This window comes from Methylocaldum sp. RMAD-M (genome assembly GCF_017832375.1).
Lineage (GTDB): Bacteria > Pseudomonadota > Gammaproteobacteria > Methylococcales > Methylococcaceae > Methylocaldum.
This window is the reverse complement of sequence record NZ_JAFIBZ010000034.1, coordinates 1-53,335: the sequence shown is the minus strand read 5'-3', so window position 1 is coordinate 53,335 and position 53,335 is coordinate 1. Positions and strand designations below refer to the sequence as shown.

General features: G+C 54.6%; 57 protein-coding genes and 1 pseudogene. 36 read left to right on the top strand and 22 right to left on the bottom strand.

Annotated elements, in window-relative coordinates; translation table 11 throughout:
- The 6 genes from JOD69_RS21525 to JOD69_RS21500 all read left to right on the top strand — a co-directional run.
- On the top strand, positions 1-1,118 hold a 1,118-nt coding region (locus tag JOD69_RS21525), incomplete at its 5' end, for an RHS repeat-associated core domain-containing protein (protein ID WP_280860138.1).
- Positions 1,119-1,121: 3 nt separating this feature from the next.
- Positions 1,122-1,337: a hypothetical protein gene (locus JOD69_RS21520; RefSeq protein WP_210024275.1), complete on the top strand. Its 216-nt coding sequence runs from the start codon at positions 1,122-1,124 to the stop codon at positions 1,335-1,337.
- Positions 1,338-1,458: 121 nt separating this feature from the next.
- The gene (locus JOD69_RS21515) at positions 1,459-2,133 is read left to right on the top strand and encodes an RHS repeat-associated core domain-containing protein (protein WP_210024274.1); all 675 of its coding nucleotides are present in this window, start codon (positions 1,459-1,461) and stop codon (positions 2,131-2,133) included.
- Positions 2,133-2,516: a hypothetical protein gene (locus tag JOD69_RS21510; RefSeq protein ID WP_210024273.1), complete on the top strand. Its 384-nt coding sequence runs from the start codon at positions 2,133-2,135 to the stop codon at positions 2,514-2,516. The genes JOD69_RS21515 and JOD69_RS21510 overlap by 1 nt, the downstream gene beginning before the upstream one ends.
- A gap of 102 nt (positions 2,517-2,618) precedes the next feature.
- A complete protein-coding gene (gene xrtM / locus JOD69_RS21505) occupies positions 2,619-3,122 on the top strand; it encodes an exosortase family protein XrtM (RefSeq protein WP_210024272.1) in 504 nt (167 codons plus the stop codon).
- Positions 3,109-3,729, top strand: coding sequence for a hypothetical protein (locus JOD69_RS21500; RefSeq protein WP_210024271.1), 621 nt, complete (start codon positions 3,109-3,111; stop codon positions 3,727-3,729). The genes xrtM and JOD69_RS21500 overlap by 14 nt, the downstream gene beginning before the upstream one ends.
- A gap of 196 nt (positions 3,730-3,925) precedes the next feature.
- Here JOD69_RS21500 and mobF read toward each other — a convergent pair whose 3' ends face one another.
- Genes mobF through JOD69_RS21485 form a run of 3 tightly spaced genes read right to left on the bottom strand, consistent with a single transcriptional unit; the run spans position 3,926 to position 8,465 of the window.
- A complete protein-coding gene (gene mobF, locus JOD69_RS21495) occupies positions 3,926-6,484 on the bottom strand; it encodes a MobF family relaxase (protein WP_210024270.1) in 2,559 nt (852 codons plus the stop codon).
- 2 nt (positions 6,485-6,486) lie between these two features.
- Positions 6,487-8,097, bottom strand: coding sequence for a type IV secretion system DNA-binding domain-containing protein (locus JOD69_RS21490; RefSeq protein ID WP_210024269.1), 1,611 nt, complete (start codon positions 8,095-8,097; stop codon positions 6,487-6,489).
- Between the two features lie 2 nt (positions 8,098-8,099).
- Entirely contained in the window at positions 8,100-8,465 is a 366-nt protein-coding gene (locus JOD69_RS21485) for a hypothetical protein (protein WP_210024268.1), read from the bottom strand.
- Between the two features lie 294 nt (positions 8,466-8,759).
- On the opposite strand from JOD69_RS21485, the gene JOD69_RS21480 reads away from it, so the two are divergent.
- The 9 genes from JOD69_RS21480 to JOD69_RS21440 all read left to right on the top strand — a co-directional run bounded on the left by JOD69_RS21480 (position 8,760) and on the right by JOD69_RS21440 (position 20,546).
- Positions 8,760-9,173, top strand: a complete 414-nt coding sequence (locus JOD69_RS21480) for a hypothetical protein (protein WP_210024267.1) — start codon at positions 8,760-8,762, stop codon at positions 9,171-9,173.
- Positions 9,170-9,865 (top strand): StbB family protein, encoded by a 696-nt coding sequence (gene stbB, locus JOD69_RS21475; RefSeq protein ID WP_210024266.1) that lies wholly within the window; start codon positions 9,170-9,172, stop codon positions 9,863-9,865. Before JOD69_RS21480 ends, stbB begins: the two co-directional genes overlap by 4 nt.
- An 8-nt stretch (positions 9,866-9,873) precedes the next feature.
- Positions 9,874-10,350, top strand: coding sequence for a hypothetical protein (locus tag JOD69_RS21470; RefSeq protein ID WP_210024265.1), 477 nt, complete (start codon positions 9,874-9,876; stop codon positions 10,348-10,350).
- Positions 10,351-10,353: 3 nt separating this feature from the next.
- Positions 10,354-10,695, top strand: a complete 342-nt coding sequence (locus JOD69_RS21465) for a hypothetical protein (protein ID WP_210024264.1) — start codon at positions 10,354-10,356, stop codon at positions 10,693-10,695.
- Positions 10,696-10,849: 154 nt separating this feature from the next.
- A complete protein-coding gene (locus JOD69_RS21460; RefSeq protein ID WP_077732361.1) occupies positions 10,850-11,116 on the top strand; it encodes a CopG family ribbon-helix-helix protein in 267 nt (88 codons plus the stop codon).
- A complete protein-coding gene (locus tag JOD69_RS21455; RefSeq protein WP_077732360.1) occupies positions 11,113-11,403 on the top strand; it encodes a type II toxin-antitoxin system RelE/ParE family toxin in 291 nt (96 codons plus the stop codon). The genes JOD69_RS21460 and JOD69_RS21455 overlap by 4 nt, the downstream gene beginning before the upstream one ends.
- A 170-nt stretch (positions 11,404-11,573) precedes the next feature.
- Entirely contained in the window at positions 11,574-14,273 is a 2,700-nt protein-coding gene (locus tag JOD69_RS21450; RefSeq protein WP_210024263.1) for a site-specific DNA-methyltransferase, read from the top strand.
- Complete coding sequence (locus JOD69_RS21445) at positions 14,273-17,422, top strand: DEAD/DEAH box helicase family protein (protein ID WP_210024262.1); 3,150 nt, start codon at positions 14,273-14,275, stop codon at positions 17,420-17,422. The genes JOD69_RS21450 and JOD69_RS21445 overlap by 1 nt, the downstream gene beginning before the upstream one ends.
- A gap of 79 nt (positions 17,423-17,501) precedes the next feature.
- Positions 17,502-20,546, top strand: a complete 3,045-nt coding sequence (locus JOD69_RS21440; RefSeq protein WP_210024261.1) for a TrlF family AAA-like ATPase — start codon at positions 17,502-17,504, stop codon at positions 20,544-20,546.
- A gap of 255 nt (positions 20,547-20,801) precedes the next feature.
- Here JOD69_RS21440 and JOD69_RS21435 read toward each other — a convergent pair whose 3' ends face one another.
- The 3 genes from JOD69_RS21435 to JOD69_RS21425 all read right to left on the bottom strand — a co-directional run bounded on the left by JOD69_RS21435 (position 20,802) and on the right by JOD69_RS21425 (position 22,100).
- Entirely contained in the window at positions 20,802-21,098 is a 297-nt protein-coding gene (locus tag JOD69_RS21435) for a type II toxin-antitoxin system RelE/ParE family toxin (protein WP_210024260.1), read from the bottom strand.
- Positions 21,071-21,355 carry a CopG family ribbon-helix-helix protein gene (locus JOD69_RS21430; protein ID WP_210024259.1) on the bottom strand — a complete coding sequence of 95 codons (285 nt, stop codon included), beginning with the start codon at positions 21,353-21,355 and terminating at the stop codon, positions 21,071-21,073. Before JOD69_RS21430 ends, JOD69_RS21435 begins: the two co-directional genes overlap by 28 nt.
- 178 nt (positions 21,356-21,533) lie before the next feature.
- Positions 21,534-22,100 carry a recombinase family protein gene (locus JOD69_RS21425; protein ID WP_210024258.1) on the bottom strand — a complete coding sequence of 189 codons (567 nt, stop codon included), beginning with the start codon at positions 22,098-22,100 and terminating at the stop codon, positions 21,534-21,536.
- 422 nt (positions 22,101-22,522) lie between these two features.
- Here JOD69_RS21425 and JOD69_RS21420 point away from each other — a divergent pair, with 422 nt between their 5' ends.
- A complete protein-coding gene (locus tag JOD69_RS21420; RefSeq protein ID WP_210024257.1) occupies positions 22,523-23,608 on the top strand; it encodes a DNA-binding protein in 1,086 nt (361 codons plus the stop codon).
- A gap of 583 nt (positions 23,609-24,191) precedes the next feature.
- Here the strand turns inward: JOD69_RS21420 and JOD69_RS21415 are convergent.
- The 6 genes and pseudogenes from JOD69_RS21415 to JOD69_RS21390 all read right to left on the bottom strand — a co-directional run bounded on the left by JOD69_RS21415 (position 24,192) and on the right by JOD69_RS21390 (position 28,362).
- Complete coding sequence (locus JOD69_RS21415; RefSeq protein WP_210024256.1) at positions 24,192-24,821, bottom strand: hypothetical protein; 630 nt, start codon at positions 24,819-24,821, stop codon at positions 24,192-24,194.
- Between the two features lie 37 nt (positions 24,822-24,858).
- The gene (locus JOD69_RS21410) at positions 24,859-26,007 is read right to left on the bottom strand and encodes a hypothetical protein (protein WP_210024255.1); all 1,149 of its coding nucleotides are present in this window, start codon (positions 26,005-26,007) and stop codon (positions 24,859-24,861) included.
- Positions 26,004-26,156, bottom strand: a complete 153-nt coding sequence (locus tag JOD69_RS21405; protein ID WP_210024254.1) for a hypothetical protein — start codon at positions 26,154-26,156, stop codon at positions 26,004-26,006. Before JOD69_RS21405 ends, JOD69_RS21410 begins: the two co-directional genes overlap by 4 nt.
- Before the next feature lie 38 nt (positions 26,157-26,194).
- Positions 26,195-26,970: pseudogene (locus tag JOD69_RS21400) on the bottom strand (IS5 family transposase).
- A gap of 115 nt (positions 26,971-27,085) precedes the next feature.
- Positions 27,086-27,910: a hypothetical protein gene (locus tag JOD69_RS21395; RefSeq protein ID WP_210024253.1), complete on the bottom strand. Its 825-nt coding sequence runs from the start codon at positions 27,908-27,910 to the stop codon at positions 27,086-27,088.
- 272 nt (positions 27,911-28,182) lie between these two features.
- Complete coding sequence (locus JOD69_RS21390; RefSeq protein WP_210024252.1) at positions 28,183-28,362, bottom strand: transposase; 180 nt, start codon at positions 28,360-28,362, stop codon at positions 28,183-28,185.
- Between the two features lie 685 nt (positions 28,363-29,047).
- On the opposite strand from JOD69_RS21390, the gene JOD69_RS21385 reads away from it, so the two are divergent.
- Positions 29,048-29,425: a GIY-YIG nuclease family protein gene (locus tag JOD69_RS21385; RefSeq protein WP_210024251.1), complete on the top strand. Its 378-nt coding sequence runs from the start codon at positions 29,048-29,050 to the stop codon at positions 29,423-29,425.
- A gap of 39 nt (positions 29,426-29,464) precedes the next feature.
- Here the strand turns inward: JOD69_RS21385 and JOD69_RS21380 are convergent, their stop codons facing one another.
- The 3 genes from JOD69_RS21380 to merR all read right to left on the bottom strand — a co-directional run bounded on the left by JOD69_RS21380 (position 29,465) and on the right by merR (position 30,613).
- Positions 29,465-29,800 carry a type II toxin-antitoxin system RelE/ParE family toxin gene (locus tag JOD69_RS21380; protein WP_210024250.1) on the bottom strand — a complete coding sequence of 112 codons (336 nt, stop codon included), beginning with the start codon at positions 29,798-29,800 and terminating at the stop codon, positions 29,465-29,467.
- 9 nt (positions 29,801-29,809) lie between these two features.
- Positions 29,810-30,070, bottom strand: coding sequence for a type II toxin-antitoxin system ParD family antitoxin (locus JOD69_RS21375; protein ID WP_210024249.1), 261 nt, complete (start codon positions 30,068-30,070; stop codon positions 29,810-29,812).
- A 132-nt stretch (positions 30,071-30,202) separates the two neighbouring features.
- Complete coding sequence (merR, locus tag JOD69_RS21370; RefSeq protein ID WP_210024248.1) at positions 30,203-30,613, bottom strand: Hg(II)-responsive transcriptional regulator; 411 nt, start codon at positions 30,611-30,613, stop codon at positions 30,203-30,205.
- Between the two features lie 67 nt (positions 30,614-30,680).
- On the opposite strand from merR, the gene JOD69_RS21365 reads away from it, so the two are divergent.
- The 4 genes from JOD69_RS21365 to JOD69_RS25300 all read left to right on the top strand — a co-directional run bounded on the left by JOD69_RS21365 (position 30,681) and on the right by JOD69_RS25300 (position 32,535).
- Positions 30,681-31,019, top strand: a complete 339-nt coding sequence (locus tag JOD69_RS21365) for a mercuric transporter MerT family protein (protein WP_210024247.1) — start codon at positions 30,681-30,683, stop codon at positions 31,017-31,019.
- Positions 31,020-31,031: 12 nt separating this feature from the next.
- Positions 31,032-31,319, top strand: a complete 288-nt coding sequence (gene merP, locus JOD69_RS21360) for a mercury resistance system periplasmic binding protein MerP (protein WP_210024246.1) — start codon at positions 31,032-31,034, stop codon at positions 31,317-31,319.
- The gene (locus tag JOD69_RS21355) at positions 31,316-31,534 is read left to right on the top strand and encodes a GDCCVxC domain-containing (seleno)protein (RefSeq protein WP_210024245.1); all 219 of its coding nucleotides are present in this window, start codon (positions 31,316-31,318) and stop codon (positions 31,532-31,534) included. The genes merP and JOD69_RS21355 overlap by 4 nt, the downstream gene beginning before the upstream one ends.
- Before the next feature lie 152 nt (positions 31,535-31,686).
- Positions 31,687-32,535: a Tn3 family transposase gene (locus tag JOD69_RS25300; protein WP_348529976.1), complete on the top strand. Its 849-nt coding sequence runs from the start codon at positions 31,687-31,689 to the stop codon at positions 32,533-32,535.
- 871 nt (positions 32,536-33,406) lie between these two features.
- On the opposite strand, the gene JOD69_RS21345 is transcribed toward JOD69_RS25300, so the two are convergent.
- From JOD69_RS21345 to JOD69_RS21310, 7 genes are all read right to left on the bottom strand, one after another.
- A complete protein-coding gene (locus JOD69_RS21345) occupies positions 33,407-34,120 on the bottom strand; it encodes a replication protein RepA (RefSeq protein WP_210024244.1) in 714 nt (237 codons plus the stop codon).
- 173 nt (positions 34,121-34,293) lie between these two features.
- Positions 34,294-35,220 (bottom strand): plasmid replication initiator TrfA, encoded by a 927-nt coding sequence (gene trfA, locus JOD69_RS21340; protein WP_210024243.1) that lies wholly within the window; start codon positions 35,218-35,220, stop codon positions 34,294-34,296.
- 1,200 nt (positions 35,221-36,420) lie between these two features.
- Complete coding sequence (locus tag JOD69_RS21330) at positions 36,421-37,422, bottom strand: ParB/RepB/Spo0J family partition protein (protein WP_210024241.1); 1,002 nt, start codon at positions 37,420-37,422, stop codon at positions 36,421-36,423.
- The gene (locus JOD69_RS21325) at positions 37,419-38,285 is read right to left on the bottom strand and encodes a ParA family protein (protein WP_210024240.1); all 867 of its coding nucleotides are present in this window, start codon (positions 38,283-38,285) and stop codon (positions 37,419-37,421) included. The genes JOD69_RS21330 and JOD69_RS21325 overlap by 4 nt, the downstream gene beginning before the upstream one ends.
- Before the next feature lie 161 nt (positions 38,286-38,446).
- Positions 38,447-39,250, bottom strand: coding sequence for a DUF4942 domain-containing protein (locus JOD69_RS21320; protein ID WP_210024239.1), 804 nt, complete (start codon positions 39,248-39,250; stop codon positions 38,447-38,449).
- Between the two features lie 81 nt (positions 39,251-39,331).
- Positions 39,332-39,814 (bottom strand): DNA repair protein RadC, encoded by a 483-nt coding sequence (gene radC, locus JOD69_RS21315; RefSeq protein WP_156881810.1) that lies wholly within the window; start codon positions 39,812-39,814, stop codon positions 39,332-39,334.
- Between the two features lie 807 nt (positions 39,815-40,621).
- On the bottom strand, positions 40,622-41,269 hold the full coding sequence (locus JOD69_RS21310; RefSeq protein WP_210024238.1) for a lytic transglycosylase domain-containing protein: 648 nt from the start codon (positions 41,267-41,269) through the stop codon (positions 40,622-40,624).
- Positions 41,270-41,448: 179 nt separating this feature from the next.
- Here JOD69_RS21310 and JOD69_RS21305 point away from each other — a divergent pair, with 179 nt between their 5' ends.
- The 15 genes from JOD69_RS21305 (at position 41,449) to JOD69_RS21235 (ending at position 52,827) form a co-directional block, all read left to right on the top strand.
- Positions 41,449-41,751, top strand: a complete 303-nt coding sequence (locus JOD69_RS21305; protein ID WP_156881808.1) for a hypothetical protein — start codon at positions 41,449-41,451, stop codon at positions 41,749-41,751.
- The gene (locus JOD69_RS21300; protein WP_210024237.1) at positions 41,720-42,010 is read left to right on the top strand and encodes a TrbC/VirB2 family protein; all 291 of its coding nucleotides are present in this window, start codon (positions 41,720-41,722) and stop codon (positions 42,008-42,010) included. Before JOD69_RS21305 ends, JOD69_RS21300 begins: the two co-directional genes overlap by 32 nt.
- A gap of 26 nt (positions 42,011-42,036) precedes the next feature.
- Positions 42,037-42,315, top strand: coding sequence for a VirB3 family type IV secretion system protein (locus JOD69_RS21295; protein ID WP_210024236.1), 279 nt, complete (start codon positions 42,037-42,039; stop codon positions 42,313-42,315).
- A gap of 10 nt (positions 42,316-42,325) precedes the next feature.
- Entirely contained in the window at positions 42,326-44,725 is a 2,400-nt protein-coding gene (locus JOD69_RS21290; RefSeq protein WP_210024235.1) for a VirB4 family type IV secretion/conjugal transfer ATPase, read from the top strand.
- Positions 44,722-45,513, top strand: coding sequence for a type IV secretion system protein (locus tag JOD69_RS21285; protein WP_210024234.1), 792 nt, complete (start codon positions 44,722-44,724; stop codon positions 45,511-45,513). The genes JOD69_RS21290 and JOD69_RS21285 overlap by 4 nt, the downstream gene beginning before the upstream one ends.
- A gap of 204 nt (positions 45,514-45,717) precedes the next feature.
- The gene (locus JOD69_RS21280) at positions 45,718-46,026 is read left to right on the top strand and encodes a hypothetical protein (RefSeq protein WP_210024233.1); all 309 of its coding nucleotides are present in this window, start codon (positions 45,718-45,720) and stop codon (positions 46,024-46,026) included.
- A gap of 10 nt (positions 46,027-46,036) precedes the next feature.
- A complete protein-coding gene (locus tag JOD69_RS21275; protein ID WP_210024232.1) occupies positions 46,037-47,050 on the top strand; it encodes a type IV secretion system protein in 1,014 nt (337 codons plus the stop codon).
- 74 nt (positions 47,051-47,124) lie between these two features.
- Positions 47,125-47,811, top strand: coding sequence for a type IV secretion system protein (locus JOD69_RS21270; RefSeq protein ID WP_156881801.1), 687 nt, complete (start codon positions 47,125-47,127; stop codon positions 47,809-47,811).
- On the top strand, positions 47,812-48,612 hold the full coding sequence (virB9, locus tag JOD69_RS21265; RefSeq protein ID WP_348529975.1) for a P-type conjugative transfer protein VirB9: 801 nt from the start codon (positions 47,812-47,814) through the stop codon (positions 48,610-48,612).
- 10 nt (positions 48,613-48,622) lie between these two features.
- The gene (virB10, locus tag JOD69_RS21260) at positions 48,623-49,804 is read left to right on the top strand and encodes a type IV secretion system protein VirB10 (protein ID WP_210024230.1); all 1,182 of its coding nucleotides are present in this window, start codon (positions 48,623-48,625) and stop codon (positions 49,802-49,804) included.
- Entirely contained in the window at positions 49,801-50,796 is a 996-nt protein-coding gene (gene virB11 / locus JOD69_RS21255; RefSeq protein ID WP_210024229.1) for a P-type DNA transfer ATPase VirB11, read from the top strand. Before virB10 ends, virB11 begins: the two co-directional genes overlap by 4 nt.
- Positions 50,786-50,983, top strand: coding sequence for a hypothetical protein (locus tag JOD69_RS21250; RefSeq protein ID WP_210024228.1), 198 nt, complete (start codon positions 50,786-50,788; stop codon positions 50,981-50,983). The genes virB11 and JOD69_RS21250 overlap by 11 nt, the downstream gene beginning before the upstream one ends.
- A gap of 229 nt (positions 50,984-51,212) precedes the next feature.
- Complete coding sequence (locus JOD69_RS21245; RefSeq protein WP_210024227.1) at positions 51,213-51,548, top strand: hypothetical protein; 336 nt, start codon at positions 51,213-51,215, stop codon at positions 51,546-51,548.
- On the top strand, positions 51,548-52,165 hold the full coding sequence (locus tag JOD69_RS21240; protein ID WP_210024226.1) for a hypothetical protein: 618 nt from the start codon (positions 51,548-51,550) through the stop codon (positions 52,163-52,165). Before JOD69_RS21245 ends, JOD69_RS21240 begins: the two co-directional genes overlap by 1 nt.
- A complete protein-coding gene (locus JOD69_RS21235) occupies positions 52,162-52,827 on the top strand; it encodes a TraX family protein (RefSeq protein WP_210024225.1) in 666 nt (221 codons plus the stop codon). Before JOD69_RS21240 ends, JOD69_RS21235 begins: the two co-directional genes overlap by 4 nt.
- Positions 52,828-53,335: the final 508 nt, after the last annotated feature.

Here is a 53,335-nt window from a genome sequence, read left to right as displayed (position 1 = left end):
CCCTCGACGCCAACGGCAACCGCACGAAGGCCCTGGTGACCGAACCCAGGCTCCCGGAACAGCTCATCAATCTCACCCGGACCTACAGCTACAACCCGCCGAAGAACCGGCTGACCGGCACCCAGCTCGACGGCGCTAGCACACCCTACAGCTACGACTTCGAGGGCCAGCTCACCAGCAACGGCGCCGCCACCTTCAGCTTCGACCCCGCCCACCGCCTGGTCGGCCGGGGCACCACGAGCTACACCTACGACGGGGTCGGCAACCGGATCCGGGCGACGCGCAACGGCACCGTCACGAAATACGTCTACGACGCCGCGGGCAACCTCCTCGCCGAAGCCGACCAAAGCAACACCATCAAACGGTACTACATCCACGGCCTGGGGCTCGCCGCGCTGGTCGACGCCCAAACCAACGCCCTCTACGTCTACCACTTCGACGGCACCGGCCACACGGTGGCGCTGACCAACGCCAGCCAACAGACGGTCAACACCTATGCCTACGATCCTTATGGCCGCTTGATGGCGCAGACCGAAACGGTTCCTCAGCCGTTCCAGTACGCCGGCCAGGTCGGCATCATGGCCGAGGGCGACAACCTGTACTACATGCGGGCGCGGTATTACGATGCGACGGTCGGCCGGTTCATCTCCGAAGACCCCATCGGCTTCGACGGCGGACTGAACCTGTATGCCTATGTCGGGGGGAATCCGATTATGGCGGTGGATCCGAGCGGACTCAGTCCCACTGAAGGAGCGCGCCTATCGCAAGCTCAAATCGTTCAATTTCAAAAAGATGCTTTTGATATTGCTATAGGCTTTGCAGCACCGATTAGCAAGGTTGGCACTTTAGTCGAAGCGGTTGCTGCAAGAGCCACCGAATGGACTCTTGGTGCATTTAAGTCAGAGGCAAAATGGGCGAGCCAGCTTGAAAAACGCGGATGGACTCCGGATCAAATTACTGAAGCCATAAATAAAGGACAGTCATTCCCAGCTGAAAACCTCGTCAACAAAGGCAATCAGGCAACGCGCTATGTTCATCCTGAAACCGGACAGTCAGTAGTGATTGATAACGTAACAAAGGAAGTTATTCATGTTGGCGGGCCAGGATTCAAATACTAAATTATGAGTACTGTATATGTTCGTTTATTAGGTGAAGGAGTGGAGGTTTACCGTCCTGTTCCAGCTTCTCAAGTGGAATCTAATATTTATGTTTTAGGCGGTGCTGAAATTTTTGACCCAGAAGATGAACAATGGGAGTTTCCTCCCGGCGAGTATGTTGTTGCAGAAAATAAAACATTAGATGGTGAAGTCGTTTTAGTAGCCATTAGCAAAGCTTGACGGAGAATCGCTCCGGCTCGTAGGGCGGAATAGCGTACCCGCGTATTCCGCTGCTTTGGTCGAGGCCCAAACCAACGCCCTTTACGTTTACCACTTCGACGGCACCGGGCACACGGTAGCCTTGACCGACGCCAGCCAAGAGACCCTCAACACCTACGCCTACGACCCCTACGGCCGGCTGATGGCGACGACCGAAACGGTTCAACAGCCGTTCCAGTACGCGGGCCAAGTCGGGGTGATGGCCGAGGGCCAGAACCTGTACTACATGCGGGCGCAGTATTACGATGCCCACATCGGCCGGTTCATCTCGGAAGACCCCATCGGTTTTGATGGGGGCTTGAACCTGTATGCCTATGTCGGGGGGAATCCGATTATGGCGGTCGATCCGAGTGGGTTGGGGGCGGAAAGCTTTTATTTGCCGAGCCTTCCGCAAGATCTCGTAGATTTTGCGGCTGGCTTTGGCGATGTGCTGTCTTTCGGAGGCACATACATCATACGAGAGGTAATGGACACAAATAGCGTTGTTGATTTTTCCTCTAGCGCCTATGCGACCGGAGCGATTTCCGGGGTTGCTATCCATACAATAGGCTTCCGCACGGGCGGGGAACTAAGTATCGGACGAAATTTCCGTTTGGCTCCTTGGGGAAATCGAACAGGAAATCGATATGGCGAATTGCCACATTACCATCGCAGAGGTGTTGATCAAAGCGGCCAAACATTACCAGGCCAAGGTATTGGCAGACATAGACCGTGGGAATCCAAGAGCACGGATACAAGTTTCTGGAGTAGATTTTAATGAAGCTTCCTATCATCATTTGTGAGGGAAGGGATATCAACATCTTCTCATCGTTAGAGGATGCCTGCTCCTACATTGAGCCGATAGACGTAAAGAAAGGGGAATATACTGCTTACGATTCAGACGGTTATTTATTAAATATAACCATTATTGAAAAGCAAAGAACGTATTTTTGTTTCTGGAAGTTCAATACCTTATCAGTCAATATTGAAGAGGCGAAAGGTGAAAACAGATCGGAAGAACTGATTGAAAAGCTTATTGCCTTTTTAAGTGCCGCTGGGGAGAAAGAGTTCGACAAAAACGCAAGGCTGCCTGAGTTGGTATCGTATACAGAAGTGTTCTTGTCGAGAAAGATTCGCGCAAAACGGAATAACGGGGATTGATTGAAAAATTCAGACACGTGAGTTGGGATTCGGTCTCTCACTCTCAATCTATTCCTGTCGTAGAGTCTTCACATGTCAGCTCATCGGTCTCACGAATCTTCCATGTCTACGCCCGGGTGGTTCCAACTGCTGCTCTTCCTCGGATGGTATGGGGCATTCCACTACGCCTATTTCCAGATACCCGATGACGTGTTCAGAGAGTTGTATCACCGGGGGTTGGGTACGCTTTGCGCGGACCTGATCAATCTGCTCGCGCCCCTGGAAAGGGTGTCGGCGGTTCAGAATCGGCTGGTGTCGCCACAGGCCGACCTGGAAATCGTCCGAGGTTGCGATGGCGCGGGCGCGTTGTTTCTGGTGATCTCGGCCATTTTGGCTTTCCCTTCGACGATCACGCGCAAATGGATCGGGATCGGCTTGGGCGTTTTATTGATGTATGGCCTCAACCTGATCCGGATCAGCGGGCTCTATTTCGTCATCGCCCATCATCGCGACTGGTTTCAGCTGATCCACACCTATCTCGCGCCGACCTTGATCATCGTGATCGGTTGCCTGTTCTTCGCCGGGTGGGCGGCGGGCTCCGTGCGCTCCGCCGATGCACCGCGCTGATTGGCTCAAGCTCTCCGCGAGAGCCGTGGCGGCCTGGCTCGGATTGTCGGCCTTGGGAATCTACCTCAGCGCACCCTTGGCGGAACTGATGCTGCCGCTGTTCCGGTTCGTCCTCCTGTCGGTTGCCCCCGAATACGCGCCGTCGCTCAAACTGGTCGCGGATAATCACGATGTCCTCATCCAGCTCGAGGCCTGGCTGTTGCAGCCGTTGCCCTTGGGCGGCGGCCAGCAGATTCCCGCGGGCCTGGCAGTAACGACCGGAACCCATCTGATGCATACCCTGGTTCCGGTGGTCATCGAAGGGTCCCTTCTGATGGCCTGGCCCACGCGGCGCTGGGTCGAACGCGCGGTGTTGCTGGTATTGGGCGTGCCGACATCGATATTCGTCGTCGGCCTCACCGGCCCTTTTGTATTGCTTGGAACGCTGGAAATCCAGCTTCAGGACATGGCGCAACAGGCCCATGTGGTGCGCAATGAACCCCTGACGTTGACGTGGATGATCTTTAACGAGATGGGTGGACGTTGGGCGCTAGCCATAACCGCGGCCATCTTGTGCATACAAGTACAAAAGGGCGTATTCGGCAATACTGGGCAATCCACCGCGTGAGCGTCAGCTTTCCCTAGATTACTGGCTCTTTGAAAACCTAGGTCGACTGGCTCTTGAGGGCACCAAGCGCCATGCAGGCGAAATCAAAAGCCGACATCCACGCAGAGTCGAAATCACAAATCCGCAATCGTCGGCTTTGGCCGAATTCGCTGTAATCGAAATGGCGGCTGGTAACACGACTGCTTGTTCTACCCTATCAACGCACGCGTTCTGCCTGTTTCGGGTGCTTCTCCGTAAGCTCAAGCGCTGCCCGCTTTTGCGACCGTCTCCCAATGGCATCCGGCAAAGCTGCGGCATTGTTGGTGTAGATCCGGAGCGCTCGCCGGCCACGGGATAGAGCGACATAGAAAGAACTGTCGTTCGTCGTCAAAGTCTTCGTATTCAGGTCCGCGATCACTCTATCGACTGTAGCGCCCTGGGCTGAATGGATCGTCGAAGCGTACCCGTAATCAATATGGAGCGCCCGAGAAGCGTCTATCGTCACCGTGCGCCCGTTCTGGAGCCGCACAGCGATGGAGTTGCGGTCTATGCCTACGATCTCGCCGTAATCGCGGTTAGCGTAGCCAGTGGTTCCTTTCGTGAATTGGATCTTATCGCCTACAGCCAAGCGCATAGATTCTTCACGGTAGGCCGAAAACTGCGATTGCCTCCAGGGATTCCAAGAAACGACGCTGCCATCGGCTCGATGAAGCTCGACAGTATTGTCTGCCGTGTTGATACTGGCAACGGTGAACCGCTCGCCTTTCTTGATGCCCGGATACTTGCGATCGGCCTCGACGACCTGTCCGACTCGGTAATGATCCGCCTGCGCCGCTTGCGCCGTGGTCAAATCGACGCGCCGTAAAGCTCGAAACTCTTGGCCATCTAAGTCCAGCTCGGCTCGGACGTAATCGTTGATCCATTGGCGGGCGTCATTGGTTCCTGAAACGATCATCGTCGACTTGCGTTCTTCGGGACTCAGCGCCGCATAGCCGGCCGCTATGTCGCGGTATCGGGCATGATCGTCCTTCACTTCGCGGATATTGCCGGCAATTTTCTTTAGAGCATCGTGGACGTTGCCCTCGGCCGTTAGCGTAACGGCATCGCGATAGAGCGTATTTTTCTGCCGTTGGATTTCCGACATCTCGACGAACCGCATGCCGACTTCCTTAAGCTGCTGAAACGGCCTACCCGCCTCAACGGCTTTCAACTGCCGTTCGTCACCGATCAGCGCAACACGGGCGCCGGTAGATTCGATCTCTTTGAGCACGTAGCGCATATCCCGCGCCGAGACCATGGATGATTCATCGAGCAGTACAAGCGTACTCGCGTTGACGCCTCGATCTTTTGTTGCGAGAAATTTCGCGATGGTCATGCTCTCGATACCGACGTCTCGAAGCTCATTGGCAGCCCTGCCGCTTGGACCTAACCCCATGACCTTGAATCCGGATCTTTCGGCCACCGATTTCAATTCAGCGAGCATCGTCGTTTTGCCAGTGCCCGCCCTGCCCTGAATGCCAACGACTCGGTCTCTAGTCGTCGCTATGAGGCGCACAGCGGCTTTCTGCCCATCGTTCAGTCGGGTGTTCGATAAGTGCGCTTCTACAGCTTCCAGAGAAGCGATGCCGCGAGCAAATGCGTTTCGCCCGACGGCGTTAATGCGAAGGATATCCTGCTCCCGGAATAGTCCTTCGTGCGTCGTGAATTCGTGATCACGCTGGAATAGCAGGCGATTAGAAACGGCTTCCGCGATGGCGGCGTTCACTTCGCCCAGCGTTGCTTGACCGACGGCCCGCTCCAAGGAATGGCGGCGCAGTGCATGGATATCGAAGACGGCCTCACGTTCGGCTAGATGGTTAATGGCAAACTCGACGGCATCTCTCGCCGGAGCCTCTACGGGCGCACGGTTGACGGCTCTAGGCCGCGTATCGATGGCCACGCCTAACGATCGTGCTTTCTCCCGCCATACCGCGCGAAGAACGCTGCGGTCTACGTCCTTCTTTTTCACCCTCGTCGCCTTGGTTGCCGTCTTTTTGAGCTCAGCGCTCGCATTCGCCCGGTTGAGTCCTCGCTCCGCGAGAGCTCGCTCGATATCAGCCGATCGTGTGGAAAACGCCTTAAGCTGGGCGTCGGTATAGCCGGCCAACTCGAACCGGCCGTCTCCGTGCGTACGGCGGATCTCATAGCCGAGGCCCTGGAGCTCTCGGGCCAATTCTGAGCGGTACATCGCGCCGAGCTGCATTTTGAGCTCATAGAGCCATTTGTTCTGAGTCGCCCGCCATGCGCCATCGAAGCGCTGTGTCGCGTTGATAACGATATTGTGCGTGTGAAGCTGGGGGTCGACATTCCGGCTCAAGGCATGGGTAAAACTGGCAATGATCAGATTCCCCGTTGTCTCGCCGTTCCTGGCCTTGGCCATGGTTTCGGCGTACCCCAGAGTGCGCCGGACCGCCTGGGCATGCGCATCGATCACGCGGGTGTCACCGGAAACTAGCGCTTGAAGTGAAACGCTTTTCGGTGCCGAAAACGTCAGATCCGATCCGCCTCGACGTTGGCCCTCTCTGGCCGCGATTTTCGAGCCATCCGGAAGCTCGCCCTTAAGCACGGCTTGGAACTGGTCGTGCGAGACTTCGCCGCGTAAATTCAACGCCGCGGCGCCCGCGCCGCTCCAATACGATAAGGCGGCGTGTTCTGAATCGCGGGTGTAATAGTCATCCTTCTCTTCGTAATAGCTGGCGGCTTGACCGCCTGCGCTGACGTTGGCAATTGAAAGCATCGTTACGTCTCCATAAATGCCTGATTCCGAACGGGATAAGCGTAGGGCTCCAGCGTCACAAGACTGATTGGATAGTCACCCGCAAAACACAGATAGCCTGCCAAGTTCGGCAACGAGTGAATATCGCTGGGTAAAACCAGTCGCTCTCGGACATGGCGCTGCGACACCTGCCGATTGATGCCGTCACTCGAATGCGTTCTGGATCGTTCAGTTCGGATGTATTCGCGCTCGCCGATACCTTTGGAGAATTCTTCTGCCGTCGCAGGATCGGTCGTCGGGATATTCATCAAATAGCTACTTCGAAAACAGCTTCGAAGCGTTTGGGACTTCTCTTTACCGTATATATCGTCAAGCTGCGCTGTGGACTGGACGCCGCACAAGAATCGCGCACCGTGCTTGCGGCCTTTGGTCAGTCCATCTTCTAGGCTGCTTAGCCGCTCCATGGATGCTAGCTCGTCACAGCAGAACCACAACGGTCTTGGCTTGCCGTGGATCGGCATCGAAAGCGTCGAGCTCACCAAAATGTCGAACCAGGTCGAAATAAGCGGCCTTAACGCATCGACCATGTTCTCGCGCCAGGTAATGTAGAGATTCCCGGTATCCTGCTCCAGCCAATTGCGAAGCGAAAACTCACCGTCGCGTAGGTGTTTGTGAGAGCTGAGATACTTGGTGAGAATGAACCGGGTTGAACTGAGCGCCTTGTTCGCCCCTTCGTCGAACAGCCCAATCGCCAGTGTGTTTTCGAGATACGCCCCCAGCGCTTCTATCTCCAGCGAACAGAGATAATGAATCAGCGTATCGGTGCTTTTGTGGCCATCCTCCCGAAGTTTCAGGATCGTCTCTTGGAACAGGAACTGAGCATAGCCATGCCATTCCTGATCGTTTGCGCCCCGCGCGTCAGGAATCACGGACCTCGCATATCGTTCGGCATCGTACGTTTCGCGGATCTCGTTAAAGATGCTCCAACCTGGAAAACGCCGGTCGAATGGGTTCATGATCACATCGTTGCGCCGGCCAAAAAGAGAGAAGTATTCGCCGTTCGGGTCGACGACGATGGCTCGGTCTCCACGGTCCAATGCCCTGGCTAGGACTTCTTTGATCGCCGTCGACTTACCCGCGCCCGTGGTACCACCGATCAAGAAATGCAGCGGCTCCAATTCCGGAGGAATCGGGACTCCGGCGATGGTGAGTTGCTGAACCGGCGTCATGTAGTGCCTGAGCACGTTCACCGGCTCGGTCGAAAACTGTTGCAGCCGGCGAAGAGACAGCATCTTGTTCCGGAACGTATTGGCATCCGCTGCTCGCACGAGCACCGATTTATCCGCAATGCTCGCGCCTCGGACATGTGAGCGGCCTTTTCGATGCGGATTCTCGAAGAGGTAGACCAACCACAGCAGGAAAGCCGCACCGACGGCGCTGATCGTAAGACTGCTGTACGTAATCGGCGTGATGCCCGGTGCGGTAAACGCCTGCGGTAGGGTGGCCTTGAGTACCGGACCGTAGGGTTTCACCAAGTGAAAGTCGTTGATGATCCGGTTGCACCAGACAAAAAAGCCGAGGATCGGCGCCAAGAAAAGCCAAACGGCGAATAACTCGAGTTTGCGCTTCCACATGGTTAGATCCCTTTTACACGATTATCCCCGTAGAGCTTCTTGACTTGGTTGGCGATGTCGCCGCGCACCCCGACATCATTTTTGAAGAGCGCTCTGAAATACAACAGGACTTCGAGGAAAAACGCCCGCTGTTCGTCAGGCGTCACAGGATCGCCAGCCGGCATGCCGTTTTGAAGCTGCCGTTGTAACAGCGCCGTGAGCTCATCGAGGCGATCACTGGATCGGGCAACGTGGTCATCGTACAGACCGCGCTCGATGTAGCCAGCGGCCACGGCCGAGAGACTGACGTTGAGCTCGACGGCTTTCCGCCGAAGATCGGCCATCAGCTTGTTATCGAGCGAAAGGGTAATTCTGCCGGTCGTTTTCATATGTCCTTCTACGTCAACGCTTTCAAGGATTTACGCACCCTTTGCATAACGCGCTCACCCCCTATGCATACTGAAAAACAGCAGCACGTTCATAAGCTTAGGTATCTGCATAGCAGATGCGTCCGGTGTGGGGACTTCGGGGGCAATTTTGCCCCCGTCTTCAAGGGTTTTGGGGTGCGCGAGGGGGTTCCCCTCGCGCATTACAGCTTAATGTGAGCTGTAATTCAACAGATATACATCATTGGTTAAACAGAGTTAGACTCTTCTACGTCACGAATACGATAGGATCATGACGTGAGTTCAACAGATGATAAGCAGAGCTTGGCCGATCAGCTTCGCAAGTTGGCTGCGGGCGATCAGCACCGCTCTGAAACGGCCCGGTTGCGGGACGTGTTTGACGACATCGAGACCGCCTTGAAGGCGGGCGTGTCCCGTCGCGCGATTCTCGAAACCCTGCACAAAAATGGGTTCACGATGAATCTGCGAACGTTTGATACGGCGCTGTACCGGATCAGGCGTGAGCGCTCGAAGCAACAGCGAAGTGCGGCACCCGAGCCAAGCCCCGGTGAAACCGAGCCAGCACGGCCGGATGATCTGGCCGGATTGGACAAAAAGCAGCGGCGGGAGAAACTCGCCGATCAGTTCATTAAGCCCGAAACCACGAACCCGCTATTAAAGCGGATCAACAAGAAGGATGACAAGGAATGAAGATCGCGGTGATCAACTTTAGCGGCAATGTCGGCAAGTCAACTGTAGCCCGTCACTTACTCGCCCCGCGCATGAACGGCGCACCCGTAATCCCGGTGGAATCGATCAACTCTGATGGCACTGAAGACGAGACGATCCGCGGCCGGCAGTTCGGCGAGCTCCAGGAAGCTTTATTGTTGATGGAGGATGCCGTGGTCGATATCGGCGCGTCGAACGTCGAGGACTTTGTTGGACTGATGAAGCAATACAAAGGCAGTCACGAAGATTTCGATTATTTCGTGGTGCCGACGGTCCCCAAGAATAAGCAGCAACGCGACACGATCAGCACGATCGATGCTCTCGCCGAGATCGGCGTTCCGGCCAAGAAGATTAGGCTCGTGTTCAATATGGTCGAGCTCGACGAGAATCCGGAGCGGGTGTTTGCCGGCCTGATCGAGTACCACACGGCAGCGAAGAATTTCACCCTACGGCGTGATGCGGTGATCCACACCAACGATATTTACGCCAAGATCAAGCATGCCGAACAAGGCATCACGGACATTCTCAACGATCCGACCGACTACAAGGAGAAAATCAAAGCGGCCACCGATCCCGAGGAGAAACTTCACTACGCCCAAATGGTTGGCATTAAGCGCCTGGCGGCGGGTGTCGTGGAAGAGCTTGACGCCGTTTTTAAGACGCTGCTGAAATAGGCCGCGCTATGGCCAGCACGGCGCAAGAAGCGTTAATTGCGGAATTGCTCGGCGACGTGGGCAAGCTGCACGATGAAGTCAAAGCCCTACGCGAAAGCCTGCCGGCCATCGTCGCGGATCTGAACGAGCGGACGACGGCCCTCCAAACGGCGATCGCCGGCCTGGGCGACGAAGCCGTGCAAGCCACGGTCAGGGCCCACATCGAAAACGCGACGGAGAAAATTGTTACGCAAGCTCTACGCGATGCGGCGGCGACGGTGCTCACAACAACGCTACAGGTTCCAATTAACCGTCTGGAATCGAGCGCTTTTGCGGTCTACAAAGCGGCCAAAGCGATGCAACGCAGTGCCCGCGAGCAAGTGGCCATCCTCGTGGGGGTCAGTCTTTTAGCCGGCGCGGTGGGAGGTGCCGCGGCAGCAGCGACGGCAAGCTATCTAAAAGATCACTTAACCCACGCGCGAGCGCCGACGATAGAACACAGGTAAACCATGGAGAAAAAGCCAGGCATGGACAGGACGAACGTTGTCCCGTTTCGGTCGGGAACGGCGCGCCGTACACGGCCGCCGCTTAAGGGTCCACGCCTGGTCTGGCCCACGCGCACCGATGTGATCGCAGCGATCTCGCCGCTCGCGCGGGCGGGGCGGATGACGTTAACCGGCGCTCGCGCGGTCCTTCGGATCCTCTCTCTGCCGTATCACGCTGTCATGCTCGTGTACGTCGGCATCCTCCGGGTGATCGAGTTCTTCCGCGTGATGGTCTTTGTCACGGTGTTCTTGATGCTCGGCTGGCTGTTGATCCAAATGGTTCGCGATTACCTGGCCAGCACATAAACTGAAACCGACACTTGCCACCAGTATTTCACGCCAAAATGTCGCCCAATGCCCCTCTTCACACGCGGACGAGTCTACCCTTGAATTAGAGTGGTCCCCGTGGAATGATTACCTATGAACCACGTTGAACCATTCCGATAGGGGAGGGTGAATTATGACGACCGAAGCCTTTACCGTCCGCACTGACGGCGAGACCGTTAAACGCCTTGACCAACTCGCAGCACAGCTCGACCGCTCGCGCAATTACCTGGTGAACCAGGCGATCCAGGAATATCTGGAGCTGCATGCTTGGCAGATCCAAAAGATTGAGGCCGGCATTGCCGCCGCCGATCGCGGCGATGTGATCCCGCATGAGGAGGTGATGTCCGAAATGGACGCCTTGATTGAAGAAAAAATCAGAGCGTTCGAAGACCGTTCGTGAAAATCGTCTGGACCGGCCCCGCCCGCCAAGACTTGCGGGACATTTACCTTTATATCGCCCAAGATAACCCCTACGCAGCGCGTAAGCTTCAGAATGAAATCCGGCAACGCGTTGCGCTTCTGCAAGATAATCCCGGACTCGGCCGACGGGGCCGAGTCACTGGGACGCGGGAACTTGTCATGGGAGATTCCCCTTACATTCTGCCTTACCGTGTGCGTCAGGACTGCATCGAAATTCTGGCTGTTTATCACGGCGCCCGGAAATGGCCGGAGGAGTTTCCAGAATAAACCCAATGAAGCCGAGGCATGGCGCTATGTAAAAACTTGCCAGAAGAATATAGGAGGGCTTCCAACGGAATTGGAATTAGCTATAAAGAAATAAGCGTAACCAGGATCTTCAGTAAGTCTCCTCAGTAGGGGGCCTACCAATCCAAGAAGAATAATTACAGGAACTGTAAATGAGTAATGGGGAAAAACTTAGCTCTGCCGCCTACCAACATTCTCAACAAAGCATCCAACGACCTGATGTCGGGGTCGAAGCACAATTCCCGAATAAGAAAGCACCGAAAACCTACCGCTACGATTCCAGCCTCGCTCCGGAGCTCTGCTGGGATGAGAACGCCGAGCGCCCTTTTGCCGAGTGGCTGCTCAACCTCGTGGCCGAAGCGGCAGAAAAGGGGGAAAGCGATGTCTTTGCGCAGCCGCAGTTGTGGGAGGGAACACAGGAGAAATTCTCATCGCTATCGCAATGTGCGGCCCGGCTCAAGAGCCTCACCAAGCCCTTTCTCAACTGGGCAGGAAAGGCCGAACGGCAACAGATTTCAGTGCCGACGCTACCGCTGTTCGTGCATGAGCGCCATTCCACCCAAGCTATTTTGGAAACCCTCAGAACGCATAAAGCCAGCGGCACGAACCTTGATCTGTTCGGGGATGCCGAACTGGACATCGCCGACAAGCTGGATGCCTACGAGCACAAAGGCCCGTGGACGAACCGCCTTGTCCTCGGCGACTCGCTGCAAGTAATGAACTCCCTGCTGGAATATGAGGGGCTAGGCGGGCAGGTGCAGATGATTTATTTCGATCCCCCGTATGGAGTCAAGTTTGGCTCAAATTTCCAACCTTTCGTGCGCAAGAGGGACGTGAAGCACGGCGCGGATGATGAAATGATCCGTGAGCCGGAAATGGTCAAGGCTTATCGGGATACATGGGAGCTTGGCCTACATTCCTACCTAACTTATCTACGTGACCGGCTGCTGCTGGCACGGGAGTTACTCCACGAGTCCGGCTCCATCTTCGTGCAGATTTCCGATGAGAACTTGCACCACGTCAGAGAGGTGATGGATGAGGTATTCGGTGCAGGAAACATGTGCGGTGTTATCCCATTTAAGAAAACTAGTGGTCAGGCTAGCTCTCTGATTGCTGGAGTCTGCGATTTTTTATTGTGGTTTGGCAAAAACAAGGACAAAACAAAATATGTGCAGCTATACGCTACTTTAGGATCCGAGGTTTCGGATAACTCATACAATTGCATCGAGTTCGCCGATGGGACTTGGAGACGATTGAGCGCTCGGGAACTTCGTGGCGAGCTGCCTATACCAGAAGGAAAAAGATTCCGCACATCCAACCTAACTTCGCAGGGATGGTCCGAGGAAGGATCAGCAGCATTTGAATACCAAGGAAAAGTATATTCACCATCGAAGGGTACACATTGGAAACCTGGAACAAAGAAGCTACCTGCACTTGCCCAGGCAAATCGCTTAGTAGGTATTGGAAACACTCTAGCTTACAAAAGATATATCGACGATTTTCCCGGTGTCGCCATAACTAATTTGTGGGACGACACAATTGAAAGCACGTTCGTAGCGCAAAAGCTCTATGCAGTCCAAACTGCGCAGAAGGTAATTCAGCGCTGCCTTCTAATGACCACTGACCCCAGCGATCTGGTCATGGATATTACCTGTGGCTCAGGGACAACGGCCTATGTCGCCGAACAATGGGGCCGTCGCTGGATTACCTGCGACACGTCACGTGTTCCCTTAGCATTGGCACGGCAACGGCTACTCACAGCCACTTTTCCCTGGTATCGCCTCAAAAATCCCGTCCAAGGCCCGGCTGGCGGCTTTGTCTATGAACGCAAGCAAAACCGCAAAGGAGAAGAAATCGGCGGATTAGTGCCGAGAATCACTCTCGGCTCAATTGCCAACAACGAAGAGCCGGAAATGGTAACACTGGTTGATCGCCCAGAAGTAGAGAACAAGATCACCCGTGTCTGCGGGCCATTCACGGTCGAAGCTACCATCCAAGCGGCGCTGACTCTGGCGGAGGAAGACAATCAAGTTGCCGAGGCCCCAAAAGGCTACGCCAGCCCCCGCGCTTATCTCGACCGGATGATTGAGGTGCTGCGCCAAAGCAAGACTCTGCGGCTACCTGGTAATGTAAGCCTCGAACTAGAAACTGTCCGCCCCTTGGCGGATCGGGAATACCTTCATGCCGAGGCGACGGCGAAAAATGGCTCTGAAAAACGCATTGCCATTGTCTTCGGGCCGGAGGATGGCGCTATCGGTTCCGAGTATGTGTTCAACGCCTCCATGGAAGCCATGCAACAGGGCTTCCAGCAGCTTTTCCTATTTGGCTTCGCCATTCAGGCGAAAGCCCGCGAGATGCTGGAAAAGCTGAAAATCCCGACGACCTATATCGCCATGACACCGGACGTGGTGATGTCCGACCTGCTGAAAACCAGTAAATCCAGCGAGATTTTCTCGATTACCGGCCTGCCGGATGTAGCGCTGAAACCTGACGGTAAAAAGCCGGACGGAACCCCGCTTCATCAAGTCGAGGTCAAGGGCCTCGACATTTTCCGGCCCGACACAATGGAAACGGATTCCATCGAAGCCGAGAACCTGCCGTGCTGGATGCTGGACACCGATTACAACGGCATGGTGTTCTGCGCCTCGCAAGTGTTCTTTCCGAAAACCGGGGCTTGGGACAACCTGCAAAAATCGCTGAAAGGCGAGTTCAACGACAGCGTTTGGGAGCATCTGGCTGGAACAGTCAGCGAGCCTTTTGTGCTGGGCGACAAGCGGCGCATCGCGGTCAAGGTCATTGACGATCGGGGCAACGAACTGATGGTCGTCAAAAGCGCTGAGGGGGCGAACTGATGGCTACAGCCAAGCAGGAGCTGCCCCCCGTCACGCCGGCTGAGGTGGAATCGCCGATCATCAATTCGCCTTTTGTTGAGCCGAAGTTCCATTGGCAAATCGAACGGGGAAAGCCGCCGATTAAAGCATCTGGGCGCCGCCGGGCCAGCTACTTCTACCGTGTGCCGGAGCATGCCGGGCGCGGCCGAAAGAGTAAATCGACTCTGGATATGTTCGAGGCCGAGAAAGGCGAACAGGTTGATCTCAGCATTGTTAACGAAATCCGTATACGGCTTGAAAACTGGCGTAACGGCAGTTACAGCGCCGGTCTTGCCTATGACGGCGCGTCGAGTGTCACCAAGGAATTGTTGGAGCTGTGGCGCAGCGAAGACCGAATGCAACGGCTGTTCTTCGCACAAATTGAGGCGGTCGAAACCATTATCTTTCTGATTGAAGCCAGTGAGATTTACCGAAAAGGTCTGCCGGAGATTCCCAAGGATGAGCCGGGCCTTGAGACTAAGGCGGCTGGTTTCCGAGCCTTCGTCCGCTATGCCTGCAAAATGGCGACCGGTTCCGGCAAAACAACCGTCATGGGGATGTTGGCGGCGTGGTCAATCCTGAACCGCGTGGCTGCGCCTACCGATGACCGCTTTTCCGACACGATTCTGATCGTCTGTCCGAATGTCACCATCCGCGAGCGGTTGCAGGAGCTTGACCCGGCACTCGGCGATTTGAGCCTGTATCGCACTCGCCAGCTCGTGCCGCCGCATCGGATGGAGGAACTGCGGCGCGGCGAAGTGATGATTGCCAACTGGCATCGGCTGGCGAAGAAAGAAACCAACACCGTCAACGGAGACTCCGCAAGGGTGGTCAAGACCGGTGAACCGGTGGAAGTTGTCAAGAATGCCGGAAAAGCCAATGAAACGGTCGAAGTGAAATATTTCGAATCCGATGCAGCTTGGTTCAAGCGTATCCGGCAGGAGCTCGGCTCTGGCAAGGGCCGCAGTCCGCATTGGCTGGTCTTCAATGATGAAGCTCACCATGCTTACCGGCGCGGGGATGTCGCTGAAGATGAGCAATTCCTCGATGAAGACAAAGAACTCGCCAAGAAAAACGACCGCGAGGCAACCATATGGATTGAGGGCTTAGACAGAATCAACAAGCTGGCCGGAGGCAGCCGCAAGCGGGGCATTAATCTGTGTGTCGATCTCTCCGCCACCCCTTTCTATATTCAGGGCTCAGGCAACGAAGTCGGCAAGCCGTTCCCGTGGATCGTTTCGGATTTTGGGCTGCTCGATGCCATTGAATCCGGTCTGGTCAAGATTCCGCAGCTACCGGCGCGGGATGTCACCGGGGCGGATGAAGCAGCTTATTTCAATATCTGGCGTTGGGTTCAGGCCAAAGCCAAAGAGGAAGGTTATGGTTCGAAGCTGACTCCTGAACTCGTGATGAACTACGCCAGCGCTCCCATCAATCTGCTGGCGGCGGAATGGCATCAGCGCTTTCAGGAATGGGAAAGTACTTCAAAACAGCAACACAAACACCCTGTCCCCCCAGTGTTCATCGTGGTCTGTCGAGATACCGCTGTCGCCAAGGAAGTTTATGCGTGGCTGGCAAATGGGAATGACAGCTACGGCGTAGCGCCTCCGTGGTTCAAGAACCAACCGGGACAGGAAGTCACGGTGCGCATTGACTCGAAGGTCATTGAGGACATTGAAGAAGGTGGTACGAAGGACGAAACCCGACGGCTCCGGTTTATTCTTGATACCGTGGGTAAGGCCGAATGGCCCGGCGGCAAAGTCCCAGAAGAGTGGTCGGAACTCGTTCGCAAGCACAATGAAAAGGTGGCCAGCGAGGACAACGATGGTTCCCTGAAATGGATGGACGAACGTATTCCGCCAGGCCGGGACATTCGCTGCATCGTGTCCGTCGCCATGCTGGCTGAGGGCTGGGATGCCAACACCGTCACTCATATCGTCGGCCTGCGTCCCTTCGGCTCGCAATTGCTCTGTGAGCAGGTTGTCGGTCGTGCCTTACGCCGGAAGAGCTATGCGCTCAACGAAGAAACCCAGATGTTTACTGAAGAAACGGCTAAGGTCTTTGGGGTTCCCTTTGAACTGATCCCGTTTAAGGTGTCGCCCGTTGGCCCGACACCGCCAACACCTGACCCAAACCATATCTATTCGGTGCCCGAGAAGGCGGAGTACGAAATCACTTTCCCGATTGTGACCGGCTATCACGAGTCCGGGCAATTCGAGGTCTTTGTGGACTGGAGCCAGATCGCCAAGGTCACGATCGACCCGATGAAAATTCCGCAAACAGTCGAACTGACCCCGCTGACGACGCCGGAAGGCGCTTTGGCCGCCTATGGCCCCGGTGAAAAGCCAATACTCTCGTTGAAAGAATGGCGGGCCATGTTTCGGGAACAGCAGGTCGCTTTCCGATTGGCGCGGGAAATCTGCATCCGTTGGCAGAGCGACAACGGCGCCGCGGCGGTGCCGGTACAGATCTTATTCCCCAAAGTCGCCTTTGCAGCGAAACGTTTCCTCGTCGAAAAGCTGGAGCGGAAGGGTGATAGCCAACCCTGTGACGTACTGCTGGTAGGCGAGTATATGCAAGCAGCCATTGGCGCGCTGTTGGAAGCCATCAAGAAAGGCTCATCCTCGGACTCGAACAACGCCGAGGTTGCGGTTATCCTCCAAGGCGCCGCCGGACGGGGTAGTACACTGTTCGTCGATTTCCACACCACCAAGCCCATCTATCCAGTGACCAAGTGCCACCTCAACGCGATGGTGGCCGATACCAAAAAATGGGAGCAAAGCGCCGCATTCCTGCTTGACAGCCATCCGGGCGTGAAGAAGTGGGTGAAGAACGAACGGCTGGGTTTTTTTATCCCGTATCGCTACAAAGGCATTCCGGCCCGCTATGTGCCGGATTTCATCATCGTGACCGACAAAGGTTTCAATGTGATTGTAGAAATCAAAGGTCAGGTCACTGACGATGCCGACGCAAAAGCTAAGGCGGCGCAACGGTGGGTCAAGGCTGTTAATCGATTAGGTCAGCATGGTACCTGGCGTTATCTGCTCGTCACCGATCCCGGAAAGCTAGGGATCGCTCTCAACGAACACACAACGGACAAATGGGATGAAGGGCAGTTTGAGTTGAGATAGGCAAGGCAAGTCTGCTAATCGCCTTTTCAACAGCAGCTGTCTTTACAAAAAACATAAAAGAAGAATACGAGGCGGATCTATGGGGAATAAATATCCAAAAGGTTCAGAATGGCGAATTTGGGATTTGCACGTTCATAGTCCAGCATCGGCTAACTATACCGGTAGCTGGGAAGAATACATTATTCAGACCGCCAGTTCTAAATGCGCTGTCATTGGGATCAATGATTATTTTTCCGTCGATGGCTATAAGGAAACACTGCGCCGCCTTGACGATCCAGAAGAAAGCCATAAGGGTAATGAAGCCTATCGTGAAGCGTTGGGAAAACTACGCTCTAAGGCTTTATTGCCTGTGGTTGAATGCCGGATGGATAATCTATTGGTAAGTCGCCAGGGCAGATCAGAGTCAAGATCAGGAGAGAGAATAAACTTTCATCTCATTTTTAACAACGAGGTGAATATAAGCGATATCGAACGCCTGATAAGAAGTTTCATGGTTGATGGTCAATCCATCGGGAACCGCTATGACGATAAAAATTTTCTCTTAAATGACGTATGCGTCAGCCTCAAGGAGGTTAAGGAGCAATTAGAGGGTGATGCCACATTCAGAGGAAAATATTTATTGTGGCTTCCCTACGATGAGTATGGCGGCATAGGCAATATTGACCCACAAACTGATAGATATATAAAGGCAACCCTGACAAAAACCGCCGATATCCTAGGGTCTAGTAATCAGAATCAACGCGATTTCTTCCTCTGGAAAAATCCGAGGCTAACAGAGGCTGAGTACAGGCAATGGATTGGCAAACCAAAGCCTTGCATTAAAGGCAGCGACACACATAGCGCACGGGAAGAGATTGGGCCATTAAAAGACAAAACCTCACAGCCAACCAATAAATACTGTTGGGTGAAGGCCGACCCATCCTTTAAGGGGCTTGAGCAAATCCTGATTGAACCCGAGGATCGTGTCTATATTGGGGAACGACCGCCAAAGCTGGTGCATGTTACCAATAACCGGACAAATTTCCTTAGCAGCCTGCAAATTAGGAAGAAGGTGGATAGCAGTATTGATGACGCTTGGTTTAACTGTGATTTGCCCCTAAATCACGACATGATTGCGATTATCGGCAACAAGGGGAGCGGCAAAAGCGCACTTGCAGATATTATTGCGTTAGCCGGAAACGCGCACTGTGACCGTGAGCATTTTTCATTTCTTACACCTAGCCGCTTTTGCGAGAAAAACAATAGAATTTCCAAGCATTTTGAACTTATTGCGCATTGGGAAGATGGCACAGAAACGACAAAATCCTTAAGCGATCAATCTGACCTGCTTGACGTGGAACGTATCAAATACATCCCCCAGAAATATTTAGAGAATGTATGCACGGAGACTGCCCCCGGCGAGCAGAGCGAATTCCAACGAGAGTTGCGTAAGGTTATTTACTCACGCATTCCTGAGGAAAACCGCTTCGATAAGCAATCCTTAGACGAACTGATCGCCTACAAAACCGAGGAAATTGGTAAAGAGATTGGCACTCTCAAGCAAAGCCTAAAAACCATTAATACCGAACTGGTGCGGCTGGAACAAAAAGCGACATCGGAATATCGCCAAACACTCGAAGCCAGACTAAAAGAAAAGAAACAAGAGCTGACAGCACATCTTGGAATTAAGCCGCCGGAAGTTCAAAAACCCGATGCATTGACCGAGGAAGAAAAGGCAGCATCATCCAAAATATCTGAGCAACTGGACGCCACACGCGGGAAATTGCGTGATATTAATAATGAAATTGCGCAGGCTCAGGAGAAACGCAAAGAAGCCACAGGCAAGTTGGAGCAACTCCGCAAGCTGGAAATTCGCCTTGGCAATTTTGTCAGCGATTTTGAGCGGCTAAAGAAAGACATAGCCCTAGAGGTTGCAGCACTTGACTTACCAATTGAGCAAATCTTAACACTGCGCACCGATTACACCATGCTCAACCAGAAGAGACAGTTCTGGGAAAATGAGAAAGTCAAACTTGACATGCTTTTAGCAGAAGGCGGAAACGAAAGTCTGCTGTTAAAGCGCCAAGATACAGAGAAAACCATCGATAAGTTGAAGCATGAATTGGATGCGCCAAATCTCCGTTACCAAGAGTATTTAAGCGCCCTACAAAAATGGCAGCAACGCGAGGCGCTAATTACCGGTAATGCAAACCAAGCTGACTCTCTTAAGTTCTTTGAAGAGCAATTGCGGTTACTGTGTAAGGAGCTACCAAACGAAATCGCACATATCAAAAAACAGCAGAAAGCGACTGCCGCCTTAATCTACGAAAAAATAACTGAAACCAGAAATGTGTATCAGCAATTGTTTGCACCTGCCCAGCAGCTCATTCAAAACAATCCTCTTATTAAGGACGCCTTTCGCCTTAGTTTTGATAGCAGCATCGTGGATAGAGGTTTCGCAAAGGCATTTTTTGATAGGTTTATCAATCAGGGCGTGAATGGGTCTTTTTGTGGTAAAGAGCAAGGCTCGACCTTACTTAACAATGTACTTAAAGAATATGATTTTAACCAGTCAGAAGATGCCATGAAATTTGCAGAAAAGATTGTTGAGCTTTTAAGCGAAGATCATCGGAGCGAAAAACGTCCAAAATACGCTATCGAAAAACAAATGAAGAAAAACGTGCTGGTAAATGATTTATACGACTTTCTATGGTCATTTGATTACCTCGCACCGGAATATGCGTTAAAGCTCGACAGTAAGGATTTAAGCCAACTCTCACCGGGTGAACGCGGCACTTTGTTATTAGTCTTCTATTTGCTGGTTGATAGAAGCAACAAACCAATCGTCGTCGATCAGCCAGAGGAAAACTTAGATAGCCACACAGTTTATCGTCTGCTAATTCCAGTCATAAAAGAGGTTAAGAAGACACGGCAAATTATAATGGTAACTCACAGCCCAAATATCGCTGTTGTGTGTGATGCTGAACAGATAATTCATGCTTCTATTGATCGCGCAGCCGGAAATTGCGTTACCTATACACCTGGCTCGATTGAATCGCCTATTACCAATCAATGCTTGATTGATGTGTTGGAGGGCACACGTCCTGCCTTTGATAATAGGGAGGCGAAATACTATTCTGCCTAATAACCAGTGGTGCTAGTTCATTCTTGGCACCACAAATCAATGACCTACGATGGTGCGAGTCCGGGGCCGGAGTAAATGCGCTCACGCAAGTCTTTGATTATGCAACCTTCGTCTGAGGCCAACTAGCACCACTGGTTAATACTTCGCCAAGCGTTATTTCATCGCAACGGCGGTCGTAAGGCTGCGTCGTGCGGGTGCTGGCGTGATTCGTCTGAACGCACGGCACTTCTCTTGCGGACTTACTACTGCTTTCCCTCATCGGTCCTCAAGGCTATGCCAGATTCTCAGGATCACAATATCGTCGCCGTCCAGCCGGTAGCGTATGACATAACCGCGCTGCCCGAATGGCACGAACAGTTCCCGGTCGTCGCGGCCTTCAAGCCGCTTACCGATGCCGGGATGCGTCATGAGAAGCTTCGCCGCCTTCTTCAGGCTCTCGGCGGCACGCCGGGCAGCGTCGGGATTGTGGGGTTCGATGAATTCCCGCAGCCGAACAACATCCCGTTGCGCGGCCGGGGACCATTTCAGCGTCGGGGCTCGAAGTCCGGGCATGGGCCTTCCTTGTCAGTTCCCCAGGTGTCAAGCCATGCCGTCATAGCCTCGTTGCTGACGAACTGGCCGGTGCGCTTGTATTCCTCCCATGCTTCATCGGCTTCGGCATTGCGCCTTTCGATCTGTTCTTCTCTGTCCAGATATTCGCGGATCGCTTCGCGCATCAGCCAATGTGGGGAGCGCTGCTTGGCTGCGCCAAGGGCCTTCAGGCGGGCGCGGGTGTCTTCGTCAAGTTTGATGCCCATGGTCGTGGTCATGGCGTCACCTCAAAAAGTTGCGATAGGTGCAACTTTTTTATACCTCAAAGACTCCTACCTGTCCACGGGAAAAGTGTCGGGGCGATGTGCGGTAAAAAAATTTACAAGGCCCCTTTCTGTCATTTTTAACGCAATATAAGGACCAGTGTCGTTTTCAGAAGGCGACTTGCACGAAATGTCAGGAGTCGGCTGCACTCGCAGCTTGCAGCGCGGCGTATAGAGCGGTCTTGCCGACCTTGAGGCGCGCTGCAGCCTCGCGGACGTTCAGCCCGTTGGCGATGTGCTCCCGCGCCCGCTGCAACTTGTCGGCGGAGACGACCGGCTTGCGCCCGCCCTTTCGTCCGCGTGCGGCGGCGGCGGCCAACCCAGCTTTGGTGCGCTCGCAGATCAGGTCGCGCTCGAACTGGCCCAGCGCGCCGAACACGTGGAAGATGAGCCGCCCGCCCGGCGTGGTGGTGTCTATGCTTTCGGTCAGTGACTGGAAGCCGACGCCACGCGCTTCCAGCGCGCCTATTGTCTCGATCAGGTGCGGCAGGGAACGCCCGAGCCGATCCAGTCGCCAGACAACCAGCACGTCGCCGTCGCGCAGATAGGCCAGCGCGGCAGCCAAGCCGGGCCGGTCAGCCTTCGCCCCGGACACCATGTCCTCGAACACCCGTTCGCAGCCCGCCTTGCGTAGCGCGTCCCTCTGTAAGGCGGTGTCCTGTTCCGCCGTTGATACCCGCGCATAGCCGATCAGTGCCATTGCTTGCCCTTTGTCCGTTATTCCGTCCGCCTATCATAATGTCCGACAACTCATTAAACAAGTACGTTGCCGGACATTGTCCGGCATGACCGACTAATGATCCTTTGACGGACAAGGTGGCATCGTGCACGGGAGTTCTGAACAATTCCGGCCACTCGCGGCAGCTCGTGCATAGGACGGCTGACACGGCTCGTTCAGAAGTCCGCTGCACATAGAACGGCCAGCCCAATGAACTGGTGCAGTCGCCTTCTGAAAACGACATGTAAATTGGCCAGCGGTTTTTTGGCTACTTCAATTGGCCTTGCGCCTCTCCGAAACGCCTTTATACCTTACTTTATTTATTTGTTTTGTATTTAGTTTGTTTGTTTCTTTGTTTATTTATATAATATAAGCGCCTGGTCCGTCACCCAAGGAGCCTTCTCATGCGCCCAGCCGAATTTGCCCCTGAAGAGATCATTGCCGCCGGCGAGTCCTTACAAGCCCTAGGTCGCAACGTCACCGGTTTTGCCCTGCGCCAGCGGGTCGGTGGCGGTAATCCGAATCGGTTGAAACAGGTCTGGGACGAGCACCTGGCCAAGCAGGCCGTCACTCAGGCCGAGCCGGTCGCCGAGCTCCCCGTCGAGGTCGCCGAGGAACTGGCCGCCGTCACCAAAGCCCTGAACGAACGCCTGGCTGCTCTGGCCGTTGAGCTGAATGATAAGGCCGTAAAGGCCTCCGAAAGGCGGGTCACCGATGTGGTTCGCGCCGCGGGCGAGCAACGCGAGCAGGCCGAGCGCGAGCTGGCGGACGCGGCGCAGACCGTTGATGATCTAGAGGCGAAGCTCGATGAAACGAAAGCCGAGGTTTCCGGCCTGACCCAGCGCCTCGCCGAATCGCAGGCCCAGGCCCACGCGCAGGCCGTGGAAATCGCCCAGCTCCGGGAACGTCTGGCAGCCGCCGAGAAGGCGGCGCGAGACGCCAGCGACCAGCACGACGCGGAACTCAGACGACTGACGACGGCGTTGGAGGTTGAGCGCTCCGCTCGGGCCGAGGCGGAAACCGAAACTAGGCGGCAAACAGAACACGCGATCCGGGCCAGCGCTGAACGGGATGCGGCGAGTGCCGAAGTCGAACGGCTCCGCGCCGCGCTGACGGTAGAACAGGAGGCCCATGGTCAAGCCCTGCGTCAGATGGAGCGCTTGACCGCCGACTTGGAAATCTGCCGGCGCGATCATAAAGCCTTGCAGGCTAACGTGGATGAGCTCGGCCGAAAAAAGGAGGAAGCCAAACAAGAGTATAAACGACAGTTTCAACGGTTTAACGCGCAGATCGAGACGGCAAAGGAGAAACAGGCTGCGGCCGAACAACGCATTGGCCAATTAGAGGTTGAAAACGGTCGGTTAACCGAGCGGTTAGCGGTGGAGCAGGACCGCATTAAGGAGCTAGTCTCCCAAGTGGAGCGTTTGCAACACGAGTGGGTCGGGATGGCCAAGACCCGCGAAAAAACCAGGACCAAAACACAGGATTAGGCGAACGGCGCGAGGTGATTCTTATGCACTGGACCAAACCGAGCTTCACGCCCGTGACCCTCATCCATCTGCGTTGGCATCGGGACACTCGCTATTACCTGGTGTTCTTGGCCAGGGACCTCTTTGGAAACTGGTTGATTACGCGGGTATGGGGTCGCCAAGGCTCACCCCTGGGCGGGGTTAAGCGGGATCTCTGCGGGTCTTTCGTGGACGGCTACAACGACCTGAAAACGATTGCGGCGCGGCGCAAGGCCCATAAGTACGATAGCTTTAGTGTCGCAACCTGGCCTACAGCGTCCGGGCCTACCTGTAGCAAACAGCAATCGAAGCGGCCAGGGACTGCAATCAGCGCGATTTCTGGACCGGATTAACTTGCAACTAACGGGGTTCAAATTATTAGACCCGTCTGCGGCATTCCATCCCGCCATTGAGCATTTATTGCGGGAACCGGCTGGTCATTATGTCATTGGAACCTGTCAATCGGCCGCTGCGTGCCCTGAACGGATACCTGGGCGGGCAGAGTGAACTTCCGGTATTCGGCCAAGTGCGGGCATTCTTCACTGAGCTACAGAGCGGCCTGTCGCTACCTCAATGCGTCGACTAGGTCACCGCGCAAATTCTCGAGAAGAACATCATTCGGATCGTCCACGTTCAATGTTGCCGCAGCTGCACTCGACAGAATCACCGTACCGAAATATGGCTTTGGTAGCCTCAATTGGATCCGCTCCAAGGAGAACGGACGCTTGCCAGCTAGCAGCGTACTTGCTTCTCGCACGTCTCGATCACCTTTGAAGACGACCTTCGCAGTAATACCCTTCTCAACCTGTAAGGCAGTCATATGAAGCGAATCAACGACGGCCGAGAGTCCAGAGCTACCTTGGAACTGTGCTGCCCAGGCTAGTACATCTACGATGTGCGGCGTGATGACTACCTCGAAATCGGTCGCTTCTGATAACCGGTTCATGAGGGGTTGCAGGCTGCGTGGAGGATCTCGGACCTCCAGGCCCGCGCCGAAGACAGTAGCTCGGAAGGAGCTCTGGCGAAACTCAATGCGCTCAAAGGAAAGCTCGACCCCGAACGGATCTGTGACCGTCTCGGTGTACTCAACCCGTTCGACATAGCGCCCCTCCAGCAGATCATCACGGACCCTGTCAATGACAAACCCGTGCGAGACATCGCTACCGAATGGCCTGGCTTTGAGTCGATTCGCCAACGTCCTCATGGAGATGGGCCATTGTGCCCGTAACCATCTATACCGCCGCGCCATCCCTGCCCCCTTCGACTACCTCGTCCACGCCCTTGGCTTCTTCAAGTAAGTTGATAAGCACTTGGCGGGCTGTCAACTCAAGCAGGGCTAACAACTTGGCTTTTTCCATGTCGCTGACGTGGACGATCGTTTTTCGATGCGACCCTTTGTGCGCCCGAAAAGCCCCCTGAACCGCATACTTGAAACCCGTTCCTCTCTTGCGATCCTGGAAGCCAGCGTCGAATTGGATGATGTCCGGTGGATTACCTTCGGACTCCGATCGCCAAGAAATCGCCGTGATGTAGAAGCCTCGAGCCGTCAGATCCTTGTACTCTTGCGACTGCACTAGGTTCTGACCGCTCATATGCATGCTGTGCACGACCGCTGCGAACATTTCCGCCCCAGCTGCAACTTCGTCGTCTTCTTCCAAGTCAAGCGCCTCATCTTCTTCACCATCTTCAGAAAGATGGGACGAAACCTTCAGGCTCATAACGTTGCGAAGGCGGAATTTGGGCAACGAGGAAATGAGCCTGGTGAAGAACTTGGAACGTAGCTCGGGCGTCGCAAGGCCCGTCAGTTCAACTCTTTCCTCATCGATGGTCTCCTTCCTTCGACGTTCCACGTTCTCCTTCAATGCCGCGACGATTTTCTTCGCCTTGTCCGTTGCTGGCAGTCTCACGACAGTCTGACCATCCTGTACTAGGAATTCGATATCCGCCTCCTGTCGTTCGCGCTGCAAAAGCCTAGTTCTGGAGCGATTGAATTCGTCGTACACGACGTTTACAACGAAGCCGTCGTTCGCGGCTGGTCGGTAAACAACATGCTCCTTCCCGGTGACGGCAGCTGCGTACTCGGCAGCTGCCATCTTTAATTCTTCAACGGGCATTGAAGTGTTAAGCCGCACGAACGTTGTTTTTTCCCGTCGGTGACCAGGATCCCGCTTTTGAACAATCGCCGCAACATCGTGAAACCCATGAGGTAACATCGACAGATAGTCCGCCAGGTCTTCTCTGTCGTCTTCCGGGGAACAAAAGATGCCTCGATCTCTGGCGAATTCGCGTAGCACGGACTCCGTCAACCGCTGCTTTCCGGAGATCAGGAGGTCGTAGATGTCATTGTCGCTGGCACTCAGGTAATCAAGAAACTCGTTCATCCCCAAGTCCCTAAATCGATATTGGAGTAGGTCGTTTTGATGTGGGACATTGGTTCGTAGCGAATTGCGTTCACATAGTCCCCAAGGTCGGTCGACGCATTTCCCCCGACCAAGCCTTCGATGTACTGCAACTGAGCCTTCTGAAACATCGGCGAAGAGATCGGTGAGGCCATGAGCGTCTTAGAGCCTATCCCAGTAGACCCGTTGCCCGCCAAGTAATGATGCCGCAGGCCAAGTGCAGCATGGCAAGATAGGTGTCGGTTCGTTTTTCCCAGCGGATCAAAATCCGGCGGAATCGGTTGAGCCAGCTGTGGGTCCGTTCGACCACCCAGCGCCGCGCCTTGAAACCGGCTTCCTTCTTGATCGCTTCGGCCTCCTCACCGCGCGCTCGAATGTGAGCGGTAAACTGAAAGGCCTTGGCCAAGTCCCTCACCTCGTCATAGTCATAGCCTTTGTCCAGGCACAAGCCTTGCGGCTGCTCCGGCGTGGGTACAGGGCGCGGGACGCCGATGGCCGCCAAGGTGGACCGCGCCAGCTTCAGGTCGTGCCGATTGGCGCCGGCAATCACCACACTCAGCGGCAGGCCCGCGCCATCGGTTAACAGGCTTCGCTTCGCACCTTGTTTGCCCCGGTCGGTCGGATTCGGTCCCGTTTTTTTGAACCCGCCAACGGCGCTTTCGTCATGGCCCCATCCATGGCCAACCACGACCAGTCCAAGCCCTTCAACGCATCATAAGCCAGCAGTCCTTCGCGCCAGAACGCCTGGAACACCCCGGCTTCGGTCCACTCGACAAAGCGGCGATGGGCCGAACTGCTGGAGCAAATCCCGGTGGCGTTCAGCGCATTCCACTGACACCCGGTCCGGAGCACAAACAAGATCGCATTCATCGCCTGTCGGTCCGGCACCCGCGGGTTATGGCACCCGAGCGGATGCGGTTTACGCGGCGGCAAGAGCGGTTCCATCCGTTCCCACAGCTCATCCGGAATGCGCCAGCCATCATCTTTCGTCACCAGTCCCATAAGAGCCCCTCTTGACTCGAAATTTCGGCATTAGAGGTCGCTCATCACGCTTTTGTTCCTACTGGGATAGGCTCTTAATCACAACAGACGTCTGGTCATCTAAAAGCTCATACTTACGGAGCATGTCAATGAGATACATGAACTCATCTGTCGTCTCTCCGGAACGGGAATAGAAGACGATGATGCCCCGTCTTGCGCTGCCCTTGGGGTCGTGGTGCTCAAGGATGATAATAGGGGACGTGAGGGTTTCGAGCGTCGCGGCCTTCGCTTTTCGCACCTGAAGGTTGGCTCGCCTTACAAGTTGAGGGTGAAAGTAGAAACAATATTCATGGCTTGGAACTTCGGGACTTTTCTTGCCTCTCATCCGCTGAATTTCATCACGAATATTATCTAGCCAGAAGATTTCCTTTGGACCTAGCACGAAGAGGCGGCTGCCCCTCGGCAACTGCAAGGATTCTGGCGGAATGTGAATGAGGTTTTTTTGGAAGTCTGCCTCGTACTCACCGTCATGGTTGTAGATGAAAAGCAAACCGTTGACGGAGAACGTGACATTCTCGTGGGTGTGCAGACTACGCCACGTCTCGCTCATCTCTGCGCACGCCACCTGCTTAGCTAGGCTCTCGACAGCAGCCTTCACGGCTGCCTGCTTGATGGTACCCTTGGCATAGCTTTTCAAGTCGCAATGCACGTACGTCTGCCGCACGGCATACGGTTCTTCATAGTAGTAGACAACATCACATGGATGGTCTTCTGCCTTGTGCCGCTCCGGATCCTCACATGGCCAATCGTGATTCACTGGCCCTAACTTATTCCAGAAGAACTCGCTGAACAACTCGCTCGCCATAATCTCCGCCTGCTCGGCGGTGTTTCCGGTCTCGGCCAACTCTTCCTCCTAGTCTGGTGATAGCAAAGCGCCTGCATGCTTACAAAAGCATAAGCATAACCATGACATGAGGCTAGTTATCTTCTCGTTGGATGGAGCAACCTCCGAAGGAAAAGTGATTCGTGCGTAACATTTTCGGCTCCACATACTGACTGCGAGCAAGAAGGAGCCGTCGGCAACAGCGTGTGATTAATCCTTATGGATAACCGGTTTGCGTATGACTAACTAACGACGGCAATGGATCAGTTCCGGATTTTTGACTGCTTGTGCCTTTACCAGGACGAATCACGGAATCTCCTTATCAGAATTGCCCAATCCTTGAAAGTCAGCGTTTTTGCCGACATCCCTAAACGCCGTGCTGCTTCCGGCAGCGTCAGCTTTTCGTCCGACACCAATTTTACGGCCTGTTCTCTAAATTCTGCTGTGAACGACTGTCTTGGTAACTTTGCCATTTCGTACCTCTATCAACCACTGGCATCCACTGAAGCCCCAGGATCTCTCGATCGGGGAGATTTGGGGAATATTGGGCGTGTGATTTGTTCTTTTCGCCTCGGAATCAAACTCCCGTGGCGTTTTTTAGTTTTTAGGTATTTTTAATGACTTCTAATTCGGGACATCTTTTTTAGATAATTCTGACGTCGAGGCCAGTCATCCATGCAAAATTCAAGCGCAAAATGACGACCTGATACACTGGGTAATTAAGGCAATGCTGACTGAAAAAGTTAGTATTACTGAAGGGTAACAGTACCTATCTGCGAAATAGGTACTGTTAGTTTTCCAAAAGCAAATGTGTAGAGCTGTTGGAGATATCTATGATAACTCTCTTAAGGGATGTTATGGCTAGTGGCGGCGTGTCCGGCCTCATCGCTGTGCTGAGCCTCTTTGTGGCAATCCTGGCTTTAACCATGAAACTCAAGTAGCACGGTAATCTTTGATCCTTTCTGCGGCCCTGGTGGATTTCGGGGGATCAAAGGCAGAAGCGCTTGTCCGAAAAGACAGGCGCTTTTTATGGTCCGGTTGTATCTTTATCGGTCTTGTCTTTTAGCGAAAACTACATATAGTTTAAAAAATATTCTACGAGCACCATTAGTGGTATATTCGTAATCTGGTGGTGACTCTCCATCTGAGGACACGAATATGACTGACTCAGTCATCTGGACCTCTCCGTCCGGAGAAACGTTTACTTTTGGTATCTACAACTACAAGGGAGTCTGGAACAATGTGGCCGGGATTTACATGTTCTGTCGTAAAAACCAGCCTCAGAACTCTTGGGTGCCCCTCTATATTGGCCAAACCGATAGCTTTCAAGCCAGATTAAGCAATCACGAACAATGGTTAGCTGCTTTCCTTAAAGGGGCAAATGCTGTCCTAGCGGCAGTGATTACAAGGAAGGACAGTCGAGATCGGATTGAGCGTGATTTGATCCAGCAGTTTCAGCCTCCACTGAATCAACAGCTAAAAACCTCTTCTCTGAAGGATTTTTTTCCGTATACGCACCGTACTAGCTACCGCTAAAAAACATCAAACCCAGCTGGTAAGCGGGGGAAGATGCTTTTATTCGTCCGATTCGTTTTCTGCTTCGAAGAGGGCGGGCAGGTTGCGCGCCCCATGGACCACCCGGATGATCTCGAGGAACTCTTCGGTGACGCGGTAGATGAGCAGGTACTTCTCAAAGTGCTTGAGAGGCCACAGACGGATATCCATGAGCCTGGAATGGCCGAAATTGCAAAATGGCGCCATTTCTGGCATCTCCACCAGCAGGGAACAGGTGTGTCGGATGGATTCACGGAACGCTTGGGAGGCGCTCGGATGGTCTAACGCGATGTAGGCGACGATGGATGCAATGTCCTCCTCAGCCTTCTTGCTGAAGACGATGGTTTTCTTTTTCATTCCTGTTGTTTACTTTTTACTGGCGATCTTTTCATCGATCCGCCTCCAAAACGTGTCCCACTCGGGAGAATCGAGCGTCATGCCTCGCCCGGACGCCAGTCCTTCCAGGACCATCTCTTCCAGGCGCTTTTCGGCCTGGCGCTTCTGTTCCGCGCGGATGAGTGCCTGAATAAAGTCGCTCGGCGTGCTGTAGTGCTCTTTTTCCACCTGCTCCTTGACGAATCGCTTGAGGGGCTCTGGCAGGGAAATGTGCATGGTGCTTGTAGCCATAAACATAAGCCTTAGTTGATTAGCCTGGTACTACAATTTTTGACAAAAATTGTCTCACCTCCACTCTATCACGGGCTGCAAGGCCGTCAAGATCAACAAGGGGTGTGCTCACGAAACGGAAAAAATCGTACGCTAGAGCTCTGAGGCGTCCAGCAAGGCCATGATAATGGGGCAAGATACCGCGCCTGTATTTTGGGAACAGCTTTCGACCAAATTGGACAGTGCTTTTTCTATGGTGCGCAATCCTTCGATCCGTTCTCGAATCGAGGCAAGTTTTTTCAGGGCAATATCCCTCGCCTCCCGACAGTGTTGCCCATCCTCAAGACTCAACAATTCCGCGAGTTCATTCAGTGAAAACCCGAGCATCTGGCCCTGCTTGATAAAGCGCACACGCTGGGCGTCACGTTCGGTATAACGCCGAACACCCTTGAGCGGCCTATCGGGTTCCGCTAGCAGGCCGCGCCGTTGATAAAAACGGATGGTCTCGACGTTCACCCCAGCCTTTTTCGCCAACCTGCCAATCGTGAAGCTTTCGGGTGTCATGGGGCTTGCCTCCGTACCTAGGTACGGAGTTTATAGTACGCTCCTCGAAATAACACGGGCTACTGCCATGAACCAGAAACAAGCCCTAACGGCTGGCGTTCTTGCCGGGATAGGAGCGAGCTTGTGCTGCGTCGCGCCCTTGATCTTGCTGAGCCTTGGGCTTGGCGGGGCATGGGTGGCCAGTCTCACTGCTTTCGAGCCGCTACGCCCGATCTTTCTCCTGCTCGCGCTGTTTTTTGTCGGATGGGCCTTCCGCAAGCTCTATATCGTTCCGCAAACCTGCGAACCTGGAAAGCTCTGCGCGGAAGATGGAACCATCCATAAACAGCGCTTCATCTTCTGGGCGGTGACAATTCCCTTGCTCGGCCTGCTGGCCTTCCCGTGGTTCGCTCCGTTGTTTTACTGAGTGAGAACATCTATGAATACCCGAGTTCTTCCGTTCTTTGTGGCGCTAACACTCATGGCAGGTGCTGTCGTGGCTGCACCCCGAACCGTCGCCCTCAATGTGCAGAACATGACGTGCGCGGTATGTCCGCTCACCGTCAAGAAAGCGCTTGAACAGGTTTCCGGAGTGCAGCAGGTCACGGTGGATTACGCGAGTAAAACCGCAACTGTGCACTTTGATGATGCCGCCGCGTCGGTCGACAAATTGACCGAGGCGACCCAGGCGGCCGGTTATCCCTCTACTGTCAAGGCCGGGAAATGAACGACGTGATCTTGGAATCGATCATCGTCTGCCCGCATTGCGGCCACGCCGAGACGGAAACCATGCCGACCGATGCTTGCCAATTCTTTTATGATTGCAAAGGCTGCGGTGCCGTGCTGAAGCCGAATCCTGGAGACTGCTGCGTCTTCTGCTCCTATGGCTCGGTCAAATGTCCTCCCATTCAGCAGCACAAATCCTGTTGTGCCAGCCGTTGACCTTGCTTATCCCCTGCTGACATCAATCATGTCCCGCCTGATCTTCCCCGATGTGAAGGAATAACTCGATAGTGTCAAGCTGAACTATACCCTAACCTGGCGTCAGACCATCCCGTGCGAAACCGTCAGAATAGAGCGGCGTTTGCAATTTCTTGACGGATGCCGCCAAGGGCCATAGATTTCTGCCTGACACTTCCGGTTCGGGAGGCATCTTGCAGGGGCATCGCATCGGTTACGTCCGCGTCAGCAGCTTCGACCAGAACCCGGAACGGCAGCTCGAACACGTCCAGGTGCACAAAGTGTTCACCGACAAGGCGTCGGGCAAGGACACTCAGCGCCCGCAGCTCGATGCGCTGCCGACGTTCGTGCGCGAGGGCGACACGGTGGTGGTGCACAGCATGGACCGCTTGGCCCGCAATCTGGACGACCTGCGGCACATCGTGCAGAAGCTCACCAAGCGCGGCGTACGGATCGAGTTCGTCAAGGAGAACTTGACCTTCACCGGCGAGGACTCGCCGATGGCAAACCTGATGCTCTGGAAGCTCGGCAGCTACCCGCGCCAGAACGGCCTGGCCGTGGCCTTGCGCGAGCTGGGGCGCATCGAGCGCACGCTGTTTGCGCTCGACTGGATGCAGAACGTCGAGCTGCGCCGCCGCGTGCAGATTGGCTTGAACAAGGGCGAGGCCAAGAACGCGCTGGCGCGCGCCGTGTTTCTGAACCGACTCGGCGAAATCCGCGACCGCAGCTTCGAGAACCAGCGCTACCGCGCCAGCGGCCTCAATCTGGTGGTGGCGGCGATCGTCTTGTGGAACACGGTCTACCTGGAGCGGGCAGTCCAGGCGCTGCGCGACTCGGGCAAGAACATCGACGAGAGGCTGCTGCCGCATCTTTCTCCGCTGGGCTGGGAGCACATCAACCTGACCGGCGACTACATATGGCGGCAGAATAAGCAGGTTGAGCAAGGCAAGTTCCGACCGCTACGAGTGCCCGGCGAGGCTTAGCGTACGATTTTTTCCGTTTCGTGAGCTGACCCCAACAAGGTGTCTAGGTGGCGATTAGCTTGGCTAGGCGTCATAGAGGCCGCCTCAGAATTCGGCAAAAATCGTATGTTAGCGGCGCTGAGTAATAAGATAATCAATAATTTGCGATCAGTGCCGTAAGGCTCGTTGTATGGTCATGTCATGAGTTAATAATGTTCTTTTGAATCAATTAACTACGTCATCTTGATGTGCTCTGATTTCCGTTTTCTGAAAGGATCCCTAAAACCTTGGAAGCGGTTATTTCTACCCTTTTTCCTGAAAAGCTTAAGAGGCGTTTCCAGTTTCTTTGTCGCTTTTTCCCTTGACGCGCACACGCGCCCGGCTGAGCGGTTGCCAGGGCCGTTAGGCCCTGGTGAGCGCGATTTGTCCGGGTCTTAGCGCCCGAAGGGTTGCCGGCTTGGCCGGCAAGGTGGACAACGCGTTTAGCGCTGTCCAGCCGCTTAGACCAAGGGTGGGATACCGTTGTGAGATGGTTGTGAGGCTGTGCCGAACTCATTATTCCTTGTACTGTTAATTGGAATTGAATAAGTAGAGCCACTTAACGACAAAGTGGTAGACACTTAACTTCAAAGCTCCCACTGCCTTAAACCAATTACCGACATTTATCTTAAGCGTCTATCTTTGTTGCTTCGCTTCACCGACACTTATTTTCAGACAGGCTCCGCCAAGGAGCGATTCAAGCATCGAAATCAGGGGTAAGCAGTCTGATCGACGGCCGGTTAGCCCACGTCGGCCACGCTTCGAAAGGCAATTTCGCCTGATCAGGGAACATCAGGCGAAACGGAGCCGAGCCAGGGATGGCTGGCGATGGAAAAGAGATACAGGGCAAAGGTTATGAGGGCGGACCGCGGCCTTTGAGACTCGCCCGAATACCGGCGAAAAACTCGGCGGCGGAGGTCATGTCCTTTTTTCGGTCGCCGGCGATATTGATCTGGGGTTTAGGGCCATGCTGCGCGTTCATCACCATCCGGATATGGCCTTGGGCTTTCCGCTGGGCCTTTTCCATCCTTTTATCGCGGCGTTCCTTGGCCTTCCTGCGTTCGTGCTCAAGCCACTGGCCGAGGCCAAAGACCGCAAACAAGTGGCGAGATACGGTCCGAATGGCCGCGATGCCTTTATAAGCGCAGTCATCGATGCGTTGCGCGATAGGGTGCACGGTAATGATGCCGGCGGCTTTGAGATCGTGCACCGCCCGTTCTGCCCGGCGTTCGCCGAGACCGGAAATCTCCGCCAGGAATTCCATCGTCAGGCCTTGAAATGATCCATCAGGCTGTGGAATGCCGACACGGAGGGTGACCAGCTCGGTGTAATGGAGGATGCAACCGAGCAGGGCGATACACGCCTCGCGCCGCTCGCTCCGCTGTTGTCGATCGGATTCGTTGACCGCGTTGAGGCCGGGGAGGATTTTTTGAGGGGAAACGTAGTACTCGCGGATCCGCGCGATGAGCCGCCGCAGCACGCCTGGCCTATTGGCATGGTTTTCCGGAGGCGCGAACCAGCGGGGATGGGCCGGATCATGGCCACACCTATTCCCGTCGCGCATCATAGCGCTATAATGAGACCTGTCATCTCATCCTTATGCGGTTAATCGGGTGAATGATTCCCGGCCGGCGAGTGTTGGCGCACTCGCCGGCCTTCCATTTCTTTAGCCCATCAAGCCGCGCTCCATCGTCGCAGCAGGCAAGTTTTCGAAACGTCTTTCGCGGTGATTGCCATTCTTTACTCCCCCATAAGCGTAAAGTTTTGTTTGGCGGTCGGGTTCACAAACCGCCCTCCGTTCGCGAGTACTCCTACCGAGATATCTTGATCGGCTTCCGTTTCGGCCCGCGTGAACTCGAGGACAATGTCCTTGGCGCACCAATCACTCACTTCGCCGAGGGCCTCCAGCTCACCCATCGCTTCCCGTAAGCGTTGGCGGAATTCCCGAATGTTCTTGCTTTCAGAGCCGCAGAGTTCGAGCAGACCGTCAATGCCGACTTGGTGTCTAACCCCCGGTGGATGTGACCGGACGAAACAATGGATCCACTTGGCCAAGTCTGAACGCAATGCGCTTCGGGTCTGCCATACCAGCAGCGAATAGCCGTCATCGAACAGCATCGCAAGGCGGGGATTCACGGTCAGTACATACCCGTTGGTATCGCTGTCATGAAAGAACTCGTGCACCAGCGATCCGGTATAGGTCCGCTTGCCGACCGCAATTTCCACAGCAGTGGCGGTTAGTCGGGTGAGTACTGCTTTCAGCCATTCGCGGTTCTGTTTGCCTTGCGACCGCCCAATGCCATTCAAAAAACCATAGGCACTGAAACGGATCTGCGAGCCGAGCGTGTGGTGACGGGCAAGATGGACAGCGAACAGCCACACATCGAGGTCGGACTGGTCCAGCTTCATCCCGGTGTAGCGGATCGTGATGCCAGGCCAACTGGCGATCAGTTCCTTTTCCACATAGCGCCGTCGGCCGCGCCGAACCACTCCGAACAAGGCCGAGCGGAGAATGCTGTTAGGAATGCCGCGATTGGGTTCCGGCCACAGTGGCAATTGAACGACAGGGCTCAAAGGAACCGAGCGTCTCCGCTGGCGCGCCGTTTGAACGGTAGGTTGGCTGTCCGGTAGATCCAAAACTTCGGCCAATTGTTCTTTGTTTTCCATTATCCAGGCCTCATATGGTTTGGGTGATTCTCGTGACCAGGAATCTCTGCGTCAATGGGGGTATAGCGGCTACGCTTCCGGTACGGCTGAAGCCCAACAAAGTCGTTCTACACCTCTAAAATTTGATTTTTTTCAATAATTTGCCTGCTTCATTAACGGCGCGGCGTAGGTTCTATACCCCTATACCGTAGCTGCTATACCCCTGCCCTGCAGAATCAAAAAAATTTTGCGCTAATGTATGCACTTAGGCGTCTTGTGAATGAAAACAAGAGCCTGGCGTTGCCACGGATTGCAGGTAGACCGGGACTTGAGCGGAACCGCGTAGCTGCTATACCCCTAATCCCGCATGAGCCGGGATGATAGATCAATTTCAGTGATGCGAGCGTAGCTGCTATACCCCCATGTGTAGCAAACTGCATTTGAACCAGTCCTTGGCTGGCCGGATCGTTGCAACTAATCTGGCCCTGAAAACGCACTGATGGCAGTCCCGGCTCGTTTCTATTTCAGTCCTCTTCCGACCAGGTAGGTAGTTCTAGCTTGTTTTGTTTGGATCCATAAAGTTGTGGTAGGCGAGTTGCTTACCGTCTTTGGTGAACGCGACTCCGAGTGGCTTTACATCGGCTGGCCAATCGGTTCGGATCACCAGCTCTTTATAGGCTAGCTCGGCGACCGTTCGGCTTTCTGTCACCGTTTTGTCTGTGACTTTCTGAGCCGGCCACCGCAAGTAAACTCGATATGTCATATTACATCCCGCATAGGCATAAAAGCTCCTGGTGATAATAAAGCCCGCTACAGCTACGCTCGCCGCCTGACAATACGGCCATGCTCTAGCGAGCTCTCCCATTCGGCGCGCGCGTCTCGTTCCATGGCACGAACAAGCTTCATCTTTTCGGGCGGTAGCACAATTAACTCTGATTCCCATCCAGCCGGAGTGAATGCCTCATACACCTTGGAGGCCCACGAATGGGCTAATTGCCGGCTTGTCGCGTACGTGCTCGTTACTTCATCAAAGGTAAGCCCGTCCACCAGAATCGCGCGCGCGACATTTCGAGCCTTGATCGACATTCTTGGAAATCGCGCCATTGCCTGGTCAAACTCGCTGGGTGTTAGTGCGCCAGCCATCTTTGATAATCTACTCATATCGATAAACCATTAAAGGCCACGATTGCCGGTATGCCGGCAATCGTGGCTGATTACCTACTATTGCCTGATTTTCAGTCGTTCGTATTCATCGCAGAGAATCAACAGGTCGCGCATCAAAATACTTGCCCATGTCGGATCGTCTTGGGCAGCTTGACGACGTATTTCCGCTACGATCTCATCAGGGCTGCGAATGCTCGCCCATGTTGCATCCTCTTGAGCAGCTGTGCGGCGTATCTCTACAGGCTGAGTCACGCCGTTGCCATTTCTCTTAGATTCCCGCTTGGGATCGTTATTCTGAAGCTCAGCCGCGGTAATAATGGGCTGTCGAGGCGTCCTTGCCTTGTTGCCAGAGTCGACCGCATCAGCATTCAGCTTCCGCATATTGCGTTTTCCTTGCAGTGACCCATTAAGCTGTTGGGCTATTTCTCGAACTCTTCCGCGCGAGATTTTGCCTGTAGCTTTCGCTTCCTCGACGATAGCTTGAGCTGCTTTCTCATCATCCCGCTCGATCTTCGCCAGAGTCGTAAGTGTTTCGACGTCGCGAGTGACTTTTGTGGCTGCCAGTTCGCTTGCGGCGGGCGGCAGATTGAGCACAGACAGGTATTTAGAGACTTGAGCCTCGCTTTTGCCGATGGCTCTTGCGGCAGCTACCGCGCTGCCCTCGGTTTCCACCAAGCGCTTGATCGCGCGAGCGGTGTCCAGCGCCGACATATCCTCCCGCTGTAAATTCTCTATGAGTTGACGGCGCAAGCGCTGACGCGGGTCCAGTGTTTTAATTTTTGCCTCCAGCTCGGCGATGCCGCCGTACTGGGCGGCTCGCCAACGCCTTTCGCCGATTACCAGCATATAACGTCCGTCACCGCTTTCTGTGACCTCGATAGGCTCTATCTGCCCCTCGGATTTCATCGACTCGGCCAATTCCCGCAACGATCCTTCCATAAATTCCTTGCGTGGCTGGTCCGGGTCCGGGTCGATTAGATCAATGGGAATGAGTCGCAGTGTTTCCGCGTTAGCATCGTCCAACAACTCATGCAAACTTTTAGAAAATAATGCGCTCATGCCGTGGCCCTCGTGTAAACCAGTTCGCAAGCCGCCCGAAATTCATGCGCGGCCCGTTGTGCGCTTTCGCCCTTGCTCCGCTTCCATATCGGTTTGCGATTGTCGAAAGCAGTGCCGACCGGAGAGCGGTCTTGTAGGACCGTCGATAACACTCGATCCCCTAAATCTGCCTGCAGTGCTCGAAGGTTGGCGCGCTGCTCCTTGTTCGCAGGTTTGAATCGATTGATCAGAATCCCAATGTGGCGCATGCTCGGGTTCATCTTTGCACGGACCACCTTAATATCGTTCAGCAGATCCTCGATACCTTCAAAGCTGGCTTTGTCCAGCCCTAATGGCGTTACCACGGCGTTGGCGGCTATCAAAGCACCCAACAAGCGGCGCCCCTGGGAAGGCGGCGTATCGATGATGACTACATCGTAACCGGCGGCACATGCGGCCAAATGTCGCCGAGGCAGCATAATGACCTCGAGCGGTGCTGCTTCTACGTCATTCAGCGTTTTGTCAGCCGGAATAATCGCAAGGTTTTCGCGCACCTTGATGATCTCCGGGGCCTCCCCGTCCGAGAACAGACGCGAGGCTCCTTTGCCGGCCTTGGCTCGATCGTCGAGGAAAAACCGAGTGCTGTTGCCTTGGCCGTCAACATCCACAAATAGAACCTTGGCGCGTTCAGCGCAGTATTCGGCAAGATGCACGGAGAACATGGTTTTACCCACGCCCCCCTTTTGATTGCTAACCACTATTGTCACGGTCATTCCCCTTACCTCAAGCCGGCAACTTTCGCAGCGAAACCCAAAAAACAGGCAAATCGACGTTATCCTCCTGCCCGTCGTTGCGGTATACCAAAGTTCGGGGTAGGCTCCCACGTAGCCCCGTTACGACAAAACGGTTAATCGACATAGATAGCTCCTGCATGCGCGAGTGAGGCCGGGAAACCGCCCGGCGCGGTGCTCAGCGATCCGCTGAACATGGTTCTATAGTAAATAAATATATTTATATTGTAAATAGTTTTTTATATACATCGTTATCATTTGGAGGCGTCCGCCAAAGCGCCAGGATAGTGTTTAGCCAAAATTCGATTCATTTGGTCAACTAGGTCTAGGCGCTTGAATATTACGTGCCCAGTGCCCTTTTTGAACCATTTAACGCTTAAATAATCGTTTTCCACCTCACTTTCCCGACGCTCGCGCCATGCGGTCCAGATCAGCGAATACATGCCCTGGCGGTGGTCGGCCTCGGGCTTGCCATCGAGGACATGAAAGACCCGCATGAGATCGTCCAGTTCGTCGGTAACGCGGTGGTTCGGCGTTCCATTGGTGAACAGATAAGACACGATGATGCGCTTTCCGAACTTGAACGGCTGGTTCGTTCTGTAGTCCCAGGACAGGCGCCGGAAGCATTCGAGAACGCCACGTTCGAACATGTCTCCCCGCGCATTGTAGAGCTGACCGAATGTCGCCTTGACGTTCCCGGTTGTAAGCTCGGGAATATCGCCCTCGGCAATCTGCTTGTCCCACTTTTCACGGGCCGCCGCGTCCATAAATGTGCGTAATCCCGACTCGTTCATCAGATACTTCCATGCCTCAGCGTCTACCGTACGGATCATGCACGCTTCGGCCTCGCTGCGGTTCGCGTACGGTCCTGTAACCGCCGCGCGGCCACGCAGCGAGTAACCGTTATCGATAACCAGGCGCGGAAATCCCACATGCGCGCTGCTAGCAATTTTCTCAGCCTCAGCCAGCAGCTCCAATGCCTGGCGGATGCGGTCCACCACACCTTTGCGTTGGTTAACCATGTTTTCGATGCTGACGCTCTTGATGAGTTGAGACATTTTTGCACTCCCAAAAATGGACCGGGAAACCGCCCGGATCGGACAAGAAAGGGGCGGGCCGAAACCCGCCCGCCAAAATTGCTACAAAAGGCCTGATTCCGAAAAGGAGTACGCCTCTATTCCGCCAATGATGAAATGATCGAGCACACGGACCTCGATCAGCGAGAATGCCTGTTTAAGACGCTGTGTGATCTGTTGATCCGCCTGGCTGGGTTCAACTACGCCGCTCGGGTGGTTGTGATAAAACATGACGGCAGCGGCATTGGCGTCGAGGGCTGTTTTAACAACCTCGCGCGGAAACACGCTGGCGCCGTCTATGGTTCCCCGGAAGAGTTCCACGGATTCGATGATCCTGTGTTGATTGTCGAGACAGATCATGCCGAATACTTCATGCTCGCGATCCGCCAATTCGAAGATGAGCGCTTCCTTTGCAAGAGCCGGAGACGTGAGCGCCCGCCCCCGACGGAACTTTCGCGCAATAACTCGCTTCGCTTCCAAAAGAACAGCCTCCGGCTCCGCAGCCGCGTAGTTACCGAAGATATCGCGAACGAAAAGAGTAGCCATGCTGAACCTCCAAAGCTGGACCGGGAAACCGCCCGGCACGGTATTCAGCAATCCGCTGAATATGGCTCTATAGTAAACATAAGTATTTAATTTGTCAATAGTTTTTTATATATATGATGCCGCGGGAATCGCCTTCCCCCAGCCCCCTTTCCTGCCAAGCTTTATCGATGTCTATGGATTGAACTGCCGGTTAATCGAGCGGAGCGAGGTAGCCGACGTGATAGAGTCAACCCTTCGGGTGGGGCATAAGTCACTGCCGTTGCTGCGGCTATGCCCTGGTTTAGTGTCGGCCGCGCGGATGCGCCATGAACCGATCGAGCTTTCAAGGCAGGGCTCTCTTCTTTCTTAGCCATGCGCTGCTTCGCGAAGCAGAGCGCGAGCACCAGGACATCGCCGCCGAGGCCTCGGCGTATAGAGCATTGGTCGATCGAGCGCAGCCAGCCAGGGATTGGCGGGCGCAGCGACCCACCCATCTTCCTGCCAGGGCCAATTGCGTTAGGGATGTATAGGGGTAGTCCCGCGGCAGAGTGAAGGGACCGGAGCGAGAGCGCAGCCCGGAGCAGCCCGACCCAGAGCGGAGCGCAGGGGAACGCCCATGCTCAGCGCGACTTTCGCAGCGAAAGTTAATGTAAGTAAAGTCCTACGCGTTTTTCATCTATGGCTGACAGAAAAAGTGTTACGCCACCATTACACTAATCTCCCGAATAAGTGTTCGACCATAGGATGAACGCTTAAAACGTGGGACCGCATACCTCATGCCCCGTATCTGATCCCACCGTCTTTACAGATAGAGAATCGAGACGACACTCATTCAATATCGATCAGATCGGTTTGGTCCTGCTCCTGACTCTGAATTGGCGCTTCTTCGTCAGTATCAGCGCGATCTGACTCGATATCGATCACGAATGACGTAGGAGCCTTATCTATACGGTCCGTGCGGCGAGGTAAAACGGAGACGTTAGCAGACAGTTGTTGTGTGGAAGTGGATGGCTGCGGAAGAGGTTTATCGAGGAGTTCATCGTAGGCAACTTGGACGGCCCGAGCGTACTGGCGCTGTTTTTTTGCGCTGCCCTTTTCGCCAGCATTATAGGCTCCCACGGCTCTCCACGTAGGTCCAACCCGGTTGATCTTCTCTCGTAAAATCCTCGCGCCCTGGAATATGTTTACGCATGGATCATCAAGCAGCGATTCCTCTGTAATCCCTTGCGCCGCCAGTCCCGGCAATTCTTGCGAATTGATTTGCATCACCCCTAGGTCATAGGTGCCGTTTCGGTTGCCGGCTGCGTATGGGGCTCGGTAAGCCCTGGCGTTATACCCGCTCTCCACTTTTCCAATCGCAGCCAGCAATCGCGGATCGAGGCCGTAAGCGCCGGCGGCTTCGTTCCAGCAAAAGGCGGTGGCTGACTGTGCGACAGAAAGCGCCGTGATAAACGTAAACGCCTGTTTTGTTGACATACCTGTCCTCCGTGTTAAGAAGCATGCTTCCTAACAACATAACTGCAGAGGACAACAAGTTCAATCACTATTGTAATACAAGAAGAATTTTTTGATTGACACAAATAGTTTTATGTTTACAAAATAGGTTATGCGATGACTAAAATTGATGTAACTCGCCAAAATCAGGGGTGTTGGTCATGTTTCTAGTGGACCAACGCCTCTTAGCCAAAATGTGGATAGAGCAAAACGGCGGGATAGGAATTGAGTTCCACCCGGTGCCAGGAAAAGGACCGCACAACTGGTGGGAAGCCCAAGTCGTTACCAGTCAAGGACGGGCGAGAGTGATCTCCGCGAGAGGCGGCGAGAAGAAGTGGCGGGATATCGGGGCGGCGATACGAGAGCTTAAGGAGATCCTGCCAGGCATCAGAGAAATGAAAGTGATTTTGGAAGCTGACGAAGGAGTGATCGATGAAAAAGCAACTAAAGAAGGTAGTGAATAGACAGGCACTTATCACGCTCACACTGCTGACCATGTCCGCAGACGCGTTAGCAGCCGGCAATGCGATCGAGTCTGGCCTACAAAGCCTGATCGATCTGTTGAACGGTGGCGTGGCCAGATCGATTGCAATCATCGCGGTGATTGGGTTTGGCATCGGTGCTTTGACTGGCCGGATCGATTGGACCAGGGCACTTCAGGTGATATTGGCGATTGGCATTATCTTCGGGGCGGCAACGCTCGTTGATATGTTCGCGGGCTGATGAACAGCGCCGAACAAGAGCAAGAGATGGTAGAGCCCTTGTACAAAGGGCTCACCAGACCTCCCATGATCCTGGGCGTCACAGACAGCTACGCCGTTATCTGTATGGTGATCGTTGTAACCATCTACGTCGGGGCGAAAAGCATGTTGTGGGCGCTCGCAACAGCGCCGGCACTGTGGCTGTTTGGCTATCTGGTGTGTCTCAAGGACCCGAGGTCGTTTGACATTTGGATCGCCAAAAGCCGCTACTTCATGAAGTGCCGGCGGCGTTCGGCCTGGGGTGGCAACAGCTACGATCCGTTTTAGGAGTCAGTCAATGTTCTGGCGCCACGTAAAACAACCCGAAAGCCGCTCTCTTCGCGAGCAGCGGCTGGAGGTGAAAGCCTCCGAATATATACCGTACACCTGCCATGTCGACGATCAGACGGTAAAGACCGTCGAAGGCAATTTTCTCCAAGTCATCCGTATCGGCGGCTTCGCTTTCGAGACGGAAGACCAAAGCATAATCAATCATCGGGCTATGGTCCGTAACTCGCTGCTTCGTAGCTTCAATAGCTCGGATATTGGCTTGTACGCTCATACGATCCGCCGCAAAAAGACGGTCTTACCAGAAGGCGCACAGCCGGCCGGATTCGCTCGCGATCTAAGCAACGCCTGGAAAGCACAGCTCAGTAAGCGTGAGCAGTACGTGAATGAGCTCTACCTCACCGTAGTGCACAAGCAAGGCGAAGGCGCCATTCGTAGCGCTCAGCACCTATTCACGGCTTTGTCTCACAAAATGGACGACGCCGAACGTCGAGCCTACGAAGCAAAAGCACGGGTAAGACTTGGCGAAGTCGTGCAAAACATTCTGTCCCATCTTCGCGCTTACGACCCGCGCGTGCTGCGCGTGATTGATACGGAGTACGGTCCGCAATCGGAAGTCATGAGCTTCCTAGGCTTTCTGCTCAACCTTTCCGAACAGCGCTACAGCCTGCCGAATCAACCGATCGCAAAGATTCTGCCAAACGTGCGACCGATCTTTCATGACAGCGGCATTATCGAAATTCGGCGCATGGCTGACCGGCTCTATGGCGGCATTATCAGCATCAAAGAGTACAACGCTTGGACAGCTCCGTCGCTGACGAATGACTTTCTGACAGTGCCTCAGGAATTCATTCTTACGCAAAGCTTTCGCTGTGAAGAGCGGGCGCTCACGCAAAGCGAGATACAACGCCAGCAAGGACGGCTACGCGGCACGCATGACAAGGGCGTAAGCCAAACAGAAGAACTTGATGCGGCTATGGACGAAGCGCTCGGAGACAGCGGGTTTGGGCTGCATCACTTCACGATCATGACATGGACTCATGATTACAAGAACCTAAACCGTCTGCTCGCTGATTGTAGCGCCGTGCTCGGCAGTCGAGGCATTACTGGCGTACGTGAGGACGTGAACTTAGAAGCCGCCTATTACGCTCAGCTTCCGGCGAACTGGAAATTCATTACCCGCGCGGCTCGCATATCCACGAAGAACTTTTCTCACTTCGTGAGCTTGCACAATTATCCGCATGGTCGGGAACGGGCACATTGGGGTCCGTCAGTCACGGTGTTGCAGTCGTCATCGGGGACACCGTACCACTTCAACTTTCATGTAGCCGATCGGGGCAATACGCAAGTCATCGGTCCCACTGGCAGCGGTAAGACTCTCACGTCCTGCTTTCTGTTTTCGGAAATGCTGAAGTATGGGGGCCGCCGAGTTTTGATCGATAAAGATCGCGGAATGGAGATCTTCATCCGCGCTGTCGGCGGAGCGTATTTCGAGATCCGCGCGGGACAGCCGACCGGCTGGAACCCGCTTCACTTAGACGACACGCCGCTGAACCGGGCGTTTCTTACTGATTTGTACAGGGCCATGCTGACTGTTGGCGGCGAGACGCTGACAACCGAAGAACTGTTGAAGATAGACGAAGTAGTCGCCAGCGGCTTCGATCCGATTCTGACGAAGAAAGAGCGTCGCCTCCGCCACGTTGCGCAACTGTTCGGCGTGTATGAAGGCAACAACCTAGCGCAGCGACTTCGGCTTTGGTATGGCGATGGCCGGCTAAGTTGGATGTTCGATAACGAAGAGAACACGCTGGATATCGATCGGTTAGTTACCGGATTCGATATGACGGACATTTTGGACGATACGCTCGCGCGTCGGGCGGCGCTGCTCTGGTTGTTCCACAATGTCGAATTGATGCTCGATGGCCAGCCGTTCGGATTGTTTCTAGATGAGGCCTGGAAAAGCCTCAGCGATCCGATCATGTGCAAAAAAATCGAAAATTTCGAGTTCGTTATTCGCAAGCGCAACGGTTTTGTAGCACTAGCGACTCAAGCGCCAGAAAGCATCATCCAGTCAGAGGCCGCCGCAGCGATCAAACAGCAGTCAGAGACAGCCATTCTTTTCCCGAATCCCCGGGCTGATCGTGACACCTACCGCGGCTATTTGGATTTGAGTGAAAAGCAATTCAAGTTGCTGAAGGAAGGACTTTCGCCAGAGTCGAGGTGCTTTCTTGTGAAGAACAGCCACGAAACCGTGCTGTGTCGACTGGACATGAACGGCATGGACGACTTTATCGCCGTGCTTTCGGGTAACAAGAACACTGTTCAACTTCTGGACAAGATCCGTGCGGAGGTTGGCGATGACCCGGCAATTTGGCTGCCGATTTTTAACTCAAGGAGAAAAACCCTATGAAAGTGAAGATTCAGAGATTTCTATCGCAATACGATCTTCGCCACGAGGCCATGGTTGCGGCCGCTCTGGTGATCGGGGTGGGGTCCATGGCCATGCCTGCGAACGCCATCGACCTAGTGCTTGATACCGCTAATTTGGCTCAGAACATCCAGACGGCCGCGAATATGGCGATGCAGGTACAGAAAGCGGCGGAACAGCTTTCGGTACTGAAGGACCAGTACGACACGCTCAAGGCCGAATATGAAGCGATCACCGGATCTCGTGGCATAGGCAATATCGCCAGGGGCGGCGTAGAGGACCAAATGGGCAATTGGGTGCAGAACGGCGTTAACCAGATGCTTGCCGAGTACAGAGCCGGCATCAACATGAACGGTGTGCTAGGCGCTCGCGTGAATGATCTGCGGAACGTGTATGCGCCGGTGACTGAGGACAACGTTTTGCTTTCAGACCAGCGCGCGGAAGAGATGAACTCGTATGGCGACGCTACCGGCATGACGCATGTGAGCCGCGCAACCGCAGAGCAGGTGCTAGCCGATATGAACGAGACGGCCGGGAGGATGCAGGTACTCGGCGCGCAGATCGAGAACACGGCGGACCTAAAAGCCGCGGTGGATCTTAACAATAGGTTGGTCTACGAGAACTTGCTGATGCAGCAATACCAGGCGCGATTGCAGGCGATGGCCCTGGCGCAGAATGCCGCTACCGGACAGCAAGAGCTTACCCGCTACGGCAATGGCCAACGCCGTTTTACGAGGGCATACCAGATCGCTGACCAGATGATCAATTAGGTGGTGTTTTAGGTGACGACATCCCCCGCCCAACTGGGCGGGGCTCTCATGGAGAAAGCTAATGAGACTCATCGCAGTGTTGATGGCAATCCTTGTATCAGGATGCGCCAACCTCAACAAACGCGAGCTCACTGCACCCTGCGCCAGCATTGGCGGTGACTGTGGGCCTAGTTATCAACTAAACCAGATACGTAGGACGTAAGAATGGACATCAAAACTGCTGTGATCCTCGGGTCTGCCGCCGCCTATGTATTTGGCTTTGGCAGCGGCTTCGCGGTTCGGTATTTCACCGTCCCGGCTGTGGATGTAGCTAAGCCGCCGCACAGCTTGGCCGAACTCAAATCGAACGAGGCTCTGACCAATGCTGAAGACAAGAACTGCGAGCAGGGCCAATACGACGGAGAGCCATGGAAGTTCGATTATTGCTCGGTGACGATGGGCCAGGCGAAAAAAGCGCATTACTTGGCTCGGTCGATGAAAGCAGCCGACAAATTGATCAATGGATCCAAATAGGTGCTGAGCCATGGCAGGCATCGAAAACATGTTTGCGAAGGTGGACGACCTAGCGACGGACTACGTCGCCGGCGGGTATCAGTCCGTCGCGAACGAGATAGCGCCGGCGTTTTGGACCGGCTTCACGCTATTCACGATAATTTGGGGAATTAACTATCTCCGCACCGGCCGCGGCAACTTTACCGACATAAGCATGACCATGATGCGTGGCGGCCTGATTGGCTACGTCGGGTTGAATTGGGGGGTATTTAGCGATTGGGCCTATGGCAGTTTGCAGGCGATTCAGGATCAACTCGGCGGCGTCTTAATGCAGATCGGCGACTACGGCGGCGCCGCGGCTCCGGGTGAAGGCGCCATATCGGGAGGGACAGTCATCGAGCAGGCGTTCGGGCGCATCTTAAAAGGCTTTAACGCGCTCCTGAGTCAGTTCGACATCATGGGCAATTGGGAGCCGCTGTTTGCGGGGCTCTTCATCCTGATAGGCGGAGTGCTTCTTCTAGGCTTTGGGGCATTCGTACTGCTGTTCTCAAAAATGGCGTTTGCCATAACCGTTGTCCTAGGTCCGGCATTTATACCGACAGCAATGTTCAGCGCAACACGTGACATCTTTGGCGCTTGGGTGCGGTCTGTCGTCGGTTTCACAGTAATCCCGGTTTTAGCTACGGGCGTAATCGCCTTCTCTCTAGCGCTTCTCGACGAGAACATCGCGGAAGCCGAGACGGGGCTTATCGACCTAACGACTGCGGCTGTGACCCTCTTTGTGATGGTCGCTATGTGGTACTTGATTCGCCAAGTTCCGAGTATCGCCGGGGGCATGGTGGGTGCGGCATCCGTTTCTGGCGCTAGCGCAATGGCGGACATGTTCACGAAGCCTCTTGCTCGCGAAATGACGGGCATAGGTATGGGAGCGCGTTATCTGCGTGATCGAGCGGCACAGCGCTGGGGTTCGAATGTTGAGCTCGGAAAGATCGAGACGGCTCGAAAAATTGCGCAGTCGGCAGAAAAGCGGCGCGAAGCAGCGTGATGGACGTAACGACTTTCGCAGCGAAAGTCGTGTGACGAGATCAGTGGGCGGCAAACGCAAAGGAGTAAAAAAATATGCGAGCTCAGTATTACCAGAACGCTGACCAGTGGGATGCCGAAGTCATTCGGTCGGCGAAAGTCTCACGCAATCGCGCCTATGTCTTCGCTGGTCTGTGTCTCGTCATAGCAGGCGTAGCGGTCGGCGCCGTGGCGGAACTTGCGAAGCGGCTTAAAGAGGTCAAGCCTCCTGTCGTGATCACGTACAACGAGCAAACAGGCGTCGTGCGTGCCGTTAACTACAGCGACGACGTTTCCAAGCTCACGGCGGATGAAGGCGTCATCAAGAACCTCGTCAACCAATTCGTCATCGCACGGGAAACCTGGGAACGGGGTGACGAAGACTACAGGCGCAGAGTCGTTGGGTTGCTGCTATCGCCTAAGTTGCTGACGGAATACAACGAAGAGTTTAACCGGTTCAATGGCAACTCAATGTTGGCGCGGTTCGGCGAGAAAGTCGTTAGGCACGTCGAAGTTATCGGCATCAACTTCTTGAACCGCAACACCGCGCATGTGCGCTTCGTGACGACGGACAAGACGAATAGCGACAAGACGGTAACAAATTGGGCTGCGGTTGTGGGCTTTGAATTTACGAAGAAACCGGAATCGGAGCAGGACTTGTTCATCAATCCCTTTGGCTTCCAGGTGACGACGTACCGCGTTGACCAGGAAGTGGCGGAAGCGACCGTAATTTCAGCACATTGAATGATTCGAGGGGGACTTATGAAACGTTTTTTATTCGCGATGGGCCTATGCGTGATCGGCGCCGAAACCATGGCCAAGGATGCCAAGATGCATTACATGCATGGTGACGCGCGTGTACAGAAGGTCGTTTATGACCCTTATGCCGTGGTTCCGCTGACTGGCGCTTTCGGCTACACGATGGCGGTCCGGTTCGGAGAAGATGAGCACATCACACGAGTATCGGCAGGTGACACGGTAGCTTGGCAAATCGTTGCCAAGAAAGGCAGCAACATCCTGTTTCTAAAGCCGCAGGAAGAAAATCCCGAAACCAATTTAGTGATATTCACCGATCGGCGCTCGTACCAGTTCAATCTACGCGCGATACGCCCGAAAGGCTTCGATGACCCCAGACTCACCTATCGAGTCGAATTTGAGTACCCGGAAGACGAGCTCCTTATCGCCCAACAGGAAGCCGAGGCAGAGCACAAAGGCATCGTCCAGGGTGCGAAGGCCAAGTCTCCCACGCAGTTCAATTTCAAATACTCGTTCAAGGGATCGAGCAGGGCCGCTCCGATCCAAACGTTTGACGACGGTGAGTTCACGTATTTCCGTTTCGCCGAGCATGAAAACGTGCCAGCCGTCTTCTTGGTGGACTCCGATAAAAAGGAAACATTGGTGAACTACCGGCGTGAAGGGGAATGGCTGGTAGTTGAGCGGGTCGCGCGGCAATACACGTTGAGAGCAAACAACAATCGCGATGTAGCTTGCGTGTTTAACGACGCCTTCCCGCAGCGAGAGAAATCGTCACTCGCGAGCCGATAAGAGACGCGCCATGGAACAACATATACCGGAACCCTTCGATCTTGACGCAGCGCTCGCCAAGGAGGCGCCGCTCTCGCCGCCGCAGAAAAAGAAAACCGGCTTGGTGATTTGGATGGCATTCGGGCTGTTGGCTGGGATCATTCTATACGCCGGCTTTGCCGCTGACCGCAACAAGAAAAATGACGGTCCGCCTACGCTCGGCGAAGGCACGGACGAATTTGTCCCAGGCTCGATGCGTAGGGCGCCACCTGCACCGATACCGAAAGAGGAAAAGGTACAACTCGCCGCGCCAGTGCCAGCTCCAGCACCGCCGCACAACGCGCCACAGCAGAAAGGCATGACGGATGCCGAGAAGTTGGCATACCTCCGCCAGCGAGCGCCAATCATGGTCGATAGTGGCGGAGAAGAGAGAGAAGACAGACAGCTGGTAAAGATGGCAACAAGCCAACACAGCGATCCATACATTCGGGACGAGTATGGCGCCGTTGTCGGACTGCGAGACACGCCGGCCGGAGCTCCTGGCGAAGAACCACAAGTAGAAAAGAGCTCAGACGAAGCGTTTTGGGAAAAAGCGAAGCAAACGACCGTAATCCGTGTAAAAGCCACGCCCCCGCAGAATCTTGAACATGTAATATCCGAGGGAAAGCTAATCGATGCCGTTCTGGAAACGGCCGTCAATAGCGACCTACCCGGTAAGGTTCGGGCGATGATCGACGAGGATGTGTACGGTGATCAAGGAGGCACGATCTTACTGCCGCGGATGACTCGATTGATCGGCGAATACAACAGCAAGGTTAGAAACGGACAAACGCGCGTGTTCGTGATCTGGACTAGAGCGATCAGACCGGACGGCGCGAGCATAAGCTTGGGTAGTCCCGGCACGGATTCAGTTGGGCGCTCCGGCCTAGCGGGCGAAGTCGATAAGCATTGGTTTGAAAGGTTCGGCACGGCTATTTTCCTGTCCATCGTCGGATCTGCTGGCCAAGCCGCAGTAAGCCAAGGCTCGGATGCTGCGGCGGCGTACTATCGCTTGGAAATCTCGAGGAATATCGCGCAAACGGCGAACGAAGCGCTCCGCTATAACCTGCGCATTCCACCCACAATCCATATCGATCAAGGAACCCGCGTCAAAGTCTTCGTGGCGCAGGATCTCGATTTCCGGGATGCGATGCGCCAGGCGGCGCCCGAATGAGTACGGAAGTTTTATCCGCCTTCCTCGGGCCATTGAGGCCGTTCCTGAGTGATCCCCAAGTCGAGGAAGCGCTGATAAATCGGCCCGGTGAGGTGTTCGTCGAACGCGCGGGCGATATGGTTCGGCATGAGGTCGACGACCTAAGCCGAAAACGTCTAATCGATCTCGCGGGACTGATCGCGACTTATACGAACCAAGTGATCAGCGAAGAAAAGCCGTTGCTGTCCGCTCAATTGCCGGAAGGCTATCGCGTTCAAGTCGTGATTCCTCCGGCCTGCCATCCTGAGCAATTCGGCTTATCGATCAGAAAACCCATGGGACGTAAGTTCTCGCTCGACGAGTACGAAGCGGCGGGCTCCTTTGATCCGGCATGGCGGCGGGATCAGCATTCACAATCCGATTACGGGCTCGGCGAACTGTACCGCACCGGCAAGATAAAAGAATTCCTGGCTCGCGCGGTCATTGCGCGAAAGAACATCGTTGTATCTGGCGGTACGGCCAGCGGCAAAACGACCTTCCTCAAGGCGCTAATTGAACTTATCCCGGCGCACGAACGGATTCTCACTATCGAAGACGTGCAAGAACTCGACGTGCCGCACATCAACAAGCTCCATCTTCTCGCATCCGCCGGTGGCCAGGGTAAGGCAAAAGTCGACTTTTACGCGTTGATCATGGCCTGTCTGCGCCTCCGGCCGGATCGGATCATTGTCGGCGAGCTCCGGGGCGGTCCTGGCATCAATGCGTTCTTCGATTCGCTCAACACCGGTCACGAGGGCTCGGTAAGTTCGGTACATGCGAACTCAACGGATGAGTGCTTCGAGCGGTTGACCGACATGGTCATGGACACGGAGCGCGGCCAAACGATGTCGTGGGATCAGATCCATCGAATGGTTCGCAAGCGGATCGATGTCGTCGTCCAGTTCGCCCGGCTTGAGAACAAGCGCCGGGTGATGACCGGCATCTATTATCGGGAAGCCGATCATGCTGGATAAGTACGAGCTGACTTGGCCGAAATTTCTCGTTTTATTCATTATCGCGTTGCTGGCCTATCCGGTCTTCTTCGTGCTTATTGGGGAACGGCATTGGTTAGTTGCCGCTTTTCTTTCCAGCTTGGCGGTCGCTGCGGCGGACCGCGTGAGGTATTGGATAGTAAAGCGTCTTCAGGAACGCAAACCGTAATGGCACTACGACGATAAGTGTCGCCTAACTTTCGCTGCGAAAGTCACATGACACAGAAACGAGCAATCGGGAGGAAAAATGGGGTATCCGGATTTGAGTGTGTTTTTCGGCAACTGCACTACGCGGCTTCCGTTCGCGTTCCAGTTCCACGAAGGGGATGTCGGCCATACCGTGGTCGTTGGCCCGACAGGCAAGGGTATGTCTGCGTTCTCCGCTGGCGAGGCTGACGATGAGCAGTGAAATCGCAAATGCCGTCGTCGAAACGGCGCTGATCGAGAAAATCCAGCGCCTGGAGCGATTCGTCGTCGAGCTACAAACCGAGCTTCAACGAGCGCGAGAAGTGTCCGTGGATACGATGCTTGGGCAGCTTCGCTTGCGTGAAGCTGTGCTTCTGTACGTTGGGCTAGACGCCAACAATTTCACGCAGCAGATCGCCGAGACGTTCGGCAGCGATGTTGCGCGGGCGGTATCGAACAGTTTGTTCGTACTCGACAACGCGCCCGTGCCGTCCGAGGCGCGCGAGGCGATCCGCAAAGCGACCAATCACGGGATGGACAGATGGTAATGAACGCTAAGCAACCGAATAAATTCGAGATCTTTGATCCGCGGGTAGGCGAATACGGGGTCATCCATAGCGTTAAGACTATTGGGGAAGCCATCGCAGAGGCGGAGAAAATAGGCGCGCAGCGATTTCACGGAACGGTCGGACAGGAACGAATTGAGTACGTAAAAAAGGATGGCGCATGGGCGCCCCGATACGAATCCAGCGAACAACCAAGAACCGGGGACATGTTCGCTCGGGCAAATGCCGCATTGAGCGAAGTGATGGCCAGACAGCCAGAAGCACCACAGCAAGCCGACCGAATTGTAGACGGTCACATCAGCCAGTCTCCGAGGCCGGCTATCACAAACGAACGGATCAGGAGTTATGTGCAGGATAAATATGACGAAATCGGTGTAGGGAGTCCACGGCCAACAGTTGGACGCGTGGTCGCGATCACAGACAGTGCGGTACAGATCGAACGAAACGATAAGAGCGTTGCGGAGCTCGATAGAGCGAAACTGTCGTATATCCCAAATGTGGGCGATCGAGTGTCTGTGACATACACCGGGACGGGAAACGCCACGGTACATTCACTGCCTGAGCGTACCAGGGAGAATGGACGGGAACTCGAACGGTGAGCTCCTGGGGGATTCGGGTCGGTAACGGAACGCTCGAAGCCCTCAAATGGCTTGCCGTGCTCTCGATGACGGCCGATCACGTAAATCGTTCGCTCGCCAATGGAGAGATTGCCGGATTCAGCGAGTTTGGCCGCTTGGCTTGTCCCCTGTTCGGATTCGTCTTCGGTTACAACCTGACCCGAGCCGATACCGTAGCGATGCCCCGCATTGTAACGCGGCTAGTCCTCGTTGGCGCCGTGGCATTGCCGTTTTATGTCCTAGCACTCAGCCTGGCCTGGCCACTCAATATTCTGTTTACATTCGCCGTTGCTGCCGGCGTCGTTTGGATCGATAGACGGTGGGATGGTTGGGCCGGATGGCTTGGAATGGTCGCGTTCGGGATTGTCGGCGGCGCACTCGTAGACATGCTTTGGATCGGTGTCGCCTACGTGTACGCCGTTTACCGTTGGATTCGGTTCGGCGGAGCTTGGGACTGCTTCGCCTTCCTGGTTCTATCGGGCCTGCTGGCCCTGATCAACAATTCGGCATACGGGCTCCTTGCCGTGCCGGTGGTGCTTCTAGCACGGCGGGTTGACGTGGAGGTGCCACGCTATCAGCGATTTTTTTATGTCTTTTATCCACTCCACCTTGCAACATTAGCCGCTCTGCGTTTAATCCGGTAGCTATGTATAACGACCTGCAATCATCCGCCTCGAACCAGGATTATTTGCAACTAAGATGGCCTTGACTGGCGGTACGGCCGTCTACAGACGGGCCGGTCACGGCCACGACCAATCCCCTCGGCGTCCTCAGATACGCAGGCGGCTTCGCGCTGCAAGCCCGCCACTCGGCGGGCGTGAAACGCCGTTGATGGCGCGTGTCTCAGCCTTCCAAATCGGGCATTAACCCGGCCTTCAATATCTTAATGTCCCTTTCGGCCTGAGCCTTCCGAAAAGCTCCCTGCCCACGTCCTTCCACACGCTCAGGGCAAACGCATCGAGGGGTCTCGTCAATACCATTCCCTCGGCGCGGATATCCGAGCGCCCAGGGAAATTCAGTGAACTATTTCACAGTGTGACTGGTGAATATTCACCACCCACTGACACAACCCTGTAACGCGGCGACTTTTAAGATCGCCTTTAGCGGTGAATTTGGCGCAATTGCGGGTGACGGACGCAACCGAACGGTGGG

Bases quoted from the DNA above. Each gene is read 5' to 3' on its own strand.
- JOD69_RS21520 (WP_210024275.1), top strand. From the start codon at position 1,122: ATGAGTACTGTATATGTTCGTTTATTAGGTGAAGGAGTGGAGGTTTAC.
- JOD69_RS21510 (WP_210024273.1), top strand. From the start codon at position 2,133: ATGAAGCTTCCTATCATCATTTGTGAGGGAAGGGATATCAACATCTTC.
- xrtM (WP_210024272.1), top strand. From the start codon at position 2,619: ATGTCTACGCCCGGGTGGTTCCAACTGCTGCTCTTCCTCGGATGGTAT.
- JOD69_RS21500 (WP_210024271.1), top strand. From the start codon at position 3,109: ATGCACCGCGCTGATTGGCTCAAGCTCTCCGCGAGAGCCGTGGCGGCC.
- mobF (WP_210024270.1), bottom strand. From the start codon at position 6,484: ATGCTTTCAATTGCCAACGTCAGCGCAGGCGGTCAAGCCGCCAGCTAT.
- JOD69_RS21490 (WP_210024269.1), bottom strand. From the start codon at position 8,097: ATGTGGAAGCGCAAACTCGAGTTATTCGCCGTTTGGCTTTTCTTGGCG.
- JOD69_RS21485 (WP_210024268.1), bottom strand. From the start codon at position 8,465: ATGAAAACGACCGGCAGAATTACCCTTTCGCTCGATAACAAGCTGATG.
- stbB (WP_210024266.1), top strand. From the start codon at position 9,170: ATGAAGATCGCGGTGATCAACTTTAGCGGCAATGTCGGCAAGTCAACT.
- JOD69_RS21470 (WP_210024265.1), top strand. From the start codon at position 9,874: ATGGCCAGCACGGCGCAAGAAGCGTTAATTGCGGAATTGCTCGGCGAC.
- JOD69_RS21465 (WP_210024264.1), top strand. From the start codon at position 10,354: ATGGAGAAAAAGCCAGGCATGGACAGGACGAACGTTGTCCCGTTTCGG.
- JOD69_RS21460 (WP_077732361.1), top strand. From the start codon at position 10,850: ATGACGACCGAAGCCTTTACCGTCCGCACTGACGGCGAGACCGTTAAA.
- JOD69_RS21450 (WP_210024263.1), top strand. From the start codon at position 11,574: ATGAGTAATGGGGAAAAACTTAGCTCTGCCGCCTACCAACATTCTCAA.
- JOD69_RS21445 (WP_210024262.1), top strand. From the start codon at position 14,273: ATGGCTACAGCCAAGCAGGAGCTGCCCCCCGTCACGCCGGCTGAGGTG.
- JOD69_RS21440 (WP_210024261.1), top strand. From the start codon at position 17,502: ATGGGGAATAAATATCCAAAAGGTTCAGAATGGCGAATTTGGGATTTG.
- JOD69_RS21435 (WP_210024260.1), bottom strand. From the start codon at position 21,098: ATGCCCGGACTTCGAGCCCCGACGCTGAAATGGTCCCCGGCCGCGCAA.
- JOD69_RS21430 (WP_210024259.1), bottom strand. From the start codon at position 21,355: ATGACCACGACCATGGGCATCAAACTTGACGAAGACACCCGCGCCCGC.
- JOD69_RS21425 (WP_210024258.1), bottom strand. From the start codon at position 22,100: ATGGCACTGATCGGCTATGCGCGGGTATCAACGGCGGAACAGGACACC.
- JOD69_RS21420 (WP_210024257.1), top strand. From the start codon at position 22,523: ATGCGCCCAGCCGAATTTGCCCCTGAAGAGATCATTGCCGCCGGCGAG.
- JOD69_RS21410 (WP_210024255.1), bottom strand. From the start codon at position 26,007: ATGAACGAGTTTCTTGATTACCTGAGTGCCAGCGACAATGACATCTAC.
- JOD69_RS21405 (WP_210024254.1), bottom strand. From the start codon at position 26,156: ATGTTTCAGAAGGCTCAGTTGCAGTACATCGAAGGCTTGGTCGGGGGA.
- JOD69_RS21390 (WP_210024252.1), bottom strand. From the start codon at position 28,362: ATGGCAAAGTTACCAAGACAGTCGTTCACAGCAGAATTTAGAGAACAG.
- JOD69_RS21385 (WP_210024251.1), top strand. From the start codon at position 29,048: ATGACTGACTCAGTCATCTGGACCTCTCCGTCCGGAGAAACGTTTACT.
- JOD69_RS21380 (WP_210024250.1), bottom strand. From the start codon at position 29,800: ATGAAAAAGAAAACCATCGTCTTCAGCAAGAAGGCTGAGGAGGACATT.
- JOD69_RS21375 (WP_210024249.1), bottom strand. From the start codon at position 30,070: ATGGCTACAAGCACCATGCACATTTCCCTGCCAGAGCCCCTCAAGCGA.
- merR (WP_210024248.1), bottom strand. From the start codon at position 30,613: ATGACACCCGAAAGCTTCACGATTGGCAGGTTGGCGAAAAAGGCTGGG.
- JOD69_RS21365 (WP_210024247.1), top strand. From the start codon at position 30,681: ATGAACCAGAAACAAGCCCTAACGGCTGGCGTTCTTGCCGGGATAGGA.
- merP (WP_210024246.1), top strand. From the start codon at position 31,032: ATGAATACCCGAGTTCTTCCGTTCTTTGTGGCGCTAACACTCATGGCA.
- JOD69_RS21355 (WP_210024245.1), top strand. From the start codon at position 31,316: ATGAACGACGTGATCTTGGAATCGATCATCGTCTGCCCGCATTGCGGC.
- JOD69_RS21345 (WP_210024244.1), bottom strand. From the start codon at position 34,120: ATGATGCGCGACGGGAATAGGTGTGGCCATGATCCGGCCCATCCCCGC.
- trfA (WP_210024243.1), bottom strand. From the start codon at position 35,220: ATGGAAAACAAAGAACAATTGGCCGAAGTTTTGGATCTACCGGACAGC.
- JOD69_RS21330 (WP_210024241.1), bottom strand. From the start codon at position 37,422: ATGAGCGCATTATTTTCTAAAAGTTTGCATGAGTTGTTGGACGATGCT.
- JOD69_RS21320 (WP_210024239.1), bottom strand. From the start codon at position 39,250: ATGTCTCAACTCATCAAGAGCGTCAGCATCGAAAACATGGTTAACCAA.
- radC (WP_156881810.1), bottom strand. From the start codon at position 39,814: ATGGCTACTCTTTTCGTTCGCGATATCTTCGGTAACTACGCGGCTGCG.
- JOD69_RS21310 (WP_210024238.1), bottom strand. From the start codon at position 41,269: ATGTCAACAAAACAGGCGTTTACGTTTATCACGGCGCTTTCTGTCGCA.
- JOD69_RS21305 (WP_156881808.1), top strand. From the start codon at position 41,449: ATGTTTCTAGTGGACCAACGCCTCTTAGCCAAAATGTGGATAGAGCAA.
- JOD69_RS21300 (WP_210024237.1), top strand. From the start codon at position 41,720: ATGAAAAAGCAACTAAAGAAGGTAGTGAATAGACAGGCACTTATCACG.
- JOD69_RS21295 (WP_210024236.1), top strand. From the start codon at position 42,037: ATGGTAGAGCCCTTGTACAAAGGGCTCACCAGACCTCCCATGATCCTG.
- JOD69_RS21290 (WP_210024235.1), top strand. From the start codon at position 42,326: ATGTTCTGGCGCCACGTAAAACAACCCGAAAGCCGCTCTCTTCGCGAG.
- JOD69_RS21285 (WP_210024234.1), top strand. From the start codon at position 44,722: ATGAAAGTGAAGATTCAGAGATTTCTATCGCAATACGATCTTCGCCAC.
- JOD69_RS21280 (WP_210024233.1), top strand. From the start codon at position 45,718: ATGGACATCAAAACTGCTGTGATCCTCGGGTCTGCCGCCGCCTATGTA.
- JOD69_RS21275 (WP_210024232.1), top strand. From the start codon at position 46,037: ATGGCAGGCATCGAAAACATGTTTGCGAAGGTGGACGACCTAGCGACG.
- JOD69_RS21270 (WP_156881801.1), top strand. From the start codon at position 47,125: ATGCGAGCTCAGTATTACCAGAACGCTGACCAGTGGGATGCCGAAGTC.
- virB9 (WP_348529975.1), top strand. From the start codon at position 47,812: ATGATTCGAGGGGGACTTATGAAACGTTTTTTATTCGCGATGGGCCTA.
- virB10 (WP_210024230.1), top strand. From the start codon at position 48,623: ATGGAACAACATATACCGGAACCCTTCGATCTTGACGCAGCGCTCGCC.
- virB11 (WP_210024229.1), top strand. From the start codon at position 49,801: ATGAGTACGGAAGTTTTATCCGCCTTCCTCGGGCCATTGAGGCCGTTC.
- JOD69_RS21250 (WP_210024228.1), top strand. From the start codon at position 50,786: ATGCTGGATAAGTACGAGCTGACTTGGCCGAAATTTCTCGTTTTATTC.
- JOD69_RS21245 (WP_210024227.1), top strand. From the start codon at position 51,213: ATGAGCAGTGAAATCGCAAATGCCGTCGTCGAAACGGCGCTGATCGAG.
- JOD69_RS21240 (WP_210024226.1), top strand. From the start codon at position 51,548: ATGAACGCTAAGCAACCGAATAAATTCGAGATCTTTGATCCGCGGGTA.